Source organism: Aquimarina besae (genome assembly GCF_042434905.1).
GTDB lineage: Bacteria > Bacteroidota > Bacteroidia > Flavobacteriales > Flavobacteriaceae > Aquimarina.
This window is the reverse complement of record NZ_CP170199.1, coordinates 2997672-3055342: the sequence shown is the minus strand read 5'-3', so window position 1 is coordinate 3055342 and position 57671 is coordinate 2997672. Positions and strand designations below refer to the sequence as shown.

Genomic DNA, 57671 nt, shown 5'->3' with positions numbered 1-57671 from the left:
ATTACAAAAATCTGGATAATATAAGTTGCAATTAATAGTATAAAAAGATACAACCAAACACCTTTTTCTAATTTTATCATCCCTCTGGAATTTTTAATAGATTATCAATTTTTATTCCATTCTTTATAAAACTCACAACCAAATATTATTCTTAAATTATAAAGCTACAATTCGTTCTGTCTTTTCTTCTAGTATTATGTGAATATCGCTTAATTTTAATGATATAGTACAATTACGATTTTTAAGGAATTTAATGATAATCTTTACTCTCAATTAGAATTAATTTTAATAATCAATATGAGCAAATACCTATTTCAATCTAAAAGACTTGGTTTCCGTAATTGGACACTGGATGATCTCAGTCCTCTAGCCGAAATGAATAACGATGGTGAAGTGATGGAGTTTTTTCCTTTTAAACCTTCTAGAGAAGATACTAAAGAGTTGATACTAAGAATGCAAAAACAATTTGATAAAAATGGGTTTTGTTATTTTGCAGTAGACATTCTTGAATCTAAAGAATTTATTGGTTTTATTGGTCTCTGTGAACAGACCTATTTAAAAGATAAACCATCATTTGTAGATATCGGCTGGCGATTAAAAAAAAGTGTGTGGAATCAAGGATATGCAACTGAAGGTGCTAAAGCATGTTTGGATTTTGGGTTTCACACAATCGGTTTAGATACTATTTATTCTGTGGCATCGAAAATTAATCTAAAATCCATTGCTGTAATGAAGAAAATTGGAATGACCAAGGTTAAGATATTTAAACACCCTAAATTAATTGGTTATCCGGATTTAGTATCTTGTGTGTTATATCAGAAACTGAAATAGTTATGCGGGCAACAACAAAAAAACTTTTTATGATTTTTGTTTTGGGCTGTGTATTTTTTTTGTCAGCTCAAGACGAAAAATTCCACCAAAAGATCAATCAGGATATGTATGGCAACTTTTCTGAAGCTTTCCAAAAGTTAGATTTTACATTATTTGAATCCATTCATAGTAAAAAAATGATCAGAATATCGGGTGGTGAAGGCGGAGAGATTAGAAGCGTAAAAGAATATTTAGCCGGATATAAAAAACGATGGAATGATCCCAAGAAAAAAGCTTCACCTATCCATTTTAGGCTATTCGAAAGAATTACTTCGGATTCAATAGTATCTGATCGTGGTATTTACAGAGTCACTTATAAAAATGATCAAGGGGAAACCGAATATTCTTATGGCCAATTTCATGTTTTATTACAACTAGAAAATGGTTTCTGGAAAATATTGATAGATTATGATGCTAATGAAAATAATACAATCAACAAAACATCCTACGATAAAGCTTATCAATTATCAGACTACCAAAATTACTGGACACTTAGAAATAAGTAAGTTCTTATTGCTACAAGCTAAAAATTACATCGTTATTAATAGTATATGAAAAAAATAACTGGAAAAATAAGAGTGTTACTCATATTATCTTTGGTACTTGTAAATATTGGATGTGACCAAATATCAAAGACTGTTGTAAGAAAAACCATTGCTCCTAATGAGAAAATTGACGTTTTTCAAAATAATTTTGTTTTGACTAAACTAGAAAATAGCGGTGCTGCTTATAGCTTGGGGGCTGATTTGGCTCCTGTACTAAAAATTATCTTCTTACAAATAGTTCCAGTAGTTGTTTTGCTAATCTTGTTACGATTGATTCTAACCAATACAGGTTACTCTAAGGAAACAATCTTTGGTTTTACCTGTATTATTGGCGGTGGTATTGGAAATCTTTATGACCGGATTATCCACGGATCGGTTACTGATTTTATGATTGTGAATTGGGGTATCATTAAAACAGAAATATTTAATTTGGCAGATGTTTCTATAATGATTGGATCTTTTATCATCCTGATTACGGCTCTTTTTAATAAGAAAGGATCTTTTTTAAAAGAAAAAAAAGCATACTAATAAAGCTGAGTCAAAAAAACAATCTAAGATATCATCAGTATTCATACCTAACAGTCGTGATATTCTGGTGCTATTTTAACTTCTAATCCAGTTAATTTTTCTATTCGTTCTTTATAAGCATCAAATACTGAGCACGCTCCATTTAGTACCGAATAAATTTTGGAGTTATCCTTAAAATTAATTTCTAAATACGCGCCCCCAGCACCCTTTGCAGGAAGTATATTTTGAATGGTAAACTGTTTTATGGTATCCTTTTTAAAGGTTTGAGAGTAGGATTGGTCGGCAAAACCAATCCTAGAATTTCTATCGTCAATCCAAATCATCGGTTTCTTCGATTCTAATATAGAAGGTCTACGTTTTACCCTATTGTTCCTTTTGTAATCACCCGACGTTCTTACCCGATCAGAAAACTCTAAATACGAACTAATTTCGATAATAGATTCATATGATCTATCAATTAACAAATCGGTATATTCTCTTTGATTTCTAACAGAAAACGAGGTATATCCCCCATTAAATTGCCAATCACTATCATAAGTATATACAAGTGAAAACAATATGTCATTGACCTTAAAAGATATGCTATTTTGATCATCTCTTTCATATCCGGGTATTTGATGATCAGGTTTAAAATCTTTGATGAATCTCTTCTTGATTTTGTAATAACTTTTATCTGAATTGCTAGAATCAATGCAATGCGTATAAAAATGAAGCACTGGTACATCAGTCCTGCTAGTATCAACATAATAACCAAAGTCTTTTAACACTAAGTTACCTATTCGAACGGGGTATGTAAATTTTAAGATTTTTTGTCTATATGGAGACTCTTCTATGGATACATTTGGGTTTCTTCTTAATTCATCATAGGTTGTATCCCAATAAATAAAATCTTTTTCAGGAGAAAGTATTTCAAAACCTAACCCATAATCCGCATATTGTTCTTGGAGTATCTTAAAGTTGCTAGGATGTAGTTTTCTCCATATTTCTTTCTTGGTCTCCTCCTTTTTGTATACATTATTAAAAAATGTTTGATCGTCAAATCCTAATTTATCAGATAAGCTATTATATATTTGCTTAAATCCCGAATAGTTTGTTGGCAAATAGTTTTGATGAAAATCAAATAAAAAAAGTAGCGATTCCTTATTTCTATTTATTACGATATAAGCATATTGGAGATTGTTAATATTCACTTCACAGCTGTGGATACCGTAATCGCCAGTACAAATTATTCTATTATCAAGCATCTCAATTTTCCCATCAGAAGTTTCTTTTGGAAATATGTATTTTGGAGATACCGAAGCGGAAAATATCTTTTTGAGGATTTTCATGTCATATATATAATCCCTAACAACTGATCCTATGAAAAGCACTAGCTCAGTTTTTCAAAGTTAATATTTATATTTTAATTATCTCATAATGATTACTTTGAAGTGTTTAAATGTTGGCAATTCTCTTCCTTTTGTTGCAAATTGTCAACATTTAAATACTTTATAACTTGCTCCGCATCCTATATGTGATCAGCTTCTAGAGCCGTCACCAGCATCTGTATGATTATAAGCTATAATAAACCTGTTCACTTGCTATAAAAATGTGATATCAATGATACTGATTCACCCACGTTGTTTTGTGATACAGGCTTTACTACTTCTTTGTGAGCTTTGTTATCTGTTAATTATTCTATGACTCCTACAGAGTAAGGTATCTCTGTTTTGATTACTGCTAAGGTTCGACTCAATAATTTGCGAGCCACCTTAATGATTATTGTCTTTACGTTTTTGCCTAAATGTTTACGATAATAGCCCTGCATTACTGGGTCTGTACGTATAGCCTGCCATGAGGCTTCTATAAAATAGCTCCGCATCAATCGATGGGCTCTCATTGTGATTCCACTACTCCTTTGATGGTCTCCGCTTTGATGGATACCAGGAGCTAACCCAACATAACCTGCTAGATGTTTAATACTGTTAAAACGACGTAAATCCCCTAATTCACTTATAATACCACAAGCTACAATACCTCCAATACCAGGGATACTCCTCAACAAATAATAATCCTTTTTATAATGTTTGCGGCAATAAGCTCGTAGTTTAGTGGATACATCTCGTATTTCTTTATCTATAAATCTAAAATAACGCATCCTACTATCTAAGGTCTCACGAGCTGTAGAATATCTAAAAACAACTCCATCTACCCAATAACGAAATTTATGACTCCAATGATCATTATCAAACTCTTCAGGAATAGGAATACCAAAATATAATAATTGCATTTTTATATAGCTCTTTACGCGTCTATAATCCTTAACCAAATCATTACGCCTTCTAAAAAGGCTCCGAAGATGTTCCTGTTTTAATTCAGGAATATGAATACTTTCTAGTCTTCCATCTTTTAATTCTCTACTAATCAGTTGGGCATCTATTTTATCTGTTTTTGTATATTTCTCCTTGCCTTTTCGATGAATGTCTGCTGGGTTTACCACTAAGGAATTCCAACCATAACTCTCAAATTTTCGATGGGCATAGTAACCACAACAGCCAGCTTCGTAAGCAGTTGTAACCCTGTAATCTGGAAAATGTTTAGTAACATATTCTAATAAAACCTCTGGCTTAGGAGGCATCGTAAACGATTTACCAGAAAATAAATCAGTGGAGCAATGTATCTTCCAACTTCGCTTGTGAATATCAATACCAATGTATAAATTTGATTGGGCAGTCAGTTCAGTTTCCATGTCTTAGTGTTTTTGTGAACTTTAAAGATACTGGACTTACTGCTTTTTCATTGATGCTATTATAAATATACTTTTTATACCCTATCAATCTCAAGGAATGGTTTTATATTCGTAATGTATCTTTTCATAAATTTTATTTTCCAAATTTATGACTTCGATTTCCGGATGTCTAGAATTGAGCCTTAAATCTCTTGGACTCATTATTAGTCGAATATTATGATTGCCATTTTAAGACAATACAAAAAACTTCTTCAATGGCTTCGTCAACTATTACAATACATCCAATCGTTACTAATGTTCTATGGATAAAATACTATTATTTATTATGGGTAAGCAGATTATAGAAAAATATACAAATTAAAGCGAGAGCACATATATTATACTATTCGTTTTCAATACTTTATCGTAATTTTTTTTTCTAAAAACATCATTTACCATCTATTTTACAACACACACGGAAATCATCCTTCACAACTTACTTTTCTTTTTTCTTACCTAAAGAAATCTTATAATCATCTATACTTCCCTTTATTTTTAAATTAAGGTATTTTATTCTTTCGTTAGGATCCAGTTCTACAATTTCATCTTCGCGCTCTGAACTAATAATTGTATCCTTTTTGTTTCCAAATAATTTTTGCCAGGAAGCTTTTCTTACTGTTTTCCAAGGAATACGTAAATAATAGTCAATATTTTGATCACTATCATGCGTCCCTGACAATTCTATATGCCCCAAAGTAGACTCGATCCTCATAGCGGGAATATTAATTTTTCCTTTCCTTATATCTAAGCTATTTTGTAAAGTGTCAAATCGAATATTTTGCAGGTTTTTATCTCCCATATAATCAGAGAGTGCCTGCATAGGATCATAATTTTTTAATCGTCCGTTCAATACTTTTACATCCATTTCTATGATAGATTGATCAAGGTCTGGCACCATATCTGGATATACTCTAATCTTACCCTTAATTTTAGAGGTCAATTTGCCTTGTAAATTTTCTGAAACCAGATGATCTTGCCCAAAATTTTCAAATTTGAACAATAATTTATCCAAATCAACATTGTTCATTACCAAATCTGGTTGCATGTAAATATGCTTTGGATCACTACCGTTAAAATATCCTCGCAATCGAATATTTCCTCCGGCTGCATCCATATGCAGCGTATCAACATAAATGTAATGATCGGGTGTTGTTCTCATTGCTGCTTTAATATTTTGAAGATCTATTCTATGGTATATAAAATGAGAAACATCCGCCTTAAACTGCATATTTGTAAATGGCAATTCATATAAATTAAAGGCTTCTGCGTGTTCCTTTACATCCTCGGTTTTTGTAGTTACAACCTCGGTTGATTTTGCCGGGCTCGTTTTAAAATTGAAAAGTGCGTCATAATCTATATAATTCGCTTTTATTGCAAAGTAATTATCCCTTTTCTTTATTTGTTGATCTTCTCCTAGATAGTAATTTAAATCAAAATTAAAATTGGTGGCACCAATCTCGCCGTGAAAATCTTTTATCACTACATGTTCATCTTCATAATGAATGTTTCCTCTAAAATTATTGAATCGAAGCGGATGTAATTTCATTTTTGTATCCAGTTTGTCTAAAGTCAAATCAATTGAATGCAAAGACGAATCCTTATAATGCATACTAGAGACAAAGTGCAATGTTAAATCATCAAATTCCTCGTGTCTATATTCTTTAGGAACATAATTTTCTCCCTTATAAGAAAAGACATCTTCTAGTCGTAACTTATCAGAACTGAGATTGATATCTAAATCCACATCGCCGTTAAGTTGAGGCTGCATCCAAAAAGCATAGTCATGTATTAATCCATCGAAATGAAAATCACTATCATCTATATATCCCGTAAAATCTACTATTTTAAGGTCCTTCTCATCGATTAACACATCGGCGTGAAAATCATGTAGTTTATGCGGATAGTGCTTTAAGTCTGCATACAAACTATCGATAAAAAATTCACCTTTTGGCAAATATTTAGACTCGATAAAATCTTTTGCAGAAGTTTTAAAAGAAAGTCCTAGGCTTAGCTCTTTTATTTGTTCATCCAAACCGGATTGGATAGTGTCCTGTTTTGAAAAACCTGTTAATTCTGCAATATCTAAATACTTAGAAGTAATATCCAAATGGGCTTCTACCGGTATATTGGTATGATGTACAATGGCAGGTAAGTCCGATAGAAAACCATTTACAGATAGATCAGAATTGCCCATTACCATTTCAAATCGATGTAGCGATGCTTCTTTTCCATTCATAACTAAATGTACATTCAAATCGTGCAGCGCAGCAGGAAGTTCTTTGGCATCGAAACTTAAATCTTTTACGATCAATTCTGTAAAATATGCTTGATTGAGTTTTTCTAAGGCCTTTTCGGGATGATCAATATCAATAATATCGTGAAAATTCATCTTTAGCGATACCTCTCCCGACGGATCTTGTACCTGTTCTAACTCAAAAAAATCTACGATAAAATTCAGATTAAAATTAGAGTTGATTTGCATATCTACTTCTGGGGATTCAAAATTCTTTACAAAAATAGAACCTTCGAACTCTCCTTTTTCTAGAGAGGCTGTCATGTCGGTTAGCGAAAACTCCATAGTACTCGCATCTCTATTTTCACCATTGGTAAAATAACCATTGAATCCCATATTATCTATCTTCTTAGCTTTTTTAGTATTTTCTAAAAAAGCCTTTCCAGCTCCAAAATTAGCAAGGATAAAAGGCCTATTTCCTTTGTTTGCCGGCCCCTCGATTTTAGCATTAAAATAAATTTCTCCGGCATTTCTGTATTTTTCTAATACAGGAATGACATCTGTGGGAGCAAAAGCTATTAACATATCAAAATTGGGCTTTGTCCCCTCTATAGAAAGGTCAAGATCTACATCATTCTTTGTGTCTATAGAACCTTCAAGTTCAAAATCACCATTTTCCATCACGATACTAGAAGGTTGTATGTCCAGAATGCCTGTGTATTCATTAAACACCAAGTCTGTATGGACTTCAAAATGTTTATTATGGATGAAGGTAGTATCGCCGTCTTTGATAACATTTAGCTCAAAATGGGTGTCGATATGACCAGCAATGATACTGTCTTTTTGACTAAAACCACCTGTACCTGCATACATGAATTTTTCGACATCTGTATTTGTAGCTTCATCGAACGTATGGACATCTAGACTTTTAAATCGAATTTTTTTGAGATGAATATTGGTAGAAGATGATTCTGTTTCAGAAGTACCGGCTAAAGAGTTTTGAATATTTGTAGTGTTATTTTCGTGAATCACTATGTTAAAAACGCCTTCTTCTACCACCAAAGATTGGATATCATAATTTCCTTTCACCATATCCCAAAGATTAAAACCAATATAGATATCTTTTACATCCATAATGACGGGTGCATCATCTGCTTTGGTTTCTAATATTTTTACATCATATACTTTGATGGAGATATACGGAAAGTTGCCAAAAAGAGATAATTCGCTTTTCCCAACCTTAATAAGGGCTTTATGCTCTTTATTTAACGTTGCGATCTCACCTTGAATAATTTCGGATTGGTTGCTCTGAATATATAGTAATATCCCTCCTATTACTAAAATCGGAGTTAAAATTAGTAGTATCAAAATTCGTTTCCAGAATTTTTTAATCTTCAAAGTAGATATATTTAGGGTTACAAAAGATGTTTGACTTTAAAAGTAACGAATTCGGATCAAAAAACAGTATTTAGGATTCCAATTCGTTTTTTAAATTACAGCTAACTTATTTACGTCAACACTTCTTAAACGCAATGATTTATAAATATTTAATTCGATGATTACATTTTATTTTCTGATTTAAAAATAGTACAAATTCCATCTGAAATCAAAGCAATATCTGTGAATTACTAAACACTTACAAACAAAAATGCGTGACCATAAGTCACGCATCACATTTTATATATTTGAAAATCGTTAGGCTACAAATAATGGTTTATCAGCCATCATAGCATTTACATCATTAGCGATATTATGCAATTCCTCTTCGTTTTCCACATTTTGGATCACTCTATCAATCAGCTCTACAATGGCTAACATATCGTCTTGTTTCAACCCACGTGTGGTCACTGCCGCCGTACCGATACGAATTCCCGAAGTTACAAAGGGAGACTTATCATCAAATGGTACCATATTCTTATTAACGGTGATTTCGGCAACTCCTAATGCTTCTTCTGCCTGTTTTCCGGTTACGCCTTTATTTCTAAGGTCAATCAACATCATATGATTATCCGTACCTTGAGAAATTACTTCGTATCCTTTTTGTACAAATGCTTCTGCCATGGTTGCTGCATTCTTCTTAACCTGAATAATATAGTGTAAAAACTCATCGGTTAATGCTTCTCCAAATGCAATCGCTTTGGCCGCAATAATATGCTCCAACGGTCCTCCTTGATTTCCAGGGAATACGGCGCTATCCAATAAAGAGGACATCATACGTTTTTTACCATTTTTTAAGGTGATTCCAAAAGGATTTTCAAAATCTTTACCCATAATGATCAGTCCTCCTCTTGGACCTCTTAGTGTTTTATGAGTGGTTGTGGTTACTACATGACAATGAGGAACCGGATCAGCAATGACTCCTTTAGCTATTAATCCCGCAGGATGTGCGATATCTGCTAATAAAATGGCTCCCACACTATCTGCAATCTCTCTAAATCTCTTGTAGTCGATCTCTCTGGAATATGCAGACGCTCCAGCAATAATCAATTGTGGCTTTTCTGATGTAGCAATTTCTTGAATCTTATCATAGTTTAATCTTCCCGTCTCCTTCTCTACTCCATAAAATACCGGATTGTATAATTTACCAGAAAAGTTTACCGGTGATCCGTGTGTTAGATGTCCTCCGTGAGAAAGATCAAAACCTAAAATCTTGTCTCCTGGTTTCAAACAGGCGTGATATACTGCTGTATTGGCCTGTGATCCAGAATGCGGCTGGACATTAGCATACTCAGCACCAAACAATTCTTTAGCGCGATCGATCGCAATTTGTTCTACTACATCTACTACAGAACAGCCCCCGTAATAACGTTTACCGGGATAGCCCTCTGCATATTTATTGGTGAGTACAGAACCAGCTGCTTCCATTACTTGTTCACTTACAAAATTCTCTGAAGCGATCAATTCTAATCCATTAATCTGACGCTCTTTTTCGTCCTGAATTAAATCAAAAATTTGTTCGTCGCGTTGCATGTTATTTTTATTATAATAATGATGTCAAAAATAGAAACATTCCATAAAATAAGCTGATGGAATCCTAATAAATATGAACATTTTCTTCACAATTAGAAATATCACATTTTTTGGTTAACTTTCACAGAAATAAAATAGGTAAAACGTTCGAAAATTATATATTTGATCATAAGAACTACCAACAACTGATTAAAAAAAAGATAATGCCCATAACCGCAAATAACCCAAATAGAAAAACATGGATTAAAACTCCTGCTCAAACAGATTTTCCAATTCAAAATATTCCTTTTGGTGTTTTTCTTACCAGAGACGACGTAATAACTATAGGAACAAGAATTGGGAATACCGCTATTGATCTAGGAGCATTGCATCAACTTGGTTATTTTGATGGAATTCCGTTAACGGATGACATCTTCTTACAGGATTCATTAAATGATTTTATCTCTGACGGAAAAAAAACCTGGAGATTAGTTCGTAATCGCATTGCCGAAATCTTTGATGCCGAAAACGATACGTTGAAAAAAAATAAAGAGCACTGTAAAATTGTACTGTTTACATTAGATGAAATAGAGATGCAACTACCGGTAACAGTTGGTGATTATACCGATTTTTATAGTAGCATCGAACACGCTACTAACGTAGGAACTATGTTCAGGGATCCTGATAATGCATTGCTTCCAAACTGGCTACACATACCTGTTGCCTATCACGGTCGCAGTAGCTCTATCATACCCTCAGGGATTCCCGTACATCGCCCTCAGGGTCAGAAATTAATCAACGGAACAGAAAAACCGATTTTTGGACCTTCAAGGTTAGTTGATTTCGAATTAGAGATGGCGTTTATTACCACAGATGCTAATCAATTGGGAGAACCCATTCCAATAGAAGAAGCCGAAGACTACATATTCGGTCTGGTCTTATTGAACGATTGGAGTGCACGAGATATTCAAAAATGGGAATATGTTCCTCTTGGCCCCTTCTTAGCCAAAAACTTTGCGTCTTCTGTATCTCCTTGGATTGTAACCTTAGATGCTTTAGAACCTTATCGCGTTGCCGGACCTAAACCCTTAAAAGAGCAACTTCCCTACTTACAATATAAGGGAAATAAAAGTTTCGACATAAATTTGGAAGTTGCGATCCAACCTGAAAAAGCTAAGGAGACTATAGTCTGCAAAAGTAATTTTAAGCATATGTATTGGAATATGTCTCAGCAACTAGCACATCACACGATAAATGGATGTCCTGTTAACTCTGGAGATATGATGGGCAGCGGAACCATTTCTGGTCCAACTCCTGATTCTTATGGATCTATGCTCGAACTTAGTTGGAGAGGAGAAAAACCCGTTCAACTTAATGAAGGTGGAAGCCGTAAATTTATTGAAGACAATGACACCGTTATTATGAGAGGTCATTGTGAAAAAGATGGTGTCCGAATAGGGTTTGGAGAAGTATCCACCAAATTGCTACCGGTATTTAAAAAATAAAAACTATCATCGCTTTAAGTTCCCAAAAACCTCAAAATAATCTTCTTTGAGGTTTTTTTAGTACCTTTTGGCACCAAAATTGAATACTAGTACCCCAAACTGATTACACTATGAAAAGAGTTCTACTTTTATTCCTTACTACAGCATTTATAAGTTCTTGTGGTAGTAAGAAAAAAACATTTACTGCACTAAATACCGGAAACTATGATCAGGCGATCAATACCTCTATCAATAAACTAAGAGGAAACAAAAACAAAAAAGGAAGACAAGATTACATTCTTATCTTAGAGGAAGCCTTTGCAAAAGCTGTAGAACGGGATTTAAATGCTGTTTCATTTCTGGAAAAAGAAGGAAATCCTGCCAATTTAGAGCGAATTTATAACAGTTACAATACATTAAAAAAGAGACAAGAACGAATACGCCCATTGCTGCCGCTTTATCACGTTGAACAAGGACGTAATGCTAATTTTACTTTTGAGAATTATGACCAACAAATATTGAATACAAAAGAGAATTTAACCACCTATTTATTTAATAACGCGAAATCATTACTAACCAATGCTTCAAGAAAAACAGATTATCGCAAGGTCTATGATGATTTGGTATATCTTAATAAAATAAGTCCCGGTTACAAAAACACAAAAGAGCTAATTGAAGAAGCTCATTTTAAAGGAACCGACTTTGTAAAAGTAAGCCTGAAAAATCAAACAGATGTTATTATACCTAGAAGACTTGAAAATGATTTATTAAATTTTAGCACTTATGGACTGAATGATCTTTGGACAGTATATCATAGTGAACCGCAACGTTCTGTAAAATATGATTACCAGATGGAAGTTTCTTTTAGAGAAATCAATATATCACCAGAACAGATAAGAGAAAGACAACTAGAGAGAGAGAAACAAGTTAAAGATGGCTGGGAATACTTACTTGACGAGAATGACGAATTTGTTCGTGATGAAGAAGGTAATAAAATCAAAGTAGACAAAATGGTCACCGTAAGATGTGAATATTATGAGTTTATACAATTCAAAGAAGCACAAGTGGTAGGTAATGTTCAATATCGAGATCTTAATACCAAACAGTTACTAGATGCTTTTCCATTATCAAGCACTTATGTTTTTGAACATGTCTATGCAAACTACAATGGTGATAAACGAGCTTTAGATGATGATTTAATTCGTTATCTGGGATTACAGGCTGTTCAGTTTCCTACGAATGAACAGATGGTGTATGATTCTGGAGAAGATTTAAAAAACAAATTAAAAAGTATCATCACACGTTATAAGTTTCATTAGAAAATAACAATGTATAAAACACCCGTCTAAAATTTCATAAAAATTTTAGACGGGTGTTTTTATTATAGTTAATGCAAACTTTAAACCTAATTAAATAAATTGATGCAATACCTGTGGTGTGATAGCACTATGTGAGGCGTGATGCACTGCTACCCCATTACGAATCACAATAAATTGTGGAGATTCGTGATACACCTGAAATTTGGCAGTAATTTCAGAAGAAATATCTCTATGACTTAGAAGATCTAAATAATATAAATCTATTTGTTTTTCAGATAGATCAAAACTACTTTCAAAATTTTTAATCACCATCCTGCTTATCCCACATCGTGTAGAATGTTTAAAAATAGCTTGTGTTTTTATTTTGGATGCTTCTGCAATTATATCTAACTGCTGCAAGGATTTTAATTCTTGCCAGGGCAAAGCTTGTTTATCTTCTTTAGGTTCTTTGTTTTCTGATCCGAAAAATTTACCGAATAATCCCATACTGTTTTTATATGCTTAAAAATCATTGCAAAATTAACCAAATGATTTTGATAAATTGATATATATCAAGTTAAGTCGGAATAGAATTAATAACTTTACAATACGTCAAAATGTCTTTAAACTATTTATTTTTACTGACTTTTTGACTTGTTTACACAATGGGAATACAATTTGATTTCTATCAGTCAAAGCAAAATAAAAAGATATGAACTTTAATAATTTCACCATAAAATCACAGGAGGCTATCCAGCAAGCGCAACAGCTTGCTCAAGGGTATGGTCATCAACAAATAGAAAACGAACATATTTTTAAAGCTATTTTTAATGTAGATGAAAATGTACTTCCTTTTCTATTAAAAAAATTGAATGTAAACCTGAACATTCTGCAACAAGTGCTGGATAGTACTTTAGAAAGTTTTCCAAAAGTTAGCGGTGGAGAAATACAACTATCACGCGAAGCCGGGAGAACTTTAAATGAAGCCAATATTATTGCCAAAAAGATGGAAGATGAATATGTTTCTATCGAACATTTGGTAATTGCAATTTTTAAATCTAAAAGTAAAATTGGTCAAATACTAAAAGACCAAGGAGTTACTGAAAAACACCTGAAAGAAGCAATTAATGAAATTCGTAAAGGAGAACGTGTAACTTCTCAAAGTGCAGAGGAAACCTATCAATCACTGAGCAAGTATGCTAAAAATCTGAACGAACTAGCAGAGAGTGGTAAACTAGATCCAGTAATAGGTAGAGACGAAGAAATTCGTAGAATTTTACAGATTTTGTCGCGTCGTACTAAAAACAATCCAATGTTAGTTGGTGAACCCGGTACCGGTAAAACGGCAATTGCAGAAGGATTAGCACATCGGATTATCGCTGGGGATGTCCCGGATAATCTGCAGGATAAACAAATCTATTCTTTAGATATGGGTGCCTTAATCGCGGGTGCAAAATTTAAAGGAGAATTTGAAGAACGTTTAAAAGCAGTAGTTAAAGAAGTTACCTCGAGTGACGGAAATATTGTACTATTTATTGACGAAATTCATACGCTGGTGGGTGCAGGCGGCGGACAAGGAGCAATGGATGCAGCCAATATTCTAAAACCTGCTTTGGCAAGAGGAGAATTACGAGCAATCGGAGCCACAACCCTAGATGAATATCAGAAGTATTTTGAAAAAGACAAAGCACTAGAAAGACGTTTTCAAAAGGTAACGGTAGATGAACCGGATACAGAAAGTGCCATTTCAATCCTTCGGGGAATTAAAGAGAAATATGAAACTCACCATAAGGTTAGAATTAAAGACGAAGCCATTATTGCCGCGGTAGAATTATCTCAACGATACATTACTAACAGGTTTTTACCGGACAAAGCAATTGATTTAATGGACGAGGCAGCATCTAAACTACGAATGGAAATTAATTCAAAACCGGAAGAGCTGGATGTGTTGGATCGAAAAATCATGCAATTAGAAATTGAAATAGAAGCCATAAAACGTGAAAACGATGAGTCTAAATTGAAATCCTTAAATGCTGATCTTGCTAATTTTAAAGAAGCCAGAAATGATATTTTCACTAAATGGCAAAGCGAAAAAGAAGTTGTTGATGCTATACAAAACACAAAAACTGACATAGAAGAATATAAGCAAGAAGCTGAAAGAGCCGAGCGCAATGGCGATTATGGTAAAGTAGCAGAACTAAGATACGGTAAGATTAAAGATGCCCAGGAAAAACTTGAAATGCTTCAAGAACAACTGGATCAACAGCAAAGCAAATCTTCACTAATTAAAGAAGAAGTAACCAATGAAGATATCGCTGAAGTTGTAGCCAAATGGACTGGGATTCCGGTCACCAAAATGTTACAAAGTGATCGTGAAAAGCTACTAGTGCTAGAAAAAGAACTCCAAAAAAGAGTTGTTGGTCAGAAAGAAGCTATTCAGGCGGTTAGTGATGCCGTAAGACGAAGTCGCGCAGGATTACAGGATCAGAAGAAACCAATAGGATCATTTCTGTTTCTTGGAACCACTGGGGTCGGTAAAACAGAACTGGCCAAAGCGTTGGCGGAGTATCTTTTTAATGATGAAAATGCTATGACCCGAATTGATATGAGTGAATATCAGGAAAGACACGCTGTAAGTCGACTGGTTGGTGCTCCTCCAGGATATGTAGGATATGAAGAGGGCGGGCAATTAACAGAAGCAGTAAGAAGAAAACCTTATTCTGTAGTGTTATTAGACGAAATTGAAAAAGCACATCCGGATACATTTAATATTCTTCTACAGGTATTGGACGAAGGGCGATTAACTGATAATAAAGGTAGAACAGCAGATTTCAGAAATACCATCATTATCATGACCAGTAATATGGGAAGTCACATTATACAGGAAAAATTTGAAGCTGTAAAAGATGTTGACACAGCTATGGAAAGTGCCAAAATTGAAGTGTTAGGCCTTTTGAAACAGGCTGTTCGCCCAGAGTTTTTAAACAGAATCGATGATATCATAATGTTTACGCCGCTTACAAAAGGAAACATTCAGGAAATAGTGAAACTTCAGTTAAAAAATGTATCCAAAATGTTAGCTCAACAAAACATTACCTTAGATGCTACCGATGAAGCTATTGCATATTTGGCAGAGAAAGGTTTCCAACCAGAATTTGGAGCAAGACCGGTAAAACGTACGATTCAAAAAGAAGTTTTAAACTCCTTATCTAAAGAAATTCTGGCAGGCAAGGTTTCTACTGAAAGTATTATTTTACTAGATGCATTTGACAATAACTTAGTATTTAGAAATCAAAATGATTTAGTACTCTAATAGGTCATTTTGTTAATTAATTCTTAATTAAACAGGCGGGTTTTTAATAAAAACTCGCCTGTTTTTTTGTCTTTGTGCAAGATTTCATAAGTCTTTAACCTATCAGATCTCCTGTTTATTACGGTAAAACCGTAGTTATTAACAAAAGTATTCTTACACGGTTAATAAATAATTCTTACAAGAGATAAACTTTTGAGTAAATTTAAGCACAATGAAACCAACTTTACTATTATCATTTTGTATCCTTACATCTGCCCTTTCCTTAGCTCAGGAGAAAAGAGAAATTTTAGTAGATATCAAAAGTAAATACCTCCTTATTCGTGAGCTTATTGACACCAATACCTTAAGACAATATTACACAGACTATACCTGTGAAGAATCTGTAGAAAAAGGAACATTAACTTTCTACTTTAACAGCCGTGAATTAAAACATATCCTACATCAATATACTCAAGGATATGTGTCTTTTAAGGATGAATATTATGTTTGGGATGACCAGTTATTTTTTGCATTCTCTACTCACGAGATAACATATAAGGATTATGAAAAAAATAAGAAGAAAAGAATTCAAAAAGTTGATGTTGTATTAACATTAGAAGAACGTTTCTATTTTCATAATTTCGAGCCGATAAAATGTCAGTTCAAGGATTTTGAGACCAGAAGCAATAGATCAAAAAACCCAACAACTAATTATGTTAGAAATAAGACGGCAGATTGTGATCAGACTGACAGAATTATAGAAAAATTTAATACACTCTTAGCCTACCAAAATGTAATTATTGATGATGAATGTGAACTACCAAGAAGTATTTCAAAAATCATATCAGACAACGTAATTGATAGAAATGTAAATAAAAAGCAGTAGGCTTTACTTAACCATAAATCGCTTAATTTCTGATGAATTGTTGTAAGTAATTCGCATCAAATACAATCCTGAAGAAAGATTAAAATGAACCCGGCTAGTTTCTTCAAAGGGTTGTTTAGTTAACAGTAAATTACCTAGCGTATCAAAAATTTCGAAATTTCCTTGCTTTCCTTTTGCAGAAATCATTATAAAGTTATCTGCGGGATTTGGGTAAATTGAAATTTCTGATTTTTCGTTCTCATCAACGGACAGCGTATTTGACCAAGTTTGTCCAATATTATTACCCCAGATGTATTCCACCAAATTAGGTTGATCAATAAAAGGGTTGCGATTAAATTGCCAAGTATAGATAATATTATTTCTATTCATTTCGAAATCATCTGGAGGATCATTACGATGCCAGTCTAATAAGGTAGCAAGGTCACCAAGTTCTGATATAGAGTTATCCGTATCTTCAGGAAAACCATTTACTACTTGCAAATCTTTATACCTTGTTACAAGGAAAAAAATACTTCGAGCTACATCACCTTTCCAGCTCCCTTGAGTTGCGGTTGGACCGTTGTATTCTCCATAATGTTTATTTCCTCTGGAACTATTTTCGTTAGAATCTGTGGCTCTCAGACCGTGTGCATCTGAATTAGCGTGGCGCAAAGAATCCGCATTTGTGGTAAAAAATCCGGACATACCATCTGCTATGTCATCAAATTCTCTATAGTCTCCAAATTCTCCTCTCGATCTTGGATATGTATGTTCTCGATTCCAGCTATCACTTGCATCTGTAAATCCTGCAAAGTCTAACTTCGCACGTTGTTGTTCTGTGTACAACAACCAAACTTGATTACTATTCAGTGGACTTTGATCTGCACTGCTTAAAATCTCAACAATATCTGCATAAGAATGGGTCCTTACTGTTGTTGGATCTGCCGTAATATCCTGAATGGCCTGCACGAGAGATTCGCCAGACGTTCCCTCTAAAGAATCATAATATCCTAAAGGAGCTGTATTATTAACATTTCCGAAAGTAGGATTTAACGGAGTTCCCCAAGAAGCCACTGTGAAATCGTTATCTACGATTCGTAATTCCTTATTATCATTGAGACGCTCGAAACCAGAAGGAATCGTACCAAAAGTAATTTTCATAACCTCATCACCTTCGTCTTCTGTATCATCAACAATTTGAATCGTATTGGTTGCTGTATTCGTACCGGTAAGAATTGTGACAGAAACACTGCCCGAGTAATCTGATGTGGTAAAGGTTCCATTAACGATTGTAATATCAAAAACAAGATCACTTGTTACATTTGTTTCAGTAGTAAAAACAATATCAATACTATCCCCCTCATCATATTGATCCTGCGCCGTGGAAAATGATATTCCATTAAATTGCACCCCACTACCATCATTCAAAGCACCAGGAGTTGGTGTTTTCACCTCGTATGTCCCGTCATTTCTTCTTTGGATAGATTCTGTATCTCTGTTGCCATTTTGTGCTTCGTTGATCTGTTCAGTCTCTCCTAACAAATTTAGTAAGTTGACATCATCACTTTGTCCTCCATCATATACCAAGGCATCCAGTAAATTATTAGTTGTTGCCAATGTGCCATCCGGAAAATCCGTGTCATCACCAAAATAAATAGCAACGGCATCTGCTCCATTCTGAATCGTATTTTCGAATAACAAAAAATCAGGTACAGGAGAAACTTCGGGTCCTCCCATTAAAAATATTCCATTAACATCGGTAGTAAAACCATCTAAATCCAGCGCAAAATAGCTTGAATCTCCTCCACTTGTAGAACCATTAAAAAGTACCAAAACCAAACCATTCAAAGAAAAATTAGGAGTATCGGACTTTAATTCAATAATTTCTTGGGTATCAACACCCGGAGTACCAGAGTCCAATTCATTAATCACCACTTGACTAAAAGAAAAATTAGTACACAGAATCATCAAAACTAAAAAGTAACTGTTTTTCATAACAAAAAAATTAGCGCTACAAGATAGACATATTATGTAGTTAATAGAGTTATTGATCTATTAAAATTTAATGATAAAAAGAGGATGCTTACGAAAATGTTAAAACAATTTATAAAAATATACCAATCGGTATTTTTTTATTATATTTACAAAATAGACTGGAAATAAATGTATACCAAAGCAGAAAAAACCTCAGAGTTTATTATAAAAACCGTTGCTCCTATTTTGTTCGTTAAGATACATAGTTTACACAAGTTAAAGCTTAGGTGTTTACACTAAATTAGTTTCTAACCTTGTCGATTGTTGTTTATGTCTTAGGTTTCTTTGATCAAAGAAACCTAAAAATACATTTCTATAATAGACTTTCCAAATACCGTTACCTTGTTCTTGGATTCCTACATATTTTCCTTTTAAAGCAGCAGTTAAATATACCCAGTAATAAGACTTCCATCTAATGGCTCCACTCTTGGTTACTTTGAGCACTTTATAGTCACTATGATAATCAAAATGAGTTATTTTTTCAGGGAAAGGTCTACAGGAAAAGTCATGTATATCAGCGGGTGTTTTCATTTCTAAAGCTTCATGAGGTCTTATATTATTATATTCTTTTACAAAGTGATTTAAACGTCTTTGTTGAGCTTTTAAATCATAGGCAGAAGGTTTAGCACAAGCAGCCTTTAAATCTCTATGCATTCGTTCGTGTCTTCCATTTTGTTCTGGATGTGCAGGATCAGAAAATACGGGCGTAATTCCGAGTTCTATGAACCAATAAGAGAGTTGTGTAAATCTTTGAATAGCTCTTACCGATCCAAAGGGGCTTCCATTGTCAGTATGTATTTGTTTAGGCATGCCATAGGTTCTAAACACCTTTGTGAATTCTGTCTTTGCAGCTTTTAGGGTTTCTTTATAGTGTCCTTTGGCTGTGAATAAGAATCGACTTTTAGAATCGGCGATGGTCAATGGGTGACAATAGATTTTGTTTCCCATTAAAAACTTTCCTTTATAGTCAGCACTCCATACTTCATTACAGGATTTTGGATCAAAAACAGGGTAGAGAGGCTTTACTCTCCGCATTCGTTTTTGGGGATTGACCAGACCGTTTTTTCGAAGGATATTATGAACAGTCACCACAGAAGGGATTTCTTTTTCAGCAAACTCTTTAAACAATAAAGTTCTAATTTTCTTAGCTCCCCAGAGTTTGTGTTTTTCTTTTAATTTAAGAATACTATCAATGATTTTTTGATCGGTTGCATTAGGATGTTTTCCTGGTTTTCTGGATTGTTCTTTTAGACCTTCAAAGCCTTGGTTTTCGAATCGATCAATCAATTTATAAGCTGTTGGTCTGGAGATTTCAAAATTCCTACACAATTCAGTGATGGTATATTTTCCAGTACGCCATTCACAGATAAATTCAATTTTTTGTTCCATAGTTGTTGTGTTTTTCCAAGGCATAATAATTTGATTTTGATCTCAAATTACACCTCAAAAAGTGTAAACTATGTTTCTTTAACTTTGTAAAGGATGTTTGTTTAACGTACCTTTTTAATAAAAACGGCTATGCCGCGACAAGTATGAGCGATATTACCAAAGCAACAGGGTTAACTAAAGGTGCTATTTACGGAAATTTCAAAAACAAAGAAGAGTTAGCGATTGCTGCCTTTAATATGACCGTGAAAAATATGCTAAGACGTATTACGGATCATCAGGCATTAAGTGATTCGCCACTAGAAAAATTATTTTTGGTAACTGATTTTTATCGTAACTATTATAATTACAGTCAAGAATTAGGTGGTTGCCCGGTTCTAAATATGGGTATAGATGCAAAACACCAAAATACAGTACTTTTTAACTATGTCCAATACACTATTAATAAAATACAAAATAATCTAGCCCGATTAATAGACGAGGGTAAACATTTAGGCGAAATACTACCTGAAACGGACTCAGTTCTTTATGCTAGAAGATTATATACGATGATTGTTGGTGCCATTTTCATGACGCATACAATGGAAGATAATAGTTATTTACTGCAAACTATGGATCAAATTGATGCAATGATCCAAAATAAATTCAAAATATAAACTTATTTTTTTAAATTAAAATATACCGATTGGTATAAAACAAAAAACTTATGACAACATTACCAAAAATTTTAGAAAGTAAAGCAAAAATCAGATTCCAGCATTGCGACCCGTTTAACCATCTTAATAATGCAGAATACATTAATTATATGATAAACGCAAGAGAAGACCAAATCATTAATCACTATAATTTGGATCTTTTTGAAATGGCACAAAAAAAAGGCATTAGTTGGGTGGTTGGTACAAATCAGATAGCATACTTGCGCCCTGCACTATTGATGGAAGATATTATCATTGATTCCCAGCTTTTCTCTTACAATGAAAATGAGCTTCACGTAGAAATCCGTATGTGGAATCAAAATAAAACGGAGTTAAAGTCAATAATGTGGAGTTCTTTTGTACATTTTAATTTATTAAAACAAAAACGATGGAACCACATCCCAGAACTGATGAAATTATTTCATATGGTTCTAAATCCAATAGAAGCTAAAACATTTAATGAAAGAATTTCACAATTAAAACCTCAGAAAGTGTAACATATCTTTTTCTGGGGAGTCTTATATATACATCAATCAACAAAACCTAACCAGTATGAAGTCTTCCGGAGACATAGGCTCCTCTCAAAAAAAGAGAAGCTCATATTTTTTTATTGGATTTTTTATCATTGCAATTCTCTCTATGAGTATTGTTGCCTGGCAGCTAGGTATATTAGGATAAAGATACCTATGTATAGTAAAAAAATAAAAAGAACATTTCCCGATATGTAGTTTACCTTCGTATCGGGTAGATTTATTTATTGAATATTTACTACATATCTATTCATATTTCTCTGTAGGAAAAAACACCTTACAACATTAATGAGTCTTTTTTTCAACCTTGTTAGGTATAGTTTTATCGAAAAGTTTGTTATCTTGATACTAACCAATAGTTTACATCGTTCTGAAAATATTTGGTTAACCAATTTTATTTAGAAAATCCATTTCTACAAATTTAACTTATGAAACTTAACACTACCTACAAAAATCCATTTGTATCATTATTTACACTGCTCATTATCTCCATTTTCAATTTTTCATTATCTGCACAGACGGTTGTTGAAAAATATGGTCGATTACAAGTAAACGGAAGCTACGTTACTGCCGAAAATGGAGACAAGATAAGTCTTGCGGGAATGAGCTTATTTTGGAGTAATGCTGGCGATGCAGGTGATTTTTATAATAGTCAAACTGTAAATCACTTAGCTGACGACTGGAAAAATCCGATTATCAGAGCAGCTTTAGGAGTTAAAGAAACCTGGGATGGAGGAACCGGATATATCGATAACACTGCAGCTCAAAAAGCCAAAATCAGAACAATAATTGATGCAGCCATTGCCAAAGGAGTTTATGTTATTATTGATTGGCACACACATGCCGCCGAGATATACAAAGACGAAGCTGTCACATTTTTTACCGAGATGGCCGAATTATACGGAGGGTACGACAACGTGATTTATGAAATCTATAATGAACCAATTAACCAATCCTGGAACGATGTCAAGAATTATGCTACCGATGTAATTGCTGGTATTCGCTCCAAAGATTCGGATAATTTAATCATCGTTGGTAGCCCTACTTGGTCACAAGATGTAGACAAAGCTGCTGCTGATCCCATAGTTGGAGACCCTAACCTTGCATATACACTACATTTCTATGCAAATACTCATAAACAATTTCTAAGAGACCGTGCATTGGCAGCTATGAATAACGGTATCGCCTTATTTGTAACAGAATGGGGAACTACTGATGCGAGTGGAGATGGCGGATACAATCAGCAAGAATCAGAAATCTGGTTAAACTTCATGATTGAAAATCATATCAGTTATATTAACTGGACAATTGCTCATAAAAATGAAGATTCTTGTGTTGTAAGTCCTGGTATGGGTCCACAAGGACTTATTGACGGAAATCTTACTACTTCCGGTACATTTATAAGAAATCATTTACTTGCTCGGGCAGAAGCATTAAGTGTAAACGATTTTACCATCAACAACGTTAAACTTTCATTAGATCAGAATCCAGTGAAACATACGCTCTCAATAAATTCTCCTATCGTGATTGATGATATTACTATTTTCGATATGAGCGGAAGATCTGTTTTTTACAAAAGCGTACATCAGGATAATCCTCAAGTTTTAATTCCTAATTTGCAATCCGGAAATTATATTTTGAAAGTATCTTCTAATAACACATCTACTACAACTAAATTTGTAAAACTTTAAACTTTTCAAATTAACAAAACAAGTCCGATAAAATATCAAATTCTATCGGACTATATCATCTTCGATTATTGGGATATTGAATATCCTAACCGCATCTCTAGTTTCCGGCGTCTGCACAATCTAAAGGCAATAGCGCTATCTCATCAGCGTATGCCAGATCACTTGTACATTCTAAATTTCTGTACTCCTCTACTGTATCTTTGATCGCCTGACAGGTAGTTTCGTTTTGATCCGCTTCGTAAGCCTCTATCGCTGCTTCTACAGACAGCTGTAATGCATCTTCTGCAACATCACAAGCTGCATCCTCTACATCATCTCCATCGCAAGAAACAAATAAAACACTAGTCGAGAATAATAAGGTAAAAATTGTTTTTTTCATCATTGTTGCTTTTTAAATTACTAAGCAAAAATGCTATTATCCATTACCTCTTTATAACGCGAAAAAAACTTTTTTTGACTCAATCCAAAAGAAAATAATATAAATTAACGAGCAAAGGTAACCCCATAAATACTACATTTAACATTCTATAGTCTAATTATGTTTACAAACACTTATCGTATAATACAATCCATTCTTGCCTTAAGTATGATGTGCTCTTGTATATCCAGTAGCAAGGCTCAGACAGATAAAAACATTCAAATCAATTATTTAGACGAATACGTCTTTTACAATGATTCGATCTTTACAGATTCAAAAATCGGTGGTCTATCTGGAATAGAATACAATAAAGAACAGGATTCATATTACGTAGTTTGTGATGACGCCAATAATCCAAGATTTTATAAAGCTACTATTACCATAAACAACAAAAGGTTTGATACGGTGATAATGGATCAACTGATTAAAATTAAAGATTCACAAAATCATTTTTTTAATAACAACATTTTAGATCTAGAAGACATCAGAATGTATAAGAAAGATAAATTTATATTCGCCAGCGAAGGATCTATCAAAAACAATTATAACCCTGCTATTTTTATCACTGACACTTTAGGGACTTATTACGATCATTTTCAACTTCCATCTTACTTCAAAGTGAATCCTACTTCTAAAAATAAACCGAGGCATAATGGAGTATTCGAGGGTTTGGCTCCGGATATAGATAATAAAGGATATTGGGCTGCTATGGAGCTTCCTTTAAAACTTGATGGAAAAGAACCAACTATAGATAACTCAGGAGCTCCTATTAGAATTACTCATTTCGATGCTACCACGGCGAAAGCTGACTTTCAATTTACATATCCCTTGGATAAACTTGCCAAAGACCCTAGAGGAAAATTTGGAGTCAACGGAGTTACGGGTTTGTTACAACTAAACAGAAATCAGTTTCTGATTGTAGAACGCGGCTATGCCGCCGGTTACGGAACACAAGGAAATACCATAAGAATTTACCTATGTACTATGAAGAACGCGACAAATACGTTGTCTTTAGATTCGCTACAAAATAAAAAATATAAGTCAGCATCAAAAAGGTTACTTTTTGATTTTGAATCTATTCGAAATCACTTAACTGATCAGATTGTGGATAATATAGAAGGAATTACTTTTGGTCCAATACTGGAAAATGGAAACCAATCATTACTATTGATTTCAGACAATAATTTCAATCCAATTTCAGAACAAATTAATCAACTGATTCTACTTGAGCTATCAAACAATAAATAGTTATGAAAATTAAATATATATCGGTTACATTTTTATTCTTACTCCTCTTCTCACTTATCGGATGTTCTCAAAAATCAGATAACAACGTAGAGACCACAACGTATATTTTAGTTAGGCATTCTGAGAAGGATACTAGCGATTCTTTGAACAAAAACCCTAACCTTACTGAAGCAGGAAAAAAAAGATCACAAAATCTTGTTCATTTCCTTACTAATGTTCAAATTGATGAAATATATAGTACCCAATATCAAAGAACGCTACAGACTGCTGAGCCTTTAGCTAAAGACAGAAACATTGAAATCACCTTATACGACCCACAAAAACTTTACGACGCAGAATTCCAAAAACAAACGAAGGGTAAAATATCTGTGATCATTGGGCATAGTAATACAACTCCGACATTCGTAAACAAAATTCTCAAACAAAAAAAATATGACGATATTGATGAAAATGATTACAGCAAACTCTTTGTCATTAAAATAACAGGAGATGTTATTACGGATATGGTCTTTAATTTAAATTAACAACAGTCATTTACAGGATAAACATAGATGTTCTCTAACACTATTTTAGACACTAGTTTTAGTTGTCCTTTTTCGAACAATTCATCCAATTTAGACAGAGATGTAGACAGGTCGTTGATTTTATAATTATTATAGTCTACAAATCGAATTCCATTAATCACTCTTTCATTATAGGCTTCTCTAAAACGAATACCACCACCATCAACGGCATATTTATAAGCCAAATAATCAACGGTAAAATTTTCTTTGTGTATCCAATACATAAATTCATCTTCAAAATCAGTACCACCGCCTTGCTGATCAAAAGTTACTTTCACTTTATAATAAGATGCCCCTTTGATCATTGATTCTCCCACTAATTCTTTATTCACAGCTGGTGCATTTAATCCATAAGGTAAATTTGCAAAATAATGTACAGAGTTTACACCATCACCTATTTTTGTTACTATAGAATCTACAACCTTTACAGGGCAATTATCTACATATCGGGATAATCCGGTATTGTTCAAAACGTCATGGACTAAACCATTTGTGGATGGCACTAATCTTTCTAATCTATACCGACCAGCATTACGAGTACTTCTATACTCTTTCCCTCTAAAAGTGAAATGAATTTTTGTTTCCTCAAACTTTGCTCCTCCTGCATTTTCAATAGCTTTATCAATTATCTGCTGTGCAGAAAACTGACAATATACTGTAGTAAAAGGCGTCAAAAATAAAGTAAGAATTATAAACGAAAACTTCTTCATAAAATATTTTTTTATTAGAAAACTAAAGTAGCTGTTCGGCAACGAATAGTTGTAATAATTTTGTTAAACTAAAACATCATATACTTAATATGGTATTACATAAAACACTTTGGCTAGTATAGTCAATTATAAACGATAAAACTTTCAACATACTGGCCAATTTTAATATTATTTTTTTTCAAATTTTCAAAAAGATAATTATTTTGCGGTGCCTTAATCTTAACATACTATGAAATATATTTTACTACTACTGGTTTGTCTTGGGACACAGCCATTATTAGCACAAGATGCTGCAACCTACGAAAAAACAACTAAAGCTTTTCAGGAGAATTTTAACGCACAGAATATCGATGCAGTCTTCGATTTATATGCATCAGAGATGCAGGAAGAAATGACCAAAGAAGGTGTTGCTCGTTTCATAAAAGGATGTCATTCACAATTTGGAAATTTAAACACCTTAACTTTTATAGAATCTACAGAAGGTATTCACAGTTACACTGCAGCTTTTGATAATATGAGCCTTGTGATGGAGCTAAAGTTGAATCCGGATGGCAAAATTGCAACTATCCAATTTCAGGAGCCTTAAAAGTTTTTACCATAATATAGTTTACAAAGCTTTCTGAAGGGAAAGCTTTTTGTATTTTTGTACTCTTCGCAAACTTTTGTCAGCACCTAATATGAATAAGAATAGAATCAATATACTTAACAGAAAAGCAAAATTCGAGTACGAATTTTTAGATAAATATACCGCAGGAATCAAACTTGCTGGTACTGAAATTAAAGCGATTAGAGAAGGAAAAGCAAATATCGCAGAAAGTTTCTGTGAATTTCATAACGGAGGAGAACTTTTTGTGATCAATATGCATATAGAAGAATATTCTCACGCTACTTATTTTAATCATAATCCAAAAAGTGAACGAAAGTTATTGCTAAACAAGCAAGAACTAAAAAAACTGGAAAAAGAGGTTAAAAACTCTGGTCTTACCATTATTCCTACCCGATTATTCGTAAATGATAGAGGTTTGGCCAAACTGGATATTGTGCTTGCCAGAGGTAAGAAACTTTATGACAAACGAGAAACTATCAAAGATAGGGACAACAAGCGTGCTTTGGATCGAATAAAAAAGGATTATAAATAAATTACCTTACACTATCATTCTCTAATCATTTTATCAAACGCTCTAAGCTCTTCTTTAATCAATTCAGGATTCTCCGGGTCCTTATCCAATCGCTTGACAGCTTCAATATAATCAGGATGATTTTTATACTTCAATTCTAAAAAAGTGTAGGTTGGTATAAACCAAAATATATACCCCGATATGCCATAAAAAACTACTCTTACCATAAGTCTTTGGTAAAAAGGTCTTTTTTCTTTTAAAATTTTATAAAGTCCTGCCAGGAAGATAACATTCAAAAAACTAACCCCAATTATTAACAATTGATTTGCGAATGGCCAACGAAATATTTTAAACAATACACCAAGCAATACAATAGAAATTGAAATTCCTGTACAAATAGCACCGACAATTCTCCAAGCAGAAATCCCTTGATAGGATTCCTTTTTAAAAATTCTTCGCAAGGATAACTTATTAAAAATCGCAAAACCGAAATAAAAGTATAAACAAGATAATCCAAACAGGGAAATTATAATTAATTCATTTCCGAAAGGCCAGCCCAAAAAGTATAATGCTATTCCTACCAAGAAAACCATAGGAAAAATGTAAAGCTCTAATTTTCTCAAAAGTGAATTTTAATTTTTATCCTCTAATAAAGGAACAAAGCGAAACTCTCCAAACTCATGTTTTTCAAATTTAGTTTCACTTTTACGAATAAACAAAGTCATAACTTGAGGATCTGTCCCTACCGGAATCACTAACCTGCCTCCTATTTCTAATTGAGCCAATAAAGGTTTTGGCACATAAGGAGCACCGGCTGTAACAATAATACCTTTGTATGGAGCAAATTCTTCTAATCCTTTATATCCATCTCCAAAAGATAAGTATTTAGGACGGTATCCTAATTTTGGTAAAAAAAGCTTGGTTTTTTTAAATAACTCCTGTTGTCTTTCTATGCTATATACTTTGCAACCCAATTCACATAAAACCGCTGTTTGATAACCAGATCCCGTTCCGATTTCTAATATTTTATCTCCACGTTCTACCTCTAATAATTCTGTTTGAAATGCCACCGTATATGGCTGAGAAATGGTTTGATCTGCACCTATAGGAAAAGCTTTATCCTGATACGCGTGATCATCAAAACCAGAATCCATAAATAAATGCCTAGGTATTTTTCCTATAGCAGCAAGTACCTCTTTATTCTTTATTCCTTTGCCAATGATCACATCGACCAGCTGCTTTCTTTTACCAGCGTGTTTTAATGTATCTTTAAAATTCATTAGGGTAGATTAACAGGCTAAAATTACATAAAGATTTTAAAGAATAAAGAACAATTTTAGCTTTAAACTGATTATTTTACATTTTAGATAGAATTAAGATTTAGAATTTATAAATAATACTATTTTTGTGTAAAATCTTGAATTATGCTCAAAGCCGGAGTACTTGGCGCGGGACACCTTGGAAAAATCCACCTACGTCTCCTGGAACAATCAGAAAATTATGAACTCGTTGGCTTCTACGATGCCAGTGAGAAACAAGCAAAAGCAATTGCAAAAGAATTTGGTTTTCGATTATTCAGTTCTGTTGAAGAATTGATCAATGCAGTGGATGTTGTTGATATCGTAACCCCAACCTTTGCACATTTTGAAGTCGCAAAACAAGCTATACAAGCGGGAAAACACGTATTTATTGAAAAACCGATTACCAATACGGTTGAAGAAGCCGAAAAACTAATCGAACTTGCCAAAACTCATAACGTAAAAGGACAAGTAGGTCACGTAGAACGTTTTAATCCGGCATATACCGCAGTGGCTAATAAGATTGATAATCCAATGTTTATCGAAGCGCATAGACTGGCGGAGTTTAATCCTCGTGGGACCGATGTTCCTGTAGTATTAGATTTAATGATTCACGATATCGATGCGATTCTTAGTGTGGTACATTCTGATGTAAAACATATTAGCGCTAGTGGAGTTTCTGTTATTAGCGAAACGCCTGATATTGCTAATGCGAGAATTGAATTTGAAAATGGATGTGTTGCTAACCTTACCGCAAGTCGTATTTCTTTAAAGAATATGCGCAAAGCAAGATTTTTTCAACGTGATGCATATATTTCTGTGGATTTCTTTGAGAAAAAATGTGAAGTCGTAAAGATGAAAGATGCTCCGGAAAAACCAGGTGATTTCGATATGATTTTACAAAATGCAGAAGGTGTAAAAAAACAGATCTATTTTGATAACCCTGAAGTTCCATCGAATAATGCAATATTGGACGAGTTGGATACGTTTGCTGAAGCTATTAATAATAACACAACTCCAATCGTTTCCTTAACTCAAGGTAAAAAAGCATTAGAAGTAGCGTTACAGATCATAGCATGTTTTAGTAAGACTTAATTGAATAGTTACCGTCTTCTCGAGCGGAGTCGAGAGATGCTCACACTATATATCTAATTCATTTCGACTCCGCTCGATGTGATAGTCCACAATAATTTTTCAAAAAAAACACATACACACATGAAAAACGTAGCAGTAATCGGTGCCGGAACCATGGGAAATGGTATTGCACATACCTTCGCTCAAAAAGGTTTTAAAGTTCAATTAATTGATATTTCTCAACAATCTTTAGATAAAGGATTAGCAACCATCACTAAGAATCTTGATAGGATGATTGCTAAAGAAAAAATTTCTGAGACTGATAAAGAAGATACCTTAGGAAATATCTCTACCTATACTAGTATTAAAGAAGGAGTTGAATACGCAGGATTAGTTGTAGAAGCAGCTACCGAAAATGTTGATTTAAAACTAAAAATATTTAAAGAATTAAGTAAGGCTTGTCCAGAAGACACCATTCTTGCTACTAATACTTCTTCTATCTCAATTACTCAGATAGCAGCAGTTACCGATAGACCAGATATGGTTATTGGAATGCATTTTATGAACCCTGTTCCAATTATGAAGTTGGTAGAGATTATTAGAGGATATAACACCTCTGATGAAGTTACCAATACAATCATGGAAATGTCAAAAACCTTGGGCAAAGTCCCTGTAGAAGTAAATGACTATCCTGGATTTGTAGCAAACAGAATTTTAATGCCAATGATCAATGAATCTATAGAGACTTTGTACAATGGAGTTGCCGGAGTTGCCGAAATAGACACCGTTATGAAATTAGGTATGGCACATCCTATGGGACCATTGCAATTAGCAGATTTTATTGGGTTAGACGTATGTCTTTCTATTCTTAATGTCATGTATGATGGTTTCAAAAACCCTAAATATGCTCCTTGTCCATTATTGGTCAATATGGTTATGGCAGGTAAACTTGGAGTGAAAAGTGGCGAAGGTTTTTATGACTATTCAGAATCAAGAAAAGCGGAGAAGGTAGCGAAGCAGTTTGGTTAATAATTGGTTGATGGTTAATAGTTGATGATCGATGTAAGAAACAACAAATATATTCTATGAAAGTATTCTTCTCTATCACAATAATAGTATTATTCTCTCTATTATATAATACGGAAAATACGCTTACATCGAAGAAAAAAGATTCAAGAGAAACTCAAAACAAATATGCCAAATACGATACTCTTTTTAGTAATCATAATGAATTTATTGCAAAAGATTTTGATTTTCCGGTAGGGAAACCTAATGCCAAAGGATATTACAACGCGCAGAAATTCAAAGAAAATAATCATCTTGGCGACGACTGGAATGGTGTGGGTGGCGGTAATTCTGATCTTGGAGATCCTATCTATGCCATTGCTAATGGATATGTATCTTTTTCAGAAGATATTGGCGGTGGCTGGGGAAATGTAATTCGCGTTATTCATCAATATAAGGATCGATATTATGAATCTATATATGCGCATTGCCAAACCATAAACATAAAAGAAGGAGATTTCGTTAAAAAAGGACAACCCATTGCTACTATAGGAAATGCCAATGGTATTTATTACGCACATTTGCATCTGGAACTTAGAGATGATATCTTTATGGATATTGGAGGTGGATATTCTGAAAACAGCGAAGGCTATCTGGATCCTACCAAATTCATAACTACTAATTAACTTAACGCGCCCATATGAAAATTAAATTTCTAACGGTCATTGTTTCATTTACTATTCTTTTTTCTTGCAACAAAAAAAATAAAGACCCTGAAAGCTTAATAGAAAGAGCCAATGGCTATATAATTTCTGGAACTATACCCGATGTTCCTGATAGTACAGTGGTATACTTAAGCAAACCTGTAGGAGGTACCCAAACTACCTGGATACAAAATAATTCTTTTGAATTTCAAGGTTTTGAAGAGGAACCCACTATTGCATATCTGGTGGTAGAAGGATATAGAAATGGAGGATTTGCTCCGGTTTGGCTAGAAAACACGGATATCACCATTACTGCGAACAAAAATTCCATAAAAAATGCGGTAATTGAGGGTTCATTCACCCAGAAAGAACAAGATGTTTTCAACAAAAGGGTGGATAAAATTTCTAACGAGCAAGTGAAGCTATATTCGTTGATGGGGAATGACCAGTTGCAACCTCAGCTAAGAGACTCTATTCTAATAGCCATTGATTCATTAGAAAAGCAACGTCTTATCGTTTCGAAAGATTTTATAAAAGAATTTCCAAAATCTCACGTAAGCGCCAATATTCTGGCATTAAGTAAAATGATCTGGGACAAACAAGATATCCGTAACTCATATGCTCTGCTTTCTGAAGAAATAAAAAATTCAAAACAAGGTAAGACAATAGCTTATTTTTTATCACTACCTGACAAACCCGAAATTGGAGAAAAATATATTGATTTTTCACAACCTGATCAAGATGGAAATGAGGTGAAGCTATCAGATATTAAAGGGAACTATATACTCGTAGAATTTTGGTCTTCGTGGTGTGTTCCTTGCAGAAGATCAAATCCTAAATTAATAGAAAACTACCATCAATATAAAGATCAGGGATTCGAAATCATTGGTGTATCTCTGGATGAGGATAAAAAAGCGTGGACAAAAGCTATAAAAGATGATCATCTTCCCTGGACTCAGGTATCAGATTTAAAAGGATTTAACAATGAAGCCGCTTTGATCTACGGTGTTAATGCAATTCCGGATAATTTTATAATAGACAGTGAGGGAGTTATAGTAGCCAGAACCTTGAGAGGCATACTATTAGAGGACAAACTTAAAGAGTTATTTAATTAAAAAAAGCCAAAAATGATTATTAAAAAATATTATACGCTATTAAGTCTTTTCTTGATAATTGGCTTATTCGTTTCGTGCAAAAAAGCAAAAAAGCCTGAAAACATTGTTGAATCCAAAACTGCTTCAAATGAATACCTAATCTCAGGAACCCTTAAAAATATAGAAGATAGCACTTGGATTTATATAAATCAAGACAATAAAATTGTAGATTCTACACAAATCATAGGTGAAAAATTCGAGTTTACAGGATCCGTGGAAGAACCTTCTTCTTTTTTTATGATGGTCGGCAAAACAAATCCTGAATATTTTGTTTTATGGGCAGAAAATCTAATAATAACAGTAGAAGGTGAAAAGGGAAATTTGAAAAATACTACTATTTCTGCTGGAAAAACTCAGAAGGAACGTGAAATTTTAACTAAACGAACCGATAAAATCAACCAAGCGTTAAATTTCATTGAAAAAAAATATGGCTATACAGATATACCAAGAGAAAGTATTGACTCTGTTGTGAAAGCTCAAAATAAATTGCTTTCCGAAATGGAACAAATTAGCAAAGGTTTTATAAGAGAGTTTCCAGATTCTTATGTTAGTGTAAATTCATTAAACATTTATAATACTACTTGGGATAAGAAAGTTGTTGCCGAATTATATGACAACTTATCGGATAAAATGAAAAGTTCAAAAAACGGCCTAGAAATAAAACAGTTTTTATCACTTCCGGGAACACCAAAAATTGGAGAAAAGTATATTGATTTTAAATTACCGAACGCAACTGGAGAGTTAATAAAATTATCTGAAATCAAGGGAAAATATATCCTGGTAGAATTCTGGGCCTCTTGGTGTGGTCCTTGTATAGAAGCAAACCCAAAATTGGTAAAAACGTATAATAAATATAAAGATCAAGGATTTGAGATTATCGGGGTATCCTTAGATAATAATAAAGAATATTGGCTTAAAGCAATAGAAAAAGACCAACTGCCTTGGGTCAATGTTAGTGATCTTAAAGGAGGCAAAACAGAAGTAGCTCAAATTTATGGTATCAATGGAATTCCAGATAACTTTTTGATCGATGAAGAAGGAAAAATCATTGCAAAAACTTTGCGAGGTAACCAATTAGAGAATAAATTGAAGGAATTATTTTAAAACTGGTCAGAAAACAAACAACTAAAAATGGCAAAAATAAACCCATTCAAAGCAGTTCGCCCTACAAGAGATAAAGTGAGTTTGATTGCTTCACGATCTTACCAAAGCTATACTCCGGAGGAAAGAGACTCCAGAATGGATTATAATCCTTACTCTTTTCTGCACATCGTTAATCCAGGTTATAAATATCATAAAGAAATTTCTGGAGAAGACCGCTACAAATTAGTTCGCAATCGTTATCTGGAGTTCAAAGAGGATGAGATTTTTATACAGGATGAAACTCCCTGTTTTTATGTTTACAAAATTGTAAATCGAGAACTGGAGTCTTTTTGCGGTATCATTGCTGCTGCAAGTGCAGAAGATTATGAGCGTGATGTTATCAAAAAGCACGAAGATACTATTACAGATCGTGAAATTACTTTTAAAGAATACTTACACACTGTAGGGTTTAACGCAGAACCTGTACTCCTCACCTATCCAGATAATAATGCTATAGCACATATCGTTGAAAAAGTTACACAAGAAAGAGCTGAATATGAGTTTACTACAACGTATCGTGATACACATTATGTTTGGAAAGTTGATGATCAAAAAAATATCGAACAAATTCAAGCTGCGTTTGCGACTATGAAAACGATTTACATCGCGGATGGTCATCATAGATCAGCTTCTTCCTTTTTATTAGCAAAGGATTTAGCATCTAAGAACTCAGATCATCAAGGTACAGAAGCCTATAACTTTTTTATGAGTTATTTGATACCAGAATCTGATCTTAGAATTTATGAATTTAACAGGCTGGTTAAAGATCTTAATGGTTTAACCAAAGAAGAATTTTTAATACAACTAGACGAATGGTTTCGAATTGAGAACAGAGGTATTGAAGTATACAAACCTTCAAAACCTCATCACTTTAGTATGTATCTGGAGGGAGAATTTTATTCCTTATATCTTAGAAAAACCATCTATGAATTTGCAGACGCTCTAGAAGAATTAGACGCACAAATTCTATATAAAACCGTATTAAATCCAATTTTAGGGATCAAGGATCTTAGGACCGATAACCGAATTGAATATTCACACGGTAAAAATGACATTGTTTACGTAAAAAGCAAAGTGGATCAAGGAGAATTTAGGGTTGGCTTTGGATTATTTCCTGCAACGGTGGATCAAATGAAGAAAATAGCAGATCAAGGTTTAAAAATGCCCCCTAAAAGTACTTATATCGAACCAAAATTGAGAAGTGGCATTACGATCTATGAGTTTTAAAATTTGGGAAATCATCATTTATCCATTAATTAATATCTTGACTCCGTTTTTATTAATTTAGGTATCTTTACATCTTATGAATTCTATCAAGGAAAACCTCAAACATATACTAGAAACGATTCCCGATCACGTTACTCTCGTAGCAGTCTCAAAAACTAAACCTGTTTCGGATTTATTAGAAGCTTATGAAGCTGGGCAAAAAGTTTTTGGAGAAAATAAAATACAAGAAATGACCCAAAAATGGGAGGAAATGCCTAAAGACATTTCTTGGCATATGATTGGACATGTACAATCGAATAAAGTAAAATACATGGCTCCCTACGTGGATACTATTCATGCCGTGGATAGTTTGAAACTATTAAAAGAGATTAATAAACAAGCTAAAAAACATCAAAGAATAATCAATTGTTTTTTACAGATTAAAATAGCTGAAGAAGATAGCAAGTTTGGACTTAGTGAAAAAAATGCTATTGAACTGCTGGAATCCGATGAAGTAAAATTATTATCCAATATAAGGATTACGGGATTAATGGGAATGGCTACTTTTACGGATAATAAAGAACAAATCAAACAAGAATTTGAACGTATACAATCTCTTTTTGAAAGGCTACAAACTGATCATCCTTTACTAAAATCTCTATCTATAGGAATGAGTGGTGATTACCAACTTGCCATTGACTGTGGCAGCACTATGGTTCGAATAGGAAGTTCTATTTTTGGAGCAAGAAATTATAGTCACTAAAAAATGTTACTTTAGGCAAACAGTAAACCGATAAAGACTACCCCGCCAGAAACGTATGATGTACGCGATTTTAGACATAGAAACTACCGGAGGAAAATATAATGAAGAAGGAATCACAGAAATCGCTATTTATAAATTTGACGGACATACGGTTGTAGATCAATTTATTAGTCTGGTAAATCCGGAAAAACCAATCCAGCCTTTCGTGGTTAATCTTACCGGAATAAACAATAAAATGCTTCGTAATGCACCTAAATTTTATGAAGTAGCCAAAAGAATCGTAGAGATTACCACAGATTGTATTATCGTAGCCCACAATGCATCTTTTGATTATCGTATTCTTAGAACTGAGTTTGAAAGGCTCGGTTATGATTATGAAAGACAATCTTTATGCACGGTCGAGCTTTCTCAAAAACTAATTCCGGATCAAAAATCATATAGTCTTGGAAAACTGGTTCGTAATTTAGGAATTGCTATTTCTGATAGACATAGAGCCACCGGAGATGCACAAGCAACGGTAAAGCTTTTTAAATTGCTTCTTTCAAAAGATGTTGAGAAAAACATTCTTAGAGAAACTGTTCGTTTAGAGACGAAAAGAAAAGTAGATGATAAACTCTTAAAGCTTATAGAGAGCGTTCCCTCTTCTACCGGAGTATATTATATGCATAAAGAGGATGGTACCATCATATACATCGGAAAAAGTAGAAACATAAAAAAACGTGTTACCCAGCATTTTACGAATGATAATAGAAAATCAAAAAACATTCAAGAAGAAGTAGCAAGTGTAACTTATGAGATCACAGGAAGTGAATTGCTTGCTTTATTAAAAGAAAATGAAGAAATAAAACTGAATAAACCTAAGTATAACAGAGCTCTTAAAAGAACTAAATTTGATCAGGCACTATATCACTTTACAGATCCTAACGGCTATCTTAATCTGGTAGCAAAAAAAATAGATAAGCGAAAAACCAGTATTACCACATTTACTAATAGACAACAGGCTAAATCGTTTATGCAGCGGTGGACGGAAGAATATAAACTTTGCCTAAAATTAATGGGATTAGATAAAGGAGATGGAAATTGTTTTAATCACGCTATAAAACAATGCAATGGTGCCTGCGTTCTGGATGAATCTATAGAGATCTATAATAAAAGAGCACAAGAACTTATTGCAAACCAATCGTTTGAAAATAAAAACATGATCGTGATCGATCGTGGTCGGGATATTGACGAGCAAAGTGTAATACTAATAGAAAATGGCGAATTTAAAGGAATTGGATACTTTACGCTCAATCATCAGATTAACAATATCAATATCCTAAGATCTATTATCACTCCAATGAATCATAATCCTGATGCGCAACATATTATACAAAGTTATGTAAGACAACATAAAAGATTAAAAGTGATCACTTTAGATCAAAATAAATTAGACTCCAAAGCGTAACATATCTCTCCAGGATTGCGCTTAACTATATACCAAATTACAAGAATGCATCGATTTTTACTATTTACTTTTTTTATACTACTTTCATTTTTTAGCATCTCACAAGAAAACTATAATTACAAAAGTCTTGTTGTAAGCATTCAAGATCTAAAAGGCGAAACTTATAAACAGGACACTACGGCCAATGCTTTTTACGTCTACGAAAAAGGATACAGCAGAATTGAAAATGGTGGACGTTTTAACCTTTTAACCAATTACAGTGCAAAAATTAAAATTTTAAACTCAAAAGGTTTTGAAAAAGGAACCGTAAAAGTTCTCTTATTTCACAATAAAAACAGCAAAGAATTTTTCAGAGATCTAAAAGCGATTACATACAATCTGGAAAATGGAGAAATAGTGAAGACAGCATTAAAAGAAAGTAACATTTATAAAGAAAAGTACAATGAGAATTATACCTTAGTAAAATTTACTTTTCCGAATTTAAAGCCTGGTTCTGTCATCACCTATTCTTATCAAACCGAATCTCCTTTTCTTTATAACTTTAACGGATGGGATTTTCAGGATGACATTCCGAAACTTTATAGCGAATATGAAGCTGAATTGCCAGGTAATTATGTGTACAACATTCGATTAATAGGAAATTTAAAATTAGATTCTAAAGAAAATTCGTTGAAACGAGAATGTATCCAATATGGTAACAGAGCCATCGCAGATTGTTCGCACAGCCGTTACATAATGAAAAATATCCCGGCATTTAAAGAAGAAAAATTCATGACGGCAAAAAAAAATTACTTTTCTCGAGTCGAATATGAACTAAAAGAACATAAAAAACTTGATGGTACAAGCAGAAAATTTACCGAAACTTGGAAAAATGTAGACAAAGAACTAAAAAAAGATAGTAATGTTGGATTACAGCTTAAAAAAACCAACGTCACTAAAGATTTACTTCCAGAAACCATCGCAAAGATGTCTAATGATTTAAGCAAGGCTAAGCAAATTTATAAACACGTTACACAAGAATATACCTGGAATGATAAGTATAAAATCTTTAAAGATGTTTCGGTTAAAAATCTAATAGCTTCCAAAGTTGGAAACGTTAGTGAGATCAATATTCTACTCCACAACATATACAAAGAACAAGGATTTTCTGTAAAACCTGTTTTGTTATCTACCCGTAATAACGGATATGCCACTAGAATACATCCAGTACTCTCAGATTTTAACTATCTGATTGTCCAATTATCCGTAGAAGACAAAACATATCTACTGGATGCTACAGAAAAAAAGATAGGGTTTGGACAGGTTCCTTTTAGATGTTTAAACCAATATGCCAGGCTTTTGGATTTTAAAAACGGAAGCTCTTGGATCGAGGTAAAACCTCAGTACGTTTCTTCTTATTATTATAAAGAAAAAATTAAACTGAACGACAAATTAATGCTTGAAGGAACATCAACATACACGTATAGCGGTTATCATGCTTATAGCAAAAGGGAAAAATATGATGAAATTTCTGAACAACAGATTGTAGATAAAATCCTGAACCCAGAGGAAAATCTCACTATAGTAAAAGCAAACATAAAAAACCTGCTTGAATTAGAAAAACCTTTGATAGAAGAAATTAGTTTCAAGAAATCAATAGAAAAAATTGAAGATCTTATTTATATCAAACCATTTACAAAACCTTTTTTTACCGAAAATCCTTTCAAATTGAACAAAAGAACTTACCCTGTTGACTTTGGGTATAAAGATTCTTATTCATACATTGTTTTTATGGAAATTCCTGAAGATTATGATTTTATTGACATTCCTAAAAATCAGAATTTTATACTCCCAGGAAAATCCGGAAGACTTAGTGTAAACTTTCAATTACAAGAAAATATATTAATTATTAATCATTCCATTAGATTTACGTCATCCTACTACCCTGTAGAATATTATGATTCTCTTAAAGAATTCTTCAATTTGATAGTGGATATGGAAAATAACACTGTGGTAACAATAAAAAAAACTAGTTAATTTTTTAGTATTTTCGTTAAAACAATAAATTTTGAATCAAAAATTACATACAAGAAACTGGAGGGATAAACTGCACGAAATTATTTATGAAGCAGACACTCCTTTAGGTAAAATTTTTGACGTAGTTCTCTTAATCCTTATTCTACTAAGTATCATTTTTGTGATGATGGAAAGTGTTAAAGGACTTCCTGAAAAGACCTATGAATTTCTGTACTTCTCTGAATGGATAATTACTATATTTTTTACTTTTGAGTACATAGCAAGAGTCATATCTATTAAAAAGCCATTTAAATACATATTTAGCTTCTATGGTATTATTGATTTTGTATCAACAATACCATTATATCTCTCATTTTTTATCGTTGGATCAAGTGCATTGCTTACGGTAAGAGCACTTAGATTACTTCGAATTTTTAGAATACTAAAAATCTCAAGATACATTGGAGAATCCAATAAACTGGCGAAGGCAATTAAAGACAGTAGAGCTAAAATTCTGGTTTTTTTGTTCGCTGTTGTTGTGGTTTGTATCATTGCCGGAACTTTAATGTATATAATCGAAGGAGAAGAAAGTGGTTTCAAGAGTATACCGATAAGCGTTTATTGGTGTATTGTTACATTAACAACGGTAGGTTACGGTGATATCGCTCCAGTGACTCCTGTAGGTCAACTTCTTGCTGCCCTGATTATGATAATGGGTTATGGTATTATTGCAGTACCCACAGGAATTGTAAGTGCTGAATACGCAGCAGGTCAAAAATCTGCAATCGTGAATGTCAATTCACAAGCTTGTTCCAACTGCAATGCCAGAAAACACCAAGATGGAGCAAAATATTGTCATAACTGTGGACATACATTATTCAATGACTAATACCCTCATCGTAGTTGTAGGCCCAACGGCTATAGGTAAAACTAGCTTAGGTATTGCATTAGCTAAACACTTTAATTGTGAAATAATTTCTGCCGATAGCAGACAGTTTTTCAAAGAAATGAGCATCGGTACTGCAGTTCCTAATAAAGATGAACTAGCACAGGCAAAGCATCATTTTATACAACACATAAGTATACAGGACAGCTATTCTGTAGGTGATTTTGAGAAAGATGCTATAAAGAGATTAACCCAACTTTTTCTGCATAATAGACATGCCGTTTTAGTTGGTGGCTCCGGACTGTATGTGGATGCAGTTACTAAAGGGCTTGACAATTTTCCCGAGGTTTCAGAAGATGTTAGAAAATCCTTAAGAAAAAGACATGAAGAAGAGGGAATTGAAAGCTTGCAGCGTCAATTGGAAGAATTGGATCCTGTTTATTACGAAAAAGTTGATCTTCAAAATACACATCGCGTAATGAGGGCTTTAGAAATATGTATTGGTAGTGGTAAGCCGTATTCATCCTACGTTACACAATCTCCAAAAAAGCGATCATTTAATATTATAAAAATTGGGCTTACCGCAGAAAGAAAAATTATCTACCAACGAATAAATCAACGAGTAGATATAATGATGAATGACGGGTTGCTCGATGAAGTAAAAAAGCTTTATCCAAATAAGTCATTAAATGCGCTTAATACCGTAGGATATAAAGAAATCTTTAAATCAATTGAAGGTACTTGGGACCTGGACTTTGCTATTTCTGAAATTAAAAAAAATACTAGAAGATTTGCCAAAAGGCAACTTACATGGTTTCGGAAAGATCAAGAAATACAATGGTTTGATTACCAAGATTCTCTGGAATCTATAATTGATTACATCAAAAAAACCGCTGCCAAGCATACTCGGTAGCGGTTTAGCTTTCTAATTACCGTTATTATTTATGATTCATCATTTCGTACCACTAATCTGAATCCTTCTCCGTGGATATTCAGAATCTCCACGTTTTCGTCTTTCTTTAAATACTTTCTCAGCTTTGCTATATACACATCCATACTTCGAGAAGTAAAGTAGTTATCATCCCTCCAAATTTTTGTCAATGCTAATTCTCTAGGCATTAAATCATTTAGATGAAGTGCTAATAAACGAAGTAACTCATTCTCTTTTGGAGAAAGTTTTATAGGCTCTTCTTCTTTATACGTTAAAAATCTAAGTTTAGAATTTAAATGGAAACCTCCAATTTTGAATTCAAATTGTTTACTATCTGCAACGGACTCTGTACTCTTACGCTGCATGATAGCTTGTATTTTCATTAACAATACTTCGCTATCGAAAGGTTTATTCAGATAATCATCTGCACCAACTTTGTATCCTTTCAATACATCTTCTTTCATTGCTTTTGCAGTTAGGAAAATGATTGGAACCTCTTCATTTTTATCTCTTATTTCTTTTGCCAAAGTAAATCCATCTTTGTAAGGCATCATTACATCAAGGATACACATATCGTAATCATCCTTTTTGAATTTTTCGAAGCCTTCCATACCATTTTTAGCGTGTACTACATCATAATCATTCATTACTAGATAATCCTTTAGTACTGTACCAAAATTGGGATCATCTTCTACAAGCAAAATCTTTTTGTTTTCTGTTTCCATATTTTAAGATATTAACGGTAATTTAGTTATAAATGTGGAGCCTTTTCCCCGTTCACTCTCCACCCAAATCTGACCATGATGGTCGTCTATTATTCTTTTTACGTATGTTAGTCCGAGCCCGTGCCCCTTTACATTATGAAGATCTCCGGTGTGCTCTCTAAAAAACTTTTCAAAAATCTTTTTTTGAGCAACTTTACTCATCCCTACTCCTTGATCACGAATTTTCAATACAATACTGTTTTTTACATTTTCTGTATAAATATCAATCTTTGGTGCATCTTCAGAGTATTTAATTGCATTATCAAGCATATTTACTACAACATTGGTTAGATGACTTTCATTAGCTAGCACGCTGGATTTAAGTGCTCCTAAGTGAGTCTTGATATAACCCTCTCTGTTCTCAACAATGAGAGAAACATGAGTGATTGCATCTTCTATGATATCGTGTAATTCAAGACGCTCTTTCTTTATATTTAATTCATTCTTCTCTAATTGAGATATTCTTAGCACGTTCTCAACCTGAGTCAACATCCTTTTATTTTCTTCACGTATCATCGTCATATAACGGTCTACTTTATCCTTGTCATCCGCTATTTTAGGGTTTTTAACAGCATCTAACGCAAGATTAATGGTTGCTATGGGCGTTTTAAGTTCGTGCGTCATATTGTTAATAAAGTCCGTCTTTATCTGTGATATTTGTCTTTGCTGCAACAATTGTGATAGCGCACTTGAATATGCCACTACAATTACCAACGTAAAAATTATCGACAAAATTGCCATTCCTTTAATAGTTGATAATATATATCTATTCTTACCCGTAAAATTTACGTACAATTGATATAAACTTGATCCATCTTCATTATTAACAAAAAGAGGGACTGCAAATGTATTACCATCACTATCATTTTCACTAAAATCATCAGAACGTACACGAGTAGCTAATGCATTACTATAAATAGCATACTCGAAATCTACCTTCATATCCCGCTCAGCCAATTCTTTTTTGAGCAGACTTTCAACTTCTTTCTTTTTTACTCTTCGATGAATAGGAATAAAATTTGCCAGCTGATCTATTACAATTTCATAATCTCTTCTCTGCAGATCTGTGAGCGTACTTAATCTATTCAATTTTGATTTAGACCACTTCTTTGACTGACTACTTTTTTCATTGTCATCTATTAATTCGGCATTTCGATTTAATATATCTTTTAACCTAACGGTATCAATATTAAAATCGATAAAAGAAGAAAACAACTTAGAATCTTCTTCTAAAACTCCATCACCAAAAGCAAAAGAGCCTTTATCAAAACCTATGTCTAAGAGCTGTTGTATCGTTTTATTATCCGGTTCTTTGATACTATCCAAAATCTCTTGTAAGGGATAATACATTTCTTCAAATTCCCTATACTCAATTTTGTTAGAAACAGAAATCAATATTTGTTTTGCATTGAACGAAAACTGTTCCCTGTTATTCTCTACTGTATTCTGAATCCAATATCCCTGAACAAAAATAATCCCGATTAATGACAAACTCATCAGAAGGATCAGCAATGCGAATAACCTTTTATTCATAGGTCAAAAGTAAGACTTTAACATTTAGCTACTTTAGGGTTTAACCAAATGTTAACAAAATGAAAGATTGAAAAAATAACACAATCAAAGGATTATTTTATTGTGAATTTTATTAACATGAAGCCAAGTTTCTTCTAAATTCACATTATTTATAACAAAATCAGCCAAAGGAATTTTTTTTGCATCTTCCCATTGGTTGCGTAATCTTGCAATAACTTCCGATCTCGTCGTATTATCACGTTTTAAAACTCTGTCTATTCGTATCTCCTCGGGAGCAGTAATCAGAATGGTATAATCACAATATTTATATCCTCCATTCTCAAATAAAATAGCGGCTTCTTTGATAACGTATGGAGAACGATGTCTATTCTTCCAGGCAATAAAATGATCGGCTACCGCAGGATGCACAATTTGATTTAATCTTTCTAAAAGCGTTGAATCATTAAAAACCTTGTTTGCAATATAAGTGCGGTTAAGACCGCCATCATTATATGATTCAGAACCCAAAAGAGCTATAATTTGTTTCTTTACAGAATCGTCTTCATTCATCAATTTTTTGGCCTCGTCATCTGCTGTATAGATAGGAACATCAAACTTTGCAAACATTTTAGCAACAGTTGATTTTCCACTTCCTATTCCTCCGGTAAGTCCTACTACTTTTGTCATCTAGTTCAGAATTACAAATTGTACTTGTTTATCTTGTAACCTTACGTCGTGTATAGATGATGGCATATCGATTAATTCGAGTATCAGAAAAGAACTCTCATCTGCTACTTTATTATAATCAGCAATTACCTTAAAATCCCTTTGATTTATCTCGTTGTATTTATCCAACCCTACCCTATACACTACATTGACTTCTTTCGGAAAAATTTTAATATCTTTCCCTTCAGGGATGTTTATAAGCGTTATCGGAACTTCCTGACTTCCTTCTGTAAATTTACTGACTGTAATACTTGCCTCTATTTCTTTAGGATTCACATTAATCCTAGGTGGCAAACTATCAATTTTAATCAATAATGATGTTTTGTAATCCGTATTGAGCTCTTCTAATTGTAGTTTTTCGGTTGTTACATATTTTATGGTATCTACAATTCTTTGGGGACCACTAATTGTGATAGAATCCGGAGAAAGCACAACTCCTTCATCACTACCATAACCTGGGACATACCTGATTTCTTTTAGCAATCGTACAGGAATTTTCTTTTCTAAACTGATATCTAATTTCACCTTTAGCGTATCCTTTTGAACAGAAAGAACTCTTCCTTTAAAATTCAATTTATCTTTCAACGATTGATTAGCATTACTAAGATCAAAATAATAATCATTTCCTTTGGTTTCAATAGCATCAGCAATATCAAATTTTAATCTTGGCCTACTCCAACTATGATTTATGAGCCTAAAACCATTTCCATTGAGTGTTAACTTGATAGTATGATCACTATCTTCATCCAAAATTCTATCCTGTGGTATGTTAACATATAGAACATCACACTCTACTTCCTGCGTATAATTTTTAGAAAACTGTATAAAAAGCCATAAAACAGAGGTAAATGCCAGAAAAAACAGAAAGGTTTTGACATTATTTCTTTTTAAGGAAAATCTGCTTAATTTATTTTTTGACATAGGCGTTACTTTGAAAAAAACAACTTTTTAAATTGTTGTTCCGGACTTTTTTTCAAAAGATGAATATAATAATAAGATTTTAGGAATCCTTTGCCATACCCATAAAATTGAACAATCACTGCAACAACAGTCTGTAATCCAACAAATAAGTTTTTATAACTTATGGTAGCACTTATCAAAATTATCATAAGATATAAACACCAAAACCCCAAAAAATACCAGTATCCTAGTAAAGCTACCACCATAGAAACAACTGTATATACTATAAAAAGAGTGGGCAACCAGTAAGTAATTTTTGACGTTTCCGGGTGCCATAAATTAAGAATTGGTCTTACCAATCCAAATTTATTTACTTGTATATAGAATTTATTCCAGGAAACCCTACGTTTATGAAATACTTTTGCTTCTGGGATTAAGGCTGTTTCGTAACCCAGTTTCCAAAGTCGTATCGTAAGGTCCGGATCTTCCCCAGGATGTATATCTCCAAATCCTTTTGAAGCTTCAAAAGCTTCTTTTGATATGCCCATATTAAAACTTCTAGGCTGAAATTTACCCAGTGTATTTTTCCTACCTCTTATACCTCCGGTAGTGAGATACGATGTCATACTAAAACTTATTGCTTTTTGAAGATCAGAGAAATCTTTGTGAGCATCATCCGGACCGCCAAAACAGTGGACATAATTTATAGCTAAAAACTCTGTAACTTTCTTCAGATAATCTGCAGGCAATATCACATCACTGTCAAGAATAAGAAAATAGTTCCCTTTTGCTTTGCGCATACCATAATTACGTGAATCTCCGGGACCCGTATTTGGTTTTTGGTAATAGCTAATCTCTAAGTCATCTTGATATTTTTTGATGATATTTTCTGAAGTTTCCGAAGAACCATCCTCTACAATTACGATTTCGTATGATCGATCATAGTCCATGAAAATCATACTACTCAATAATTCATCTATTTCATTTGGTCTATTATAAACGGGAATAACAAAGGAAAAGAAAATATTCATAAAACAAAGGTACATAAACCACAGGATCCTATCACAGGATACGACAAGGGTATTAAACGATTTTAAAAAACATATTATAAACAAAAAGCTCAACTCTAATAGAATCAAGCTTTGTTAAATGTGTTTTGATAAGAATTATTCCTCGTCTACAAACTTTTCCATCACCATTTGACTTACTCCCATATTAGAGAACCCACCATCGTGGTAAAGATTTTGTAGCGTTACTTTTTTAGTGAGGTCTGAAAATAGTGTAATCGTATAATCAGCACATTCTGCTGCAGATGCATTTCCCAAAGGAGACATTTTATCAGCATATTCGATAAATCCATCAAATCCTTTCACTCCTTTTCCTGCCGTTGTTGGAGTCGGTGATTGAGAAATCGTATTTACCCGTACTTTTTTATCACGACCAAAGAAATAACCAAAACTACGAGCAATAGACTCCAGATACGCTTTGTTATCTGCCATATCGTTGTAATCAGGAAAGACTCTTTGAGCAGCCATATAAGTCAATGCAACTATACTACCCCACTCATTCATTGCCTCTTTCTTAAACAAGGTCTGCATCGTTTTGTGAAATGATAGTGCAGAAACATCCCAGCCCTTTTCACTCCAATCATAGTTTAGATCTGTATAATGGCGCCCTTTCCTTACGTTAACAGACATTCCTATTGAATGTAGCACAAAATCAAGTTTTCCTCCTAATATCTCCATTGATTTCTCAACAAGATTTTCCAGATCTTCTACAGAAGTAGCATCTGCAGGTATAATTTCTGAATTTGTCTTTTCTGCTAGCTCCTTGATAGCTCCCATTCGCATAGCTACTGGAGCATTGGTAAGTACAAAAGTTCCTCCTTCTTCAAAAACTCGTTCTGCAGTTTTCCAAGCTATTGAATTTTCATCGAGTGCCCCGAAAATAATCCCTCTTTTACCTTTTAATAAATTGTATGACATTTAAAAGTATATTATAAATGATTTTATAAGCGGTAAAGATAACAAAACGACCTAAACCTAAACTAAACTCTACCCATTTTAGTTCTGATAGTGTAATAATGATTTCGCGTGGGTTAACGCTGAATCAGAAATATTCTTTCCACCAATCATTTCTGCTATTTCTCTAACTCTATCATCTTGGCTTAGCAACTTCAATCTAGTTACTGTAGTATTGTCTATATCTTGTTTAAACACCTTATATTGACTTTGGCCATTAGCAGCGATCTGTGGTAGGTGAGTGATACTAAAAACCTGGAGATTTTTACTCATGTCCATCATTAAATCTGCCATTTTATGAGCTATCTCACCAGAAACTCCCGTATCTATTTCATCGAAAATAATGGTTGGCAATTGAGTATACCTGGACAATATTGCCTTTATCGCAATCATTATTCTAGAAAGTTCTCCTCCAGAAGCTACTTTTTTCAATTCTCCGTAAGATCCTCCTTTATTCGCCGAAAACAAAAACTCCAAAGCTTCTTTTCCGTTAGAAAGGTACTTTTCCTGCAAAGTCAAGGAGGCTTTAAAGGTAGCATTAGGCATACCTAATGATTTCAAAATATCTTCTAATTCTGAAACCAATTTCGGAAGTGCTTTTATTCTTTTCTCATGAATCCTGACAGCCACTTCATCCAATTGTTCTTTTGTGCTCTGAATTTCTTTTCGGATATGTTCAATATCTGTACTTAGTGACTCCGTCTTTGAAACTTTTTCCTGAAGCTCTTCCTTGATTTGCAAAAGCTCTTCTGTAGATGCCGTTCCGTGTTTTGTCTGAAGATTATGAATGATCTGTAATCTCTGACTAACCTCTTCTAACTGTTCGGGGTCAGCTTCTAGTCGTTCTAATTCATTTTGTAAAGAGTCATTGATATCCTCTAACTCGATATACACGCTCTGAATCCTTTCTGATAACTCTTTTAGTGCTCCTGAATATGGAGCTACCTTAGCAATATTATTCTTAATGGTATTTAAAAGATCTGAAACTCCAACATCTTCAGAAGAAATTAAGGAAACTGAACCAGATAGTCGTTCCTGTATTTCTTCAATATTAATAAGTGTTTCGTATCGCTCTTCTAAGTCTGGTAGTTCGCCAGGTTTCAGTTTTGCCTCTAATAATTCATTAAGTAAAAAAGAATTGTAGTCGTGTTCTTTAGTTAATTCTTGCTGACTTTCAAGCAATGTCCTTTCTTCTTTTTCTTTTGCTTTCAGTAAAGACAAACCACGTTTGTAAGATTCTATTTCACGACCGGACTCTGACAAAGCATCTAATACTTCAAACTGAAAATCATTGGTAGTAACCTCTAATGTTTGATGTTGACTATGAATATCTATTAAACGCGGTCCCAACTTGTTTAAAGAACTTAACGTAACCGGTGTATCGTTAATAAAGGCTCTTGATTTTCCAGAGGGTAAGATTTCTCTTCTGATAATAGTTTCTGGCTCATAGTCCAGATCTTCTTCCTCAAAAAATGTTTGTAAGTCGTATTTCTGGATATCAAAAACACCTTCTATTGTGCATTTTATAGCACTATCTTTTACACTACTAAGATCCGCTCGTTTGCCAAGCAAAAGTCCAAGTGCCCCAAGAAGTAATGACTTTCCTGCACCTGTTTCTCCGGTAATAGTAATTAAACCGGTATCAAAAGAAACCTGTAATTGTTCAATTAAGGCGAAGTTTTTTATGGAAAGACTTCTGAGCAAGAGATAGTAATGTTTTATTATTATTAATGATGGTAAAGATAGTATAGTTTTAAAAAGATTTCAAGAAAGAAAAAATTAAAACTTGATTTCTGCCCAGCTGCTTGCATAGGTTGGTGCTATCCTATTTAATATAGTCATAGTTTCAGCAATATTTAAGGCAGGACCACCTGAAAGAATGCTTGACACCTCATCTGCCTTTGCATCAAAAAACACTCTCATTATATACGAATTAGGTCTTGTTTTATGCATTTCTTCTAATGCCTTAACAGATGCTAAAATAGACTCTTTTCCCTTTTTTAAATCATTACTCATAATATCTAAACCTTCTCTATGGTATGTATATAAAGCTGATCTGTAACCGTCAAAAGTACCTGATAATAAATCATCGTTCAATCTAAATCTTGTCTGAGGCCCATCCTGCCCATTCCAACCTAAAGTATTACTCCCTTGTGCATTACCAACTATGTTTTTGGCCTCTTGGTGAAATGCCGTACCAGAATTTAGTTCAAAGGTGTCAGCATCAACTCCAAGAATCGTATAGAGGTAAAAAGCCACTACCGAAATAAGATTTGACTCAAAGTTATTGGGGTTGTAATTTAAAGGTTGAAATTCTAGATATTTAAAATTAAACTGTTTATCGTTTATATTTAGAATTGTAGTTTTATAACTTGACCCATATACTGGTCTAGACGCCTGAACCTGAATTGTGGCTGTAAAACTATCATTAGCATTACCCAAAATATTGATGAAAAAACTACAATCAATTCTTTCTTCTGTACGATATTCTATTTCGGTCCATTTGGTATTATTAATAAACTCTGCAACTGACCTTTCTAATGTTTTAAAAACCTGCAAGTTGGGATTACCTGTTTGCTCAGCATTCACTACAACCGTAGCATTAAATTCCTGAGCATTTAGGACGATACCACATAAAAATGTAACAAAAAGAAAAAATTTATGCATTACGTAGTTCTTTAATTTCATTAAAAATATCTTCTGCAACCTCTGCTTTGGTTTTAAGATCAAACGCTTTTATTTCTAGTTTATGATTGATTAAAGTCACTTTATTCGTTTTTCCTTTAAAACCTGCTCCTTTATCATTCAGTGAATTTAGGACAATCAAATCAAGATTTTTTGTCTTTAGCTTATTTTTTGCATTTTCTTCTTCATTTTGAGTTTCCAGAGCAAAACCTACCAAAAACTGATCTTTTTTTACAGAGCCCATCCATTTAAGGATATCTGTCGTTCGTTCTAATTCGATAGAAAAATTACTATCAGACTTTTTAATCTTTTGATCTGATATTTCTTTAGGTCTATAATCTGCAACTGCTGCAGAGGCAATTGCAATATCGCAGCTATCAAATTCATTTACCACTGCTTCATACATAGATGCGGCGCTAACAACAGGAATAACGGTAATTAAATCGTGAATAATTTCTATAGAAGAAGGCCCTAAAACAAGTGTTACACTTGCTCCTAGATTGGCAGCAGACTTGGCCAATTCTATTCCCATTCTACCGGTAGAATGATTTCCAATAAATCGAACAGGATCTATTGCTTCATATGTGGGACCGGCTGTTATAAGTACTTTTTGTCCTTTTAACGGTAATTTACCCAAAATATCGTTTTCAATAAAGCTAACGATATTATTTGGTTCTGCCATTCTTCCTTGTCCAACTAAACCGCTTGCCAGTTCTCCTGATTCTGCCGGAATCATTACATTTCCAAATTCCTGAAGTTTTTTAAAAGTTTCGTGGGTAGAGGGATGGTTATACATATCCAGATCCATGGCTGGAGCAAAATATACCGGGCATTTTGCAGACAAGTATGTTGCTAATAGTAAATTATCACTATTACCAGTTGACATTTTGGATAACGTATTAGCCGTAGCAGGAGCAATCACCATAAAATCCGCCCAAAGCCCTAATTCTACGTGGTTATTCCACTCTGCATTTTCATCATTTTCATCGTAAAATGATGAATGAACAGGGTTTTTGGAAAGCGTAGAAAGCGTGAGCGGCGTTACAAAATCTTTTGCTGCAGGTGTCATAACCACTTTCACCTCAGCTCCGGACTTTATAAAAAGACGTACTAAGGAAGCGGTTTTATATGCAGCAATACCAGCGGTAACACCAATTAAAATTTTTTTACCGCCTAATATAGATGACATGCTTATAGGGATTCCGAATCTGTCTTTGTATTTCTATAATATATCTTACCTTCCAGCCATTCCTGTGCTGCTAAAGAATGTGGTTTTGGTAATCTTTCATAGAACTTAGAAACCTCTATTTGCTCTTTATTTTCAAAGATTTCTTCAAGACTATCATTATAAGTCGCAAATTCGTCTAACTTTTCTAAAAGCTCCTTTTTGATATCTGTATTTATTTGATTGGCCCTTTTCGATATTACAGAAATTGCCTCGTAGATGTTGCCTGTTGGTTGATCTACTAAATTTTTATCTATAGTAGTTGTATTAACTGGGGCATTACTTTTTTTCAAATCCATCGTCCTCTATATTTTCTATTTAAATTTTTCTAACCTTGATTTTATATCCTCTGAAATTTCTTCAGCATCAGCAGTATGTTCGCCTTCTTTATAATATTTTTTATAATTATTGTAAAAGTCATTAGCTTCTTCAAGTCTTTCTTTTACTAAAACATCATAACTACCTATCGCTAGTAAATACTGTGATTCTAGCTTGTAATATAAAGCTTTTTCTCTAAAAACAGAACCGGGATAATCAATTAGATAATTATCAAAAGCTTTTATAGCTACCTTATAATCCTCTCGATGATGATATTGTTTAGCAATCTCAAAAGCCTTTTTCTCTTTTTTATTTCTAAGCTCGGCAACTAGTTTATTAGCTTCTTCAAGATTTTCGCTATCCGGATATGCATTGATATATCCCTGTAACTTCTCTATAGCCTCATCGGTTTCCTTTTGATCTAAACTATACCTTGGAGATAAAAAATAATAACTTTTTGCTCCTTTGTAAGCAGCTTCCTCTCTCTTGTCACTGTTTGGATATGACTTAGCAAACCTTTCAAATTGATAGCCTGCCAGGTAGTAGTCCTCGAGATTGTAATACGTATCAGAGTAATAATACATTACCCTTTCTGCCTGCGGTTTACCCCTGAACTGCGGAACAATCTGTTCAAAAAGGCGCAAAGCTTTTTTGTATTTTCCTTCTTTATATAATTCTTCTGCTAATTTATATTTAGGCCCAATTTCCTCTTCTTTCAATACCTTTTGATATTCACTACAAGAACCAAGGGCAATCACTAAAATTAACAAAAACAATAATCTCTTCATATCTTAAAAAAACATCTGGCAAAAATAGATATTTCTGCCGTATTACAAAAACTTTAATTGATCTATTAAATAACTCAATAAGCAGTGGATTGTTGCAAAAAAACAAATGAAAAATATCTTACTTTTTTTCTGTGCTATTTGTCTCACCTAACTTACTATGATCAAGCACAGTATATCCTTCTTTGTCATAATAAAAAGCAGGAGTAAAAGCTTCATCTAGTTTTACGTTTTTAAGTACATAAGAATGTATCTGATGAACCTCTTGCGCAAAGGATTCGTCATAATAACTTACTAAAATCAAAACTTCTCCATTAAGTTGAGTCAATTCGTCTCTATTAAATTCTGTTAAAGGACTTGATTTATCGATGGGATGTACAATTGTCCATGTTGTCGGCAAGTAGGTTATTTCGCTTCTTTCTAAATCTAAATTATAGAAATTATTAACATATTTGCCGTTTTCGAGTTTTTGAGAAAGCGCTAATGTTGCCTTTACTTTGGGCATGATCATCACATTGGTGCTTCTACCCATTAATCTAAACATAATGGCATCCGATTCCTTATGTTCTCTTACTATAATCGTATCGCTAAACTTGATACTTGGTTTAGGTTTCGAAAATCTACCATATAACAAACCTGTTATAAATGAAAAACTAAGTAACCCTATAAGTGCCTCGAATGAAGAGATTACTCCAAAAACAACACCTTTTGGCGCCATTGCTCCATATCCAACCGTAGTCACGGTCTGTGCAGAAAAAAAGAATGCTTTCAAAAAATCTCCAAAAAAACTTCCGGTAGGATCAGCGATTGCAGCTATTCCAATTAGGGTATATATAATTGCAAAAATTGAATTTATTAATATATAACCTAAAAAAACCCATCCGAAAAATGCTGTCCAGGTTATACTTATCAAATAATTGTAACTTCTGGAAATAGAAGTGCGTCTGTTTATGTGCTTAATATTAAAAGAACCATCGGGATTAATGAAACGTTTGGCTTGTTCATTTGATGATAAACCAATACCGGGATCTTTTATTCTTTTAGCCATAAAAACCTGTTTAGTTATTCTTTACAAATTCTTTTATTTTGGCATCTAAATTCTCAGAAGCAGAAACAAGAGGCAGCCGAAGATGATCTCCACAAATATTCTTGTGTTTTAAAATATTCTTGATTCCTGCCGGATTTCCTTCTTCAAAAGCATAATCTAAAACAGGTAACAATCTGTAAAGAATATCAAATGATTTTTTATTCTCCCCTGCAAGCCCTAAGCGAATCATTTCCGAAAACTCTTTTGGGAACCCTTGCCCTACAACACTAATCACTCCATCACCTCCCGCAGTTACCAAAGATAGCGCCAATGCATCATCACCAGAAATAACTAAGAAATCTTTTGGCTTGTTCTTAATTATTTTAAGTACCTGAGTAAAATCTCCTGTTGCTTCTTTAATCCCTATTATTTTATCCAACTGCGCTAATCTAAGTGTAGTCTCAGCAATCATATTAACACCAGTTCTTGATGGAACATTATATAACAAAACCGGTAGAGGAGCATTGTCGTTAATAGCTTTATAATGCTGATAAATTCCCTCTTGAGTAGGCTTATTATACATAGGAACAACAGATAATATCGCGTCAAAATCAGACACATCTGTTTCTTTCATCTCTTGAATAATAGCTGCAGTATTATTACCTCCAATACCAATAACCAAAGGCAAACGCTTATTATTGACCTTTACAATATGATCCACTAATTCTTTTTTTTCTTTTTTTGAAAGTGTAACGGATTCGGCAGTAGTTCCCAGAACCACTAAGTATTCTACTCCACCGTGAATACAAAACTCTACCAAAGATTTAACCCCTTCAAAATCTATTGAACCATCATTATTAAAAGGCGTAGCTAATGCTACACCAGTTCCTCTCAGAAAAGCATTCATATTATATTATCTGTAAAATTTTTAAATATTTTTTTAATTCGGAAATGAATAGATTATTGTCTTGGTTATCAACCCCTATTACCAAATCATTAATACGATTATCTATTTCGGCAAAACCTACTTTAAACTTGGCATTAGATGCTGCTGCTACATAATCCAGCTCTAGTTTACTTTCAGAATAAAAGTTAATTAAAACATCATATTCCTTTTTTATAAAATCGTTAAGCGAATTACTTTTAACGGATCCATTTACACTAAAACTCTTATCATTATAATAGGCTGCATCTTTATCATCAGAGATCTCTTTCTGATCCTCTTTATATCCCATTACTTTTAAGCGATCTGATTTAACACCTAATTCATTGGCAAGCTTCAAAACGGACAATACGTTTACCGATTGTGATGCATCTATTAGAACAGCCAGGCTTTTAATACCAGTTACCTCTTTTGCACTAGACCTTCTTTTTTTTATGTAAGACTCAATGCTTTTTTTTAGTGCATTTCTTTTAAGACCCTTTAAAATCATTTATAAAAAAGATTAAGAAACAAATGTAGCTATTTTACATTTTAAAAATACGCTGTAGACCTCAAGAAAATAGAAAAACTAAAAATGTTTTTAAGGATTTAGTTATTTAAATAACAATACCTGTATAATCTGTTTTAAAATGTAATTTATCTCTAATACCAAACTTAGAAATACTTTTCTTTTTCAAATGCTGTTGCTATCGGCTTTGCCTCCATCAAAAAGTTAAGAAAAAAGTATAATCCTGCAATTTCTGCAAGGTTTATGAGAACCGTAAAAACTTTGGAATGATAATAAAAAAAGTTAATCAACAACATTGCGTTTACAAAAAGACAACAACTAGCTGAAATAAAAAGTTTAAAATTACCTTGATATCTATCAATGAGATAAATAAAAAAACAGATTCCCACAAAAACTAAAAGTGCGATCAAAATCGAGAAAAATGACACTACTGAACCGGTAAGATTTGGCAATACTAATTGAGAAATTGAAAAAATCAAATACGATATAAGCGATATGCTAATGATAATTGGAAACGTAGCTAATTTCTTTATTTGAACATCTTTTATAGTTATAAATCTTCTTAACAAGAATATGCATAGTAGATAAAATATAATAATGGTAACTGCTATCAGATCAAAATACTTTGCAAAGCTTATATACAGTAAGGTATCATTAAGCATAAGAACCAACATGCTTGTTATATAATACGCATTTATAGGTTTGTCGTGAAATATATGGATAAGTATTAAAGATATTAGAGCCAAAGGCTTGACATACAAGAGATAATTTTCTTCGCAGAACAGAGCAAACAAAATTATTGTAAGAAAAGACAACCAAAACAAAATATATGTCAACTTCAAATCCTTTAACATCTATAAAAGTTTTTCATTGTTTCTAATACGTCATCAAGGTATTAAAAAACTGTAACTAAATTAAAAAAACTCTAAGCTGTCTGGTTTTAGATTGTCCTGTTCTATAAAAAATTTAATTAAAAAATAATGTCCAAAAAACTGTAGAACATTAGTAATAACAACAAATATATCCAAATGGATATATAATTTATTAAGTATGGTAAGGATATTAACGATAAGAAAACAGGACCCCGCAATCATTAAGGATGAGCTCACCACCGTTTTACTATTGAGGTAGATATAATAACAAAAACCAATGAAAAGAATAAATAGCACAATTAATATATTAAGATATAATTGATCATCATTAACATCTATAGAGATCATATCGGCTACTGAATACACTACATATACGATCAACCCCATAGTTATCCATAATTGAATCGTAAATATTTTTTTTAGTTGTATTTTGACTTTTTGCATGCTTTTCCATAATAAAAGTAAATTCAAAATATAATAGCACGACATTATTATAGTAATGATCCTGAAGTATCTCTTGAAATCAATTACAGAAAGTATTTCTGCCGACAACACCAAAAGCAAAGCTACAGGAACCAAATAATATATTTTTTGGGCTTCGACCAAATAGAAAACACAAACTGAGATAATTACCAGAGACTTAGAATATACCAACCACGTTTCCATAAAAATTGCGGTAAGCAATAATGTTGCTCCAGAAATAAACAATAATTGATATGCTAATTTTTTTTTACTCAATTATATCCTTACTTACTTAATTAAATCTGTTTTATACTCTTTAGATTTTAATCATTTATTAATATGAAAATCTCATTGATCTGCAGATCAAGCTAATCACTTTTGGTTGATTTTACTTACTATAATAAAGATATTAGAGCTTCTTAATTCTAAATTAAAACACTCAAAAAGCTTTTTCTTGAAGAGTTTTTCTTTTTCATTACTTCCCATATGACAAAAAGTAATTGAAATAAAACAAAATTGTTTATCTCAGGGATTTAGAAAACAAATATCAAATCCCAATCTAAGCACCTATCTACCAACAAAAAAGAAACAAAGATTTAGTAATTTCTCTTCTTTTATAAAACTTACATTACAAAAAAAAATTGAAATATTCCCCATTCAACATGATATTAAACAACTTTTCCTATTGTTAAGATACTAAATTTCAAACAAATAATAGACAACCTAAAAATTTACCTAGAACTAACTTTTTATTTTAAGAGGATTTGGGCTGGATAACTTAAACTTTACTAAAAAGAATACAGCCAATAACTGATAGATAGAATTTATGATTTTTAGCTCTAGTGACGGAACATAAAAACGATCTAATGCGAAACACGCATCACTAATCACAAAGTTTAAAATAGCTATAGCAAACCATAAAGATTTGGGTGATCTTACATTGATATATTGAAAAACAGCTCCAATGAGTAAGAAATATAAAATGATCAAATACATGATACCAAAAGGTTTTATCTTACCCATATTTTGATTAGTAACTTCATAGATTTCATAAGCTATTATCGTCCAAAACACGAAAAAACCTATCATATAAAGTATATCAATTTTATTGTAGTCTAAGGGTTGATGATTTTTATACAAGAAATAAAAGAGAATGAAATAAGATAGAGTATAACTGAGCAAAACATACCTAAAACTATTTTCTAAGCCTACTAATAAAAAAATATCACCAAGAAAGCAAAGGAATAAAACTACCACAAACAGTGAATCTACTTTTTGCACATTAAACCAATACAGCATAAAAAATAGCGGTACGGTCATGGGCTTTGCATACAATTCGATAGTTGGGTTTTGCAATATCGTACTAAGAACACATAATCCTCCTGTGACTAATAATAGTATTTTTATAAGTGTTCTTATCTTCATTACTCTAGTAAATTAAGGAAATTGTCTTCGGATATAATTGCAACACCAAGGTTATTAGCTTTTTCTAATTTGCTTGGTCCCATATTGGCTCCGGCAACGACATAGGTTGTTTTAGATGAAATGGAACTGGACACTTTTCCTCCGTTGTCCTCAATTAGTTTCTTGAGTTCATTGCGAGAAACTTTTTCAAAAACACCTGAGACAACAAAGGTTTGGCCTAATAATTTATCTGTCTGATTTGCTAATTTATCTGCAGAAATTTGTAGTTGCACCCCATACTTTTTAAGCCTTTCTATTAAAGTTAGATGATCTTCAGAATCAAAAAACTCTCTAACACTTTGCGCGATTTTAATACCGATTTCATCTACACTAACCAAGTCCTCTTCGCTAGCATTTATAATTGCATCAATTGTTTTATAATGCTTTGCCAGTTTTTTTGCGACAGTTTCTCCAACATATCTTATACCTAATCCAAATAAAACTCTTTCGAAGGGAATTTCTTTAGATTTCACGATACCTTCTATAAGATTTTCTGCGCTTTTTTCTGCCATTCGTTCTAGCGGAATCACCTGTTCTTTTCTCAACTCATACAAATCTGCATAATTAGTGATCAATCCTTCATTAACCAATAGAGCGACTGTTTCTCCTCCCAAACCTTCTATATCAAG

Annotated in this window: 55 protein-coding genes and 1 pseudogene (2 of these 56 cut by a window edge); 27 read left to right on the top strand and 29 right to left on the bottom strand. The window is 33.2% G+C overall.

Annotation, left to right across the window (positions count from 1 at the left end; genetic code table 11):
* On the bottom strand, positions 1-80 hold the beginning of the coding sequence (locus tag ACE94K_RS13370) for a type II CAAX prenyl endopeptidase Rce1 family protein (protein ID WP_378173049.1). 808 nt of this gene lie to the left of the window's left edge; the window shows 80 of its 888 coding nt (coding positions 1-80); its start codon is at positions 78-80; the stop codon falls past the left edge of the window.
* A 217-nt stretch (positions 81-297) separates the two neighbouring features.
* Between ACE94K_RS13370 and ACE94K_RS13365 the strand changes: the two genes are divergently transcribed.
* From ACE94K_RS13365 to lspA, 3 genes are read left to right on the top strand one after another with little or no spacing between them, the layout of a single operon-like run.
* Positions 298-831: a GNAT family N-acetyltransferase gene (locus ACE94K_RS13365; protein ID WP_378173047.1), complete on the top strand. Its 534-nt coding sequence runs from the start codon at positions 298-300 to the stop codon at positions 829-831.
* A gap of 2 nt (positions 832-833) precedes the next feature.
* Positions 834-1376 carry a hypothetical protein gene (locus ACE94K_RS13360; protein WP_378173044.1) on the top strand — a complete coding sequence of 181 codons (543 nt, stop codon included), beginning with the start codon at positions 834-836 and terminating at the stop codon, positions 1374-1376.
* A gap of 45 nt (positions 1377-1421) precedes the next feature.
* A complete protein-coding gene (gene lspA / locus ACE94K_RS13355; protein ID WP_378173041.1) occupies positions 1422-1943 on the top strand; it encodes a signal peptidase II in 522 nt (173 codons plus the stop codon).
* A gap of 47 nt (positions 1944-1990) precedes the next feature.
* On the opposite strand, the gene ACE94K_RS13350 is transcribed toward lspA, so the two are convergent.
* The 4 genes from ACE94K_RS13350 to glyA form a co-directional block, all read right to left on the bottom strand.
* Positions 1991-3271 carry a hypothetical protein gene (locus ACE94K_RS13350; protein ID WP_378173039.1) on the bottom strand — a complete coding sequence of 427 codons (1281 nt, stop codon included), beginning with the start codon at positions 3269-3271 and terminating at the stop codon, positions 1991-1993.
* Positions 3272-3615: 344 nt separating this feature from the next.
* Positions 3616-4671, bottom strand: a complete 1056-nt coding sequence (locus ACE94K_RS13345) for an IS110 family transposase (RefSeq protein WP_378172582.1) — start codon at positions 4669-4671, stop codon at positions 3616-3618.
* Between the two features lie 475 nt (positions 4672-5146).
* Positions 5147-8341: an AsmA-like C-terminal region-containing protein gene (locus tag ACE94K_RS13340; RefSeq protein ID WP_378173036.1), complete on the bottom strand. Its 3195-nt coding sequence runs from the start codon at positions 8339-8341 to the stop codon at positions 5147-5149.
* A 297-nt stretch (positions 8342-8638) separates the two neighbouring features.
* Positions 8639-9913: a serine hydroxymethyltransferase gene (glyA, locus tag ACE94K_RS13335; protein WP_378173033.1), complete on the bottom strand. Its 1275-nt coding sequence runs from the start codon at positions 9911-9913 to the stop codon at positions 8639-8641.
* A gap of 203 nt (positions 9914-10116) precedes the next feature.
* Between glyA and fahA the strand changes: the two genes are divergently transcribed.
* Together fahA and ACE94K_RS13325 are read left to right on the top strand one after the other, a co-directional pair.
* Positions 10117-11397: a fumarylacetoacetase gene (fahA, locus tag ACE94K_RS13330; RefSeq protein WP_378173030.1), complete on the top strand. Its 1281-nt coding sequence runs from the start codon at positions 10117-10119 to the stop codon at positions 11395-11397.
* A 110-nt stretch (positions 11398-11507) separates the two neighbouring features.
* Entirely contained in the window at positions 11508-12695 is a 1188-nt protein-coding gene (locus tag ACE94K_RS13325) for a hypothetical protein (protein WP_378173028.1), read from the top strand.
* Between the two features lie 90 nt (positions 12696-12785).
* Here ACE94K_RS13325 and ytxJ read toward each other — a convergent pair whose 3' ends face one another.
* On the bottom strand, positions 12786-13181 hold the full coding sequence (gene ytxJ, locus ACE94K_RS13320) for a bacillithiol system redox-active protein YtxJ (RefSeq protein WP_378173025.1): 396 nt from the start codon (positions 13179-13181) through the stop codon (positions 12786-12788).
* A gap of 205 nt (positions 13182-13386) precedes the next feature.
* On the opposite strand from ytxJ, the gene clpB reads away from it, so the two are divergent.
* Positions 13387-15987 carry an ATP-dependent chaperone ClpB gene (gene clpB / locus ACE94K_RS13315; protein ID WP_378173022.1) on the top strand — a complete coding sequence of 867 codons (2601 nt, stop codon included), beginning with the start codon at positions 13387-13389 and terminating at the stop codon, positions 15985-15987.
* 211 nt (positions 15988-16198) lie between these two features.
* On the top strand, positions 16199-16852 hold the full coding sequence (locus ACE94K_RS13310; RefSeq protein ID WP_378173020.1) for a hypothetical protein: 654 nt from the start codon (positions 16199-16201) through the stop codon (positions 16850-16852).
* 3 nt (positions 16853-16855) lie between these two features.
* On the opposite strand, the gene ACE94K_RS13305 is transcribed toward ACE94K_RS13310, so the two are convergent.
* Positions 16856-18826: an endonuclease gene (locus ACE94K_RS13305; RefSeq protein ID WP_378173017.1), complete on the bottom strand. Its 1971-nt coding sequence runs from the start codon at positions 18824-18826 to the stop codon at positions 16856-16858.
* A 270-nt stretch (positions 18827-19096) separates the two neighbouring features.
* Positions 19097-20254 carry an integrase core domain-containing protein gene (locus tag ACE94K_RS13300; protein ID WP_378172603.1) on the bottom strand — a complete coding sequence of 386 codons (1158 nt, stop codon included), beginning with the start codon at positions 20252-20254 and terminating at the stop codon, positions 19097-19099.
* 122 nt (positions 20255-20376) lie between these two features.
* Between ACE94K_RS13300 and ACE94K_RS13295 the strand changes: the two are divergent.
* The 5 genes and pseudogenes from ACE94K_RS13295 to ACE94K_RS13275 all read left to right on the top strand — a co-directional run.
* Positions 20377-20469 (top strand): annotated as a pseudogene (locus ACE94K_RS13295) (TetR family transcriptional regulator); the annotation flags it as partial.
* A 21-nt stretch (positions 20470-20490) separates the two neighbouring features.
* Positions 20491-20907, top strand: a complete 417-nt coding sequence (locus ACE94K_RS13290; protein ID WP_378184284.1) for a TetR family transcriptional regulator C-terminal domain-containing protein — start codon at positions 20491-20493, stop codon at positions 20905-20907.
* A gap of 50 nt (positions 20908-20957) precedes the next feature.
* Complete coding sequence (locus ACE94K_RS13285) at positions 20958-21443, top strand: acyl-CoA thioesterase (RefSeq protein WP_378173014.1); 486 nt, start codon at positions 20958-20960, stop codon at positions 21441-21443.
* Positions 21444-21498: 55 nt separating this feature from the next.
* Positions 21499-21624, top strand: a complete 126-nt coding sequence (locus ACE94K_RS13280) for a hypothetical protein (RefSeq protein ID WP_378173011.1) — start codon at positions 21499-21501, stop codon at positions 21622-21624.
* Positions 21625-21904: 280 nt separating this feature from the next.
* On the top strand, positions 21905-23167 hold the full coding sequence (locus tag ACE94K_RS13275; RefSeq protein WP_378173008.1) for a cellulase family glycosylhydrolase: 1263 nt from the start codon (positions 21905-21907) through the stop codon (positions 23165-23167).
* A 97-nt stretch (positions 23168-23264) separates the two neighbouring features.
* Here ACE94K_RS13275 and ACE94K_RS13270 read toward each other — a convergent pair whose 3' ends face one another.
* Positions 23265-23546, bottom strand: a complete 282-nt coding sequence (locus ACE94K_RS13270) for a hypothetical protein (protein WP_378173005.1) — start codon at positions 23544-23546, stop codon at positions 23265-23267.
* A gap of 159 nt (positions 23547-23705) precedes the next feature.
* Here ACE94K_RS13270 and ACE94K_RS13265 point away from each other — a divergent pair, with 159 nt between their 5' ends.
* Both ACE94K_RS13265 and ACE94K_RS13260 read left to right on the top strand, forming a co-directional pair.
* Entirely contained in the window at positions 23706-24833 is a 1128-nt protein-coding gene (locus tag ACE94K_RS13265) for an esterase-like activity of phytase family protein (RefSeq protein ID WP_378173003.1), read from the top strand.
* Positions 24834-24835: 2 nt separating this feature from the next.
* Positions 24836-25357 carry a histidine phosphatase family protein gene (locus ACE94K_RS13260; RefSeq protein WP_378173000.1) on the top strand — a complete coding sequence of 174 codons (522 nt, stop codon included), beginning with the start codon at positions 24836-24838 and terminating at the stop codon, positions 25355-25357.
* On the opposite strand, the gene ACE94K_RS13255 is transcribed toward ACE94K_RS13260, so the two are convergent.
* The gene (locus ACE94K_RS13255; RefSeq protein ID WP_378172997.1) at positions 25354-26106 is read right to left on the bottom strand and encodes a DUF6503 family protein; all 753 of its coding nucleotides are present in this window, start codon (positions 26104-26106) and stop codon (positions 25354-25356) included. The genes ACE94K_RS13260 and ACE94K_RS13255 overlap by 4 nt on opposite strands.
* Positions 26107-26335: 229 nt before the next feature.
* Between ACE94K_RS13255 and ACE94K_RS13250 the strand changes: the two genes are divergently transcribed.
* Both ACE94K_RS13250 and smpB read left to right on the top strand, forming a co-directional pair.
* Complete coding sequence (locus ACE94K_RS13250; protein ID WP_378172994.1) at positions 26336-26692, top strand: DUF3887 domain-containing protein; 357 nt, start codon at positions 26336-26338, stop codon at positions 26690-26692.
* Between the two features lie 91 nt (positions 26693-26783).
* Entirely contained in the window at positions 26784-27245 is a 462-nt protein-coding gene (gene smpB, locus ACE94K_RS13245; protein ID WP_378172992.1) for an SsrA-binding protein SmpB, read from the top strand.
* 14 nt (positions 27246-27259) lie between these two features.
* On the opposite strand, the gene ACE94K_RS13240 is transcribed toward smpB, so the two are convergent.
* Positions 27260-27847, bottom strand: a complete 588-nt coding sequence (locus tag ACE94K_RS13240) for a hypothetical protein (protein ID WP_378172989.1) — start codon at positions 27845-27847, stop codon at positions 27260-27262.
* Positions 27848-27856: 9 nt separating this feature from the next.
* Positions 27857-28504 carry a protein-L-isoaspartate(D-aspartate) O-methyltransferase gene (locus ACE94K_RS13235; protein WP_378172986.1) on the bottom strand — a complete coding sequence of 216 codons (648 nt, stop codon included), beginning with the start codon at positions 28502-28504 and terminating at the stop codon, positions 27857-27859.
* 144 nt (positions 28505-28648) lie between these two features.
* Here ACE94K_RS13235 and ACE94K_RS13230 point away from each other — a divergent pair, with 144 nt between their 5' ends.
* The 11 genes from ACE94K_RS13230 to miaA all read left to right on the top strand — a co-directional run bounded on the left by ACE94K_RS13230 (position 28649) and on the right by miaA (position 40812).
* A complete protein-coding gene (locus ACE94K_RS13230) occupies positions 28649-29617 on the top strand; it encodes a Gfo/Idh/MocA family oxidoreductase (protein WP_378172984.1) in 969 nt (322 codons plus the stop codon).
* Positions 29618-29737: 120 nt separating this feature from the next.
* Positions 29738-30625 (top strand): 3-hydroxyacyl-CoA dehydrogenase family protein, encoded by an 888-nt coding sequence (locus ACE94K_RS13225; protein WP_378172981.1) that lies wholly within the window; start codon positions 29738-29740, stop codon positions 30623-30625.
* A 56-nt stretch (positions 30626-30681) separates the two neighbouring features.
* Entirely contained in the window at positions 30682-31287 is a 606-nt protein-coding gene (locus ACE94K_RS13220; RefSeq protein ID WP_378172979.1) for a M23 family metallopeptidase, read from the top strand.
* A 14-nt stretch (positions 31288-31301) separates the two neighbouring features.
* Positions 31302-32420 carry a redoxin domain-containing protein gene (locus ACE94K_RS13215; protein WP_378172976.1) on the top strand — a complete coding sequence of 373 codons (1119 nt, stop codon included), beginning with the start codon at positions 31302-31304 and terminating at the stop codon, positions 32418-32420.
* Between the two features lie 12 nt (positions 32421-32432).
* Complete coding sequence (locus ACE94K_RS13210) at positions 32433-33563, top strand: redoxin domain-containing protein (RefSeq protein WP_378172974.1); 1131 nt, start codon at positions 32433-32435, stop codon at positions 33561-33563.
* A 27-nt stretch (positions 33564-33590) separates the two neighbouring features.
* The gene (locus ACE94K_RS13205; RefSeq protein WP_378172971.1) at positions 33591-34829 is read left to right on the top strand and encodes a DUF1015 domain-containing protein; all 1239 of its coding nucleotides are present in this window, start codon (positions 33591-33593) and stop codon (positions 34827-34829) included.
* A gap of 76 nt (positions 34830-34905) precedes the next feature.
* Positions 34906-35571, top strand: a complete 666-nt coding sequence (locus ACE94K_RS13200; protein ID WP_378172968.1) for a YggS family pyridoxal phosphate-dependent enzyme — start codon at positions 34906-34908, stop codon at positions 35569-35571.
* Between the two features lie 58 nt (positions 35572-35629).
* Positions 35630-37018, top strand: a complete 1389-nt coding sequence (locus ACE94K_RS13195; RefSeq protein ID WP_378184282.1) for an exonuclease domain-containing protein — start codon at positions 35630-35632, stop codon at positions 37016-37018.
* Between the two features lie 45 nt (positions 37019-37063).
* Complete coding sequence (locus ACE94K_RS13190; RefSeq protein ID WP_378172966.1) at positions 37064-39034, top strand: DUF3857 domain-containing protein; 1971 nt, start codon at positions 37064-37066, stop codon at positions 39032-39034.
* A 31-nt stretch (positions 39035-39065) separates the two neighbouring features.
* On the top strand, positions 39066-39902 hold the full coding sequence (locus tag ACE94K_RS13185; RefSeq protein ID WP_378172963.1) for an ion transporter: 837 nt from the start codon (positions 39066-39068) through the stop codon (positions 39900-39902).
* Positions 39895-40812, top strand: a complete 918-nt coding sequence (miaA, locus tag ACE94K_RS13180) for a tRNA (adenosine(37)-N6)-dimethylallyltransferase MiaA (RefSeq protein ID WP_378184280.1) — start codon at positions 39895-39897, stop codon at positions 40810-40812. The genes ACE94K_RS13185 and miaA overlap by 8 nt, the downstream gene beginning before the upstream one ends.
* A 29-nt stretch (positions 40813-40841) precedes the next feature.
* Here the strand turns inward: miaA and ACE94K_RS13175 are convergent, their stop codons facing one another.
* The 17 genes from ACE94K_RS13175 to ligA all read right to left on the bottom strand — a co-directional run.
* A complete protein-coding gene (locus tag ACE94K_RS13175) occupies positions 40842-41555 on the bottom strand; it encodes a response regulator transcription factor (protein ID WP_378172960.1) in 714 nt (237 codons plus the stop codon).
* Between the two features lie 3 nt (positions 41556-41558).
* Positions 41559-43127 carry a sensor histidine kinase gene (locus ACE94K_RS13170; RefSeq protein ID WP_378172958.1) on the bottom strand — a complete coding sequence of 523 codons (1569 nt, stop codon included), beginning with the start codon at positions 43125-43127 and terminating at the stop codon, positions 41559-41561.
* A gap of 84 nt (positions 43128-43211) precedes the next feature.
* On the bottom strand, positions 43212-43793 hold the full coding sequence (gene coaE / locus ACE94K_RS13165) for a dephospho-CoA kinase (protein ID WP_378172955.1): 582 nt from the start codon (positions 43791-43793) through the stop codon (positions 43212-43214).
* On the bottom strand, positions 43794-44753 hold the full coding sequence (locus tag ACE94K_RS13160; RefSeq protein WP_378172952.1) for a CdaR family protein: 960 nt from the start codon (positions 44751-44753) through the stop codon (positions 43794-43796). It abuts the gene before it with no gap.
* A 5-nt stretch (positions 44754-44758) separates the two neighbouring features.
* A complete protein-coding gene (locus ACE94K_RS13155; RefSeq protein WP_378172949.1) occupies positions 44759-45763 on the bottom strand; it encodes a glycosyltransferase in 1005 nt (334 codons plus the stop codon).
* Positions 45764-45898: 135 nt separating this feature from the next.
* Complete coding sequence (locus ACE94K_RS13150) at positions 45899-46717, bottom strand: enoyl-ACP reductase (protein ID WP_378172947.1); 819 nt, start codon at positions 46715-46717, stop codon at positions 45899-45901.
* Positions 46718-46795: 78 nt separating this feature from the next.
* Entirely contained in the window at positions 46796-48457 is a 1662-nt protein-coding gene (gene recN / locus ACE94K_RS13145; protein WP_378172944.1) for a DNA repair protein RecN, read from the bottom strand.
* A gap of 75 nt (positions 48458-48532) precedes the next feature.
* A complete protein-coding gene (locus ACE94K_RS13140) occupies positions 48533-49420 on the bottom strand; it encodes a DUF4835 family protein (protein WP_378172941.1) in 888 nt (295 codons plus the stop codon).
* On the bottom strand, positions 49413-50627 hold the full coding sequence (coaBC, locus tag ACE94K_RS13135; RefSeq protein ID WP_378172939.1) for a bifunctional phosphopantothenoylcysteine decarboxylase/phosphopantothenate--cysteine ligase CoaBC: 1215 nt from the start codon (positions 50625-50627) through the stop codon (positions 49413-49415). The genes ACE94K_RS13140 and coaBC overlap by 8 nt, the downstream gene beginning before the upstream one ends.
* 2 nt (positions 50628-50629) lie before the next feature.
* Positions 50630-50962: a DNA-directed RNA polymerase subunit omega gene (locus ACE94K_RS13130; protein ID WP_378172936.1), complete on the bottom strand. Its 333-nt coding sequence runs from the start codon at positions 50960-50962 to the stop codon at positions 50630-50632.
* 15 nt (positions 50963-50977) lie between these two features.
* The gene (locus ACE94K_RS13125; RefSeq protein WP_378172933.1) at positions 50978-51769 is read right to left on the bottom strand and encodes an outer membrane protein assembly factor BamD; all 792 of its coding nucleotides are present in this window, start codon (positions 51767-51769) and stop codon (positions 50978-50980) included.
* 118 nt (positions 51770-51887) lie between these two features.
* Complete coding sequence (locus tag ACE94K_RS13120) at positions 51888-52814, bottom strand: ion channel (RefSeq protein ID WP_378172931.1); 927 nt, start codon at positions 52812-52814, stop codon at positions 51888-51890.
* A 10-nt stretch (positions 52815-52824) separates the two neighbouring features.
* Positions 52825-53700 carry a 4-hydroxy-tetrahydrodipicolinate synthase gene (gene dapA, locus ACE94K_RS13115; RefSeq protein ID WP_378172928.1) on the bottom strand — a complete coding sequence of 292 codons (876 nt, stop codon included), beginning with the start codon at positions 53698-53700 and terminating at the stop codon, positions 52825-52827.
* A gap of 1 nt (position 53701) precedes the next feature.
* Positions 53702-54226: a DUF6913 domain-containing protein gene (locus ACE94K_RS13110; RefSeq protein WP_378172926.1), complete on the bottom strand. Its 525-nt coding sequence runs from the start codon at positions 54224-54226 to the stop codon at positions 53702-53704.
* Between the two features lie 932 nt (positions 54227-55158).
* Positions 55159-55854 (bottom strand): hypothetical protein, encoded by a 696-nt coding sequence (locus ACE94K_RS13105; protein WP_378172923.1) that lies wholly within the window; start codon positions 55852-55854, stop codon positions 55159-55161.
* A 465-nt stretch (positions 55855-56319) separates the two neighbouring features.
* Positions 56320-57003: a lysoplasmalogenase family protein gene (locus ACE94K_RS13100; RefSeq protein WP_378172920.1), complete on the bottom strand. Its 684-nt coding sequence runs from the start codon at positions 57001-57003 to the stop codon at positions 56320-56322.
* A protein-coding gene (ligA, locus tag ACE94K_RS13095; RefSeq protein WP_378172918.1) for an NAD-dependent DNA ligase LigA crosses the window boundary here: on the bottom strand, positions 57003-57671 show its 3' portion. The gene runs 1326 nt beyond the window's last position; the window shows 669 of its 1995 coding nt (coding positions 1327-1995); its start codon lies beyond the right edge, outside the window; it ends in the stop codon at positions 57003-57005. The genes ACE94K_RS13100 and ligA overlap by 1 nt, the downstream gene beginning before the upstream one ends.

Coding starts and splice junctions, on each gene's coding strand:
- ACE94K_RS13365 (WP_378173047.1), top strand. CDS start 298: ATGAGCAAATACCTATTTCAATCTAAAAGACTTGGTTTCCGTAATTGG.
- ACE94K_RS13360 (WP_378173044.1), top strand. CDS start 834: ATGCGGGCAACAACAAAAAAACTTTTTATGATTTTTGTTTTGGGCTGT.
- lspA (WP_378173041.1), top strand. CDS start 1,422: ATGAAAAAAATAACTGGAAAAATAAGAGTGTTACTCATATTATCTTTG.
- ACE94K_RS13350 (WP_378173039.1), bottom strand. CDS start 3,271: ATGAAAATCCTCAAAAAGATATTTTCCGCTTCGGTATCTCCAAAATAC.
- ACE94K_RS13345 (WP_378172582.1), bottom strand. CDS start 4,671: ATGGAAACTGAACTGACTGCCCAATCAAATTTATACATTGGTATTGAT.
- glyA (WP_378173033.1), bottom strand. CDS start 9,913: ATGCAACGCGACGAACAAATTTTTGATTTAATTCAGGACGAAAAAGAG.
- fahA (WP_378173030.1), top strand. CDS start 10,117: ATGCCCATAACCGCAAATAACCCAAATAGAAAAACATGGATTAAAACT.
- ACE94K_RS13325 (WP_378173028.1), top strand. CDS start 11,508: ATGAAAAGAGTTCTACTTTTATTCCTTACTACAGCATTTATAAGTTCT.
- ytxJ (WP_378173025.1), bottom strand. CDS start 13,181: ATGGGATTATTCGGTAAATTTTTCGGATCAGAAAACAAAGAACCTAAA.
- clpB (WP_378173022.1), top strand. CDS start 13,387: ATGAACTTTAATAATTTCACCATAAAATCACAGGAGGCTATCCAGCAA.
- ACE94K_RS13310 (WP_378173020.1), top strand. CDS start 16,199: ATGAAACCAACTTTACTATTATCATTTTGTATCCTTACATCTGCCCTT.
- ACE94K_RS13305 (WP_378173017.1), bottom strand. CDS start 18,826: ATGAAAAACAGTTACTTTTTAGTTTTGATGATTCTGTGTACTAATTTT.
- ACE94K_RS13300 (WP_378172603.1), bottom strand. CDS start 20,254: ATGGAACAAAAAATTGAATTTATCTGTGAATGGCGTACTGGAAAATAT.
- ACE94K_RS13290 (WP_378184284.1), top strand. CDS start 20,491: ATGACCGTGAAAAATATGCTAAGACGTATTACGGATCATCAGGCATTA.
- ACE94K_RS13285 (WP_378173014.1), top strand. CDS start 20,958: ATGACAACATTACCAAAAATTTTAGAAAGTAAAGCAAAAATCAGATTC.
- ACE94K_RS13280 (WP_378173011.1), top strand. CDS start 21,499: ATGAAGTCTTCCGGAGACATAGGCTCCTCTCAAAAAAAGAGAAGCTCA.
- ACE94K_RS13275 (WP_378173008.1), top strand. CDS start 21,905: ATGAAACTTAACACTACCTACAAAAATCCATTTGTATCATTATTTACA.
- ACE94K_RS13270 (WP_378173005.1), bottom strand. CDS start 23,546: ATGAAAAAAACAATTTTTACCTTATTATTCTCGACTAGTGTTTTATTT.
- ACE94K_RS13265 (WP_378173003.1), top strand. CDS start 23,706: ATGTTTACAAACACTTATCGTATAATACAATCCATTCTTGCCTTAAGT.
- ACE94K_RS13260 (WP_378173000.1), top strand. CDS start 24,836: ATGAAAATTAAATATATATCGGTTACATTTTTATTCTTACTCCTCTTC.
- ACE94K_RS13255 (WP_378172997.1), bottom strand. CDS start 26,106: ATGAAGAAGTTTTCGTTTATAATTCTTACTTTATTTTTGACGCCTTTT.
- ACE94K_RS13250 (WP_378172994.1), top strand. CDS start 26,336: ATGAAATATATTTTACTACTACTGGTTTGTCTTGGGACACAGCCATTA.
- smpB (WP_378172992.1), top strand. CDS start 26,784: ATGAATAAGAATAGAATCAATATACTTAACAGAAAAGCAAAATTCGAG.
- ACE94K_RS13235 (WP_378172986.1), bottom strand. CDS start 28,504: ATGAATTTTAAAGATACATTAAAACACGCTGGTAAAAGAAAGCAGCTG.
- ACE94K_RS13230 (WP_378172984.1), top strand. CDS start 28,649: ATGCTCAAAGCCGGAGTACTTGGCGCGGGACACCTTGGAAAAATCCAC.
- ACE94K_RS13225 (WP_378172981.1), top strand. CDS start 29,738: ATGAAAAACGTAGCAGTAATCGGTGCCGGAACCATGGGAAATGGTATT.
- ACE94K_RS13220 (WP_378172979.1), top strand. CDS start 30,682: ATGAAAGTATTCTTCTCTATCACAATAATAGTATTATTCTCTCTATTA.
- ACE94K_RS13215 (WP_378172976.1), top strand. CDS start 31,302: ATGAAAATTAAATTTCTAACGGTCATTGTTTCATTTACTATTCTTTTT.
- ACE94K_RS13210 (WP_378172974.1), top strand. CDS start 32,433: ATGATTATTAAAAAATATTATACGCTATTAAGTCTTTTCTTGATAATT.
- ACE94K_RS13205 (WP_378172971.1), top strand. CDS start 33,591: ATGGCAAAAATAAACCCATTCAAAGCAGTTCGCCCTACAAGAGATAAA.
- ACE94K_RS13200 (WP_378172968.1), top strand. CDS start 34,906: ATGAATTCTATCAAGGAAAACCTCAAACATATACTAGAAACGATTCCC.
- ACE94K_RS13195 (WP_378184282.1), top strand. CDS start 35,630: ATGTACGCGATTTTAGACATAGAAACTACCGGAGGAAAATATAATGAA.
- ACE94K_RS13190 (WP_378172966.1), top strand. CDS start 37,064: ATGCATCGATTTTTACTATTTACTTTTTTTATACTACTTTCATTTTTT.
- miaA (WP_378184280.1), top strand. CDS start 39,895: ATGACTAATACCCTCATCGTAGTTGTAGGCCCAACGGCTATAGGTAAA.
- ACE94K_RS13175 (WP_378172960.1), bottom strand. CDS start 41,555: ATGGAAACAGAAAACAAAAAGATTTTGCTTGTAGAAGATGATCCCAAT.
- ACE94K_RS13170 (WP_378172958.1), bottom strand. CDS start 43,127: ATGAATAAAAGGTTATTCGCATTGCTGATCCTTCTGATGAGTTTGTCA.
- coaE (WP_378172955.1), bottom strand. CDS start 43,793: ATGACAAAAGTAGTAGGACTTACCGGAGGAATAGGAAGTGGAAAATCA.
- ACE94K_RS13160 (WP_378172952.1), bottom strand. CDS start 44,753: ATGTCAAAAAATAAATTAAGCAGATTTTCCTTAAAAAGAAATAATGTC.
- ACE94K_RS13155 (WP_378172949.1), bottom strand. CDS start 45,763: ATGAATATTTTCTTTTCCTTTGTTATTCCCGTTTATAATAGACCAAAT.
- ACE94K_RS13150 (WP_378172947.1), bottom strand. CDS start 46,717: ATGTCATACAATTTATTAAAAGGTAAAAGAGGGATTATTTTCGGGGCA.
- ACE94K_RS13140 (WP_378172941.1), bottom strand. CDS start 49,420: ATGCATAAATTTTTTCTTTTTGTTACATTTTTATGTGGTATCGTCCTA.
- coaBC (WP_378172939.1), bottom strand. CDS start 50,627: ATGTCATCTATATTAGGCGGTAAAAAAATTTTAATTGGTGTTACCGCT.
- ACE94K_RS13130 (WP_378172936.1), bottom strand. CDS start 50,962: ATGGATTTGAAAAAAAGTAATGCCCCAGTTAATACAACTACTATAGAT.
- ACE94K_RS13125 (WP_378172933.1), bottom strand. CDS start 51,769: ATGAAGAGATTATTGTTTTTGTTAATTTTAGTGATTGCCCTTGGTTCT.
- ACE94K_RS13120 (WP_378172931.1), bottom strand. CDS start 52,814: ATGGCTAAAAGAATAAAAGATCCCGGTATTGGTTTATCATCAAATGAA.
- dapA (WP_378172928.1), bottom strand. CDS start 53,700: ATGAATGCTTTTCTGAGAGGAACTGGTGTAGCATTAGCTACGCCTTTT.
- ACE94K_RS13110 (WP_378172926.1), bottom strand. CDS start 54,226: ATGATTTTAAAGGGTCTTAAAAGAAATGCACTAAAAAAAAGCATTGAG.
- ACE94K_RS13100 (WP_378172920.1), bottom strand. CDS start 57,003: ATGAAGATAAGAACACTTATAAAAATACTATTATTAGTCACAGGAGGA.